The 56012-nt window shown below is 60.2% G+C and carries 52 protein-coding genes, 2 tRNA genes and 1 pseudogene (1 of these 55 running past the window's edge); 33 read left to right on the top strand and 22 right to left on the bottom strand.

From position 1 onward, the window contains the following. Positions 1 to 94 carry the final stretch of a pyridoxine 5'-phosphate synthase gene (pdxJ, locus tag AB5Y50_RS01815; protein WP_010675636.1) on the top strand. 644 nt of this gene lie to the left of the window's left edge, so only the last 94 of its 738 coding nucleotides appear in the window; its start codon lies beyond the left edge, outside the window; its stop codon occupies positions 92 to 94. Between the two features lie 141 nt (positions 95 to 235). Here the strand turns inward: pdxJ and AB5Y50_RS01810 are convergent, their stop codons facing one another. The 3 genes from AB5Y50_RS01810 to barA all read right to left on the bottom strand — a co-directional run bounded on the left by AB5Y50_RS01810 (position 236) and on the right by barA (position 4426). Then, a complete protein-coding gene (locus tag AB5Y50_RS01810; protein WP_234915609.1) occupies positions 236 to 1123 on the bottom strand; it encodes an N-acetylmuramoyl-L-alanine amidase in 888 nt (295 codons plus the stop codon). A 32-nt stretch (positions 1124 to 1155) separates the two neighbouring features. Then, complete coding sequence (locus tag AB5Y50_RS01805) at positions 1156 to 1641, bottom strand: DUF1456 family protein (protein WP_049636104.1); 486 nt, start codon at positions 1639 to 1641, stop codon at positions 1156 to 1158. A 64-nt stretch (positions 1642 to 1705) separates the two neighbouring features. Beyond that, on the bottom strand, positions 1706 to 4426 hold the full coding sequence (barA, locus tag AB5Y50_RS01800; RefSeq protein ID WP_045521991.1) for a two-component sensor histidine kinase BarA: 2721 nt from the start codon (positions 4424 to 4426) through the stop codon (positions 1706 to 1708). 269 nt (positions 4427 to 4695) lie between these two features. On the opposite strand from barA, the gene rlmD reads away from it, so the two are divergent. The 14 genes from rlmD to rpoS all read left to right on the top strand — a co-directional run bounded on the left by rlmD (position 4696) and on the right by rpoS (position 19581). After that, entirely contained in the window at positions 4696 to 6018 is a 1323-nt protein-coding gene (gene rlmD, locus AB5Y50_RS01795; RefSeq protein WP_049636103.1) for a 23S rRNA (uracil(1939)-C(5))-methyltransferase RlmD, read from the top strand. A 349-nt stretch (positions 6019 to 6367) separates the two neighbouring features. Then, the gene (gene relA, locus AB5Y50_RS01790; RefSeq protein WP_010675631.1) at positions 6368 to 8578 is read left to right on the top strand and encodes a GTP diphosphokinase; all 2211 of its coding nucleotides are present in this window, start codon (positions 6368 to 6370) and stop codon (positions 8576 to 8578) included. A gap of 171 nt (positions 8579 to 8749) precedes the next feature. Continuing rightward, positions 8750 to 9547 (top strand): nucleoside triphosphate pyrophosphohydrolase, encoded by a 798-nt coding sequence (gene mazG / locus AB5Y50_RS01785; protein WP_049636102.1) that lies wholly within the window; start codon positions 8750 to 8752, stop codon positions 9545 to 9547. 141 nt (positions 9548 to 9688) lie between these two features. Further along, complete coding sequence (pyrG, locus tag AB5Y50_RS01780) at positions 9689 to 11326, top strand: glutamine hydrolyzing CTP synthase (RefSeq protein ID WP_010675629.1); 1638 nt, start codon at positions 9689 to 9691, stop codon at positions 11324 to 11326. Positions 11327 to 11415: 89 nt separating this feature from the next. Further along, positions 11416 to 12717, top strand: a complete 1302-nt coding sequence (gene eno, locus AB5Y50_RS01775; RefSeq protein ID WP_043154803.1) for a phosphopyruvate hydratase — start codon at positions 11416 to 11418, stop codon at positions 12715 to 12717. 177 nt (positions 12718 to 12894) lie between these two features. After that, a complete protein-coding gene (ftsB, locus tag AB5Y50_RS01770; protein ID WP_010675628.1) occupies positions 12895 to 13212 on the top strand; it encodes a cell division protein FtsB in 318 nt (105 codons plus the stop codon). Continuing rightward, positions 13205 to 13936 carry a 2-C-methyl-D-erythritol 4-phosphate cytidylyltransferase gene (ispD, locus tag AB5Y50_RS01765; protein ID WP_043154802.1) on the top strand — a complete coding sequence of 244 codons (732 nt, stop codon included), beginning with the start codon at positions 13205 to 13207 and terminating at the stop codon, positions 13934 to 13936. The genes ftsB and ispD overlap by 8 nt, the downstream gene beginning before the upstream one ends. Before the next feature lie 58 nt (positions 13937 to 13994). Further along, positions 13995 to 14471, top strand: a complete 477-nt coding sequence (gene ispF, locus AB5Y50_RS01760; protein WP_043154801.1) for a 2-C-methyl-D-erythritol 2,4-cyclodiphosphate synthase — start codon at positions 13995 to 13997, stop codon at positions 14469 to 14471. Beyond that, positions 14471 to 15529 carry a tRNA pseudouridine(13) synthase TruD gene (truD, locus tag AB5Y50_RS01755; RefSeq protein WP_043154863.1) on the top strand — a complete coding sequence of 353 codons (1059 nt, stop codon included), beginning with the start codon at positions 14471 to 14473 and terminating at the stop codon, positions 15527 to 15529. The genes ispF and truD overlap by 1 nt, the downstream gene beginning before the upstream one ends. Next, entirely contained in the window at positions 15510 to 16271 is a 762-nt protein-coding gene (gene surE / locus AB5Y50_RS01750) for a 5'/3'-nucleotidase SurE (protein WP_041211067.1), read from the top strand. Before truD ends, surE begins: the two co-directional genes overlap by 20 nt. 4 nt (positions 16272 to 16275) lie before the next feature. Next, entirely contained in the window at positions 16276 to 16893 is a 618-nt protein-coding gene (locus tag AB5Y50_RS01745) for a protein-L-isoaspartate(D-aspartate) O-methyltransferase (protein WP_010675623.1), read from the top strand. Continuing rightward, a complete protein-coding gene (locus AB5Y50_RS01740) occupies positions 16890 to 17471 on the top strand; it encodes a YqaA family protein (RefSeq protein ID WP_010675622.1) in 582 nt (193 codons plus the stop codon). Before AB5Y50_RS01745 ends, AB5Y50_RS01740 begins: the two co-directional genes overlap by 4 nt. A gap of 9 nt (positions 17472 to 17480) precedes the next feature. Next, entirely contained in the window at positions 17481 to 18551 is a 1071-nt protein-coding gene (locus AB5Y50_RS01735) for a LysM peptidoglycan-binding domain-containing protein (protein WP_010675621.1), read from the top strand. Between the two features lie 46 nt (positions 18552 to 18597). After that, positions 18598 to 19581 carry an RNA polymerase sigma factor RpoS gene (gene rpoS, locus AB5Y50_RS01730; RefSeq protein ID WP_010675620.1) on the top strand — a complete coding sequence of 328 codons (984 nt, stop codon included), beginning with the start codon at positions 18598 to 18600 and terminating at the stop codon, positions 19579 to 19581. 73 nt (positions 19582 to 19654) lie between these two features. On the opposite strand, the gene tsaD is transcribed toward rpoS, so the two are convergent. Beyond that, positions 19655 to 20668, bottom strand: a complete 1014-nt coding sequence (tsaD, locus tag AB5Y50_RS01725; protein ID WP_041213897.1) for a tRNA (adenosine(37)-N6)-threonylcarbamoyltransferase complex transferase subunit TsaD — start codon at positions 20666 to 20668, stop codon at positions 19655 to 19657. 179 nt (positions 20669 to 20847) lie between these two features. Between tsaD and rpsU the strand changes: the two genes are divergently transcribed. From rpsU to AB5Y50_RS01700, 5 genes are all read left to right on the top strand, one after another. Continuing rightward, the gene (gene rpsU / locus AB5Y50_RS01720) at positions 20848 to 21063 is read left to right on the top strand and encodes a 30S ribosomal protein S21 (RefSeq protein WP_005309452.1); all 216 of its coding nucleotides are present in this window, start codon (positions 20848 to 20850) and stop codon (positions 21061 to 21063) included. 15 nt (positions 21064 to 21078) lie between these two features. Next, complete coding sequence (locus AB5Y50_RS01715; RefSeq protein WP_010675618.1) at positions 21079 to 21522, top strand: GatB/YqeY domain-containing protein; 444 nt, start codon at positions 21079 to 21081, stop codon at positions 21520 to 21522. An 89-nt stretch (positions 21523 to 21611) separates the two neighbouring features. Next, positions 21612 to 23399, top strand: coding sequence for a DNA primase (dnaG, locus tag AB5Y50_RS01710; protein WP_049636101.1), 1788 nt, complete (start codon positions 21612 to 21614; stop codon positions 23397 to 23399). Between the two features lie 183 nt (positions 23400 to 23582). Next, the gene (gene rpoD, locus AB5Y50_RS01705) at positions 23583 to 25478 is read left to right on the top strand and encodes an RNA polymerase sigma factor RpoD (RefSeq protein ID WP_263639565.1); all 1896 of its coding nucleotides are present in this window, start codon (positions 23583 to 23585) and stop codon (positions 25476 to 25478) included. 194 nt (positions 25479 to 25672) lie between these two features. Then, positions 25673 to 25749 (top strand) — tRNA-Ile (locus AB5Y50_RS01700). Between the two features lie 428 nt (positions 25750 to 26177). Here the strand turns inward: AB5Y50_RS01700 and AB5Y50_RS01695 are convergent. The 8 genes from AB5Y50_RS01695 to AB5Y50_RS01660 form a co-directional block, all read right to left on the bottom strand. Beyond that, positions 26178 to 26609, bottom strand: coding sequence for a hypothetical protein (locus tag AB5Y50_RS01695; protein ID WP_201890257.1), 432 nt, complete (start codon positions 26607 to 26609; stop codon positions 26178 to 26180). Continuing rightward, positions 26609 to 26983: a hypothetical protein gene (locus AB5Y50_RS01690; protein WP_319896288.1), complete on the bottom strand. Its 375-nt coding sequence runs from the start codon at positions 26981 to 26983 to the stop codon at positions 26609 to 26611. The genes AB5Y50_RS01695 and AB5Y50_RS01690 overlap by 1 nt, the downstream gene beginning before the upstream one ends. A 225-nt stretch (positions 26984 to 27208) precedes the next feature. Further along, entirely contained in the window at positions 27209 to 27562 is a 354-nt protein-coding gene (locus tag AB5Y50_RS01685) for a hypothetical protein (protein ID WP_113995470.1), read from the bottom strand. A 205-nt stretch (positions 27563 to 27767) separates the two neighbouring features. Further along, on the bottom strand, positions 27768 to 28031 hold the full coding sequence (locus tag AB5Y50_RS01680) for a recombinase family protein (protein WP_187590645.1): 264 nt from the start codon (positions 28029 to 28031) through the stop codon (positions 27768 to 27770). 76 nt (positions 28032 to 28107) lie between these two features. Then, entirely contained in the window at positions 28108 to 28467 is a 360-nt protein-coding gene (locus AB5Y50_RS01675; protein ID WP_042864147.1) for a helix-turn-helix domain-containing protein, read from the bottom strand. A gap of 867 nt (positions 28468 to 29334) precedes the next feature. Continuing rightward, the gene (locus AB5Y50_RS01670; RefSeq protein WP_113995944.1) at positions 29335 to 29619 is read right to left on the bottom strand and encodes a hypothetical protein; all 285 of its coding nucleotides are present in this window, start codon (positions 29617 to 29619) and stop codon (positions 29335 to 29337) included. Between the two features lie 37 nt (positions 29620 to 29656). Then, positions 29657 to 29935 (bottom strand): hypothetical protein, encoded by a 279-nt coding sequence (locus AB5Y50_RS01665; RefSeq protein ID WP_133295853.1) that lies wholly within the window; start codon positions 29933 to 29935, stop codon positions 29657 to 29659. Between the two features lie 150 nt (positions 29936 to 30085). After that, on the bottom strand, positions 30086 to 31387 hold the full coding sequence (locus AB5Y50_RS01660) for a tyrosine-type recombinase/integrase (protein ID WP_368162395.1): 1302 nt from the start codon (positions 31385 to 31387) through the stop codon (positions 30086 to 30088). Between the two features lie 168 nt (positions 31388 to 31555). On the opposite strand from AB5Y50_RS01660, the gene AB5Y50_RS01655 reads away from it, so the two are divergent. After that, a tRNA-Ile gene (locus tag AB5Y50_RS01655) sits at positions 31556 to 31632 on the top strand. A gap of 47 nt (positions 31633 to 31679) precedes the next feature. On the opposite strand, the gene AB5Y50_RS01650 is transcribed toward AB5Y50_RS01655, so the two are convergent. From AB5Y50_RS01650 to purH, 6 genes are all read right to left on the bottom strand, one after another. Beyond that, a complete protein-coding gene (locus AB5Y50_RS01650; protein ID WP_049636100.1) occupies positions 31680 to 32150 on the bottom strand; it encodes a tetratricopeptide repeat protein in 471 nt (156 codons plus the stop codon). 147 nt (positions 32151 to 32297) lie between these two features. Then, positions 32298 to 34874, bottom strand: coding sequence for an alpha amylase C-terminal domain-containing protein (locus AB5Y50_RS01645; protein ID WP_049636099.1), 2577 nt, complete (start codon positions 34872 to 34874; stop codon positions 32298 to 32300). Between the two features lie 266 nt (positions 34875 to 35140). After that, positions 35141 to 35695: a cytochrome b/b6 domain-containing protein gene (locus tag AB5Y50_RS01640; protein ID WP_010675613.1), complete on the bottom strand. Its 555-nt coding sequence runs from the start codon at positions 35693 to 35695 to the stop codon at positions 35141 to 35143. Beyond that, positions 35676 to 36050 (bottom strand): cytochrome b562, encoded by a 375-nt coding sequence (locus tag AB5Y50_RS01635; protein ID WP_049636098.1) that lies wholly within the window; start codon positions 36048 to 36050, stop codon positions 35676 to 35678. The genes AB5Y50_RS01640 and AB5Y50_RS01635 overlap by 20 nt, the downstream gene beginning before the upstream one ends. 405 nt (positions 36051 to 36455) lie before the next feature. Next, positions 36456 to 37745, bottom strand: coding sequence for a phosphoribosylamine--glycine ligase (gene purD / locus AB5Y50_RS01630; protein ID WP_368162394.1), 1290 nt, complete (start codon positions 37743 to 37745; stop codon positions 36456 to 36458). Positions 37746 to 37849: 104 nt separating this feature from the next. Next, complete coding sequence (gene purH, locus AB5Y50_RS01625; RefSeq protein WP_010675610.1) at positions 37850 to 39442, bottom strand: bifunctional phosphoribosylaminoimidazolecarboxamide formyltransferase/IMP cyclohydrolase; 1593 nt, start codon at positions 39440 to 39442, stop codon at positions 37850 to 37852. Positions 39443 to 39874: 432 nt separating this feature from the next. Here purH and zntR point away from each other — a divergent pair, with 432 nt between their 5' ends. The 3 genes from zntR (at position 39875) to AB5Y50_RS01610 (ending at position 41164) form a co-directional block, all read left to right on the top strand. Next, positions 39875 to 40312 (top strand): Zn(2+)-responsive transcriptional regulator, encoded by a 438-nt coding sequence (zntR, locus tag AB5Y50_RS01620; protein ID WP_049636097.1) that lies wholly within the window; start codon positions 39875 to 39877, stop codon positions 40310 to 40312. Next, on the top strand, positions 40302 to 40838 hold the full coding sequence (locus AB5Y50_RS01615) for a dihydrofolate reductase family protein (RefSeq protein WP_042016332.1): 537 nt from the start codon (positions 40302 to 40304) through the stop codon (positions 40836 to 40838). Before zntR ends, AB5Y50_RS01615 begins: the two co-directional genes overlap by 11 nt. A 107-nt stretch (positions 40839 to 40945) precedes the next feature. Beyond that, the gene (locus AB5Y50_RS01610) at positions 40946 to 41164 is read left to right on the top strand and encodes an alternative ribosome-rescue factor A (protein WP_010675607.1); all 219 of its coding nucleotides are present in this window, start codon (positions 40946 to 40948) and stop codon (positions 41162 to 41164) included. 116 nt (positions 41165 to 41280) lie between these two features. Here the strand turns inward: AB5Y50_RS01610 and hemW are convergent, their stop codons facing one another. Together hemW and rdgB are read right to left on the bottom strand one after the other, a co-directional pair. Continuing rightward, the gene (hemW, locus tag AB5Y50_RS01605; protein WP_049636096.1) at positions 41281 to 42426 is read right to left on the bottom strand and encodes a radical SAM family heme chaperone HemW; all 1146 of its coding nucleotides are present in this window, start codon (positions 42424 to 42426) and stop codon (positions 41281 to 41283) included. A gap of 132 nt (positions 42427 to 42558) precedes the next feature. Beyond that, positions 42559 to 43155, bottom strand: a complete 597-nt coding sequence (gene rdgB, locus AB5Y50_RS01600) for an RdgB/HAM1 family non-canonical purine NTP pyrophosphatase (RefSeq protein ID WP_010675605.1) — start codon at positions 43153 to 43155, stop codon at positions 42559 to 42561. Positions 43156 to 43389: 234 nt separating this feature from the next. Here rdgB and AB5Y50_RS01595 point away from each other — a divergent pair, with 234 nt between their 5' ends. The 3 genes from AB5Y50_RS01595 to AB5Y50_RS01585 all read left to right on the top strand — a co-directional run bounded on the left by AB5Y50_RS01595 (position 43390) and on the right by AB5Y50_RS01585 (position 46258). Beyond that, entirely contained in the window at positions 43390 to 44553 is a 1164-nt protein-coding gene (locus AB5Y50_RS01595) for a multidrug effflux MFS transporter (protein WP_039040832.1), read from the top strand. A 103-nt stretch (positions 44554 to 44656) separates the two neighbouring features. Then, positions 44657 to 45706 carry an oxidoreductase gene (locus AB5Y50_RS01590; protein ID WP_043155931.1) on the top strand — a complete coding sequence of 350 codons (1050 nt, stop codon included), beginning with the start codon at positions 44657 to 44659 and terminating at the stop codon, positions 45704 to 45706. 306 nt (positions 45707 to 46012) lie between these two features. Further along, positions 46013 to 46258, top strand: a complete 246-nt coding sequence (locus AB5Y50_RS01585; protein WP_010675602.1) for a hypothetical protein — start codon at positions 46013 to 46015, stop codon at positions 46256 to 46258. A gap of 80 nt (positions 46259 to 46338) precedes the next feature. On the opposite strand, the gene AB5Y50_RS01580 is transcribed toward AB5Y50_RS01585, so the two are convergent. Beyond that, positions 46339 to 46794: an NfeD family protein gene (locus AB5Y50_RS01580; protein WP_043155929.1), complete on the bottom strand. Its 456-nt coding sequence runs from the start codon at positions 46792 to 46794 to the stop codon at positions 46339 to 46341. Continuing rightward, complete coding sequence (locus AB5Y50_RS01575; protein ID WP_029314806.1) at positions 46791 to 47714, bottom strand: SPFH domain-containing protein; 924 nt, start codon at positions 47712 to 47714, stop codon at positions 46791 to 46793. Before AB5Y50_RS01575 ends, AB5Y50_RS01580 begins: the two co-directional genes overlap by 4 nt. Before the next feature lie 197 nt (positions 47715 to 47911). Here AB5Y50_RS01575 and cysG point away from each other — a divergent pair, with 197 nt between their 5' ends. The 6 genes and pseudogenes from cysG to AB5Y50_RS01545 form a co-directional block, all read left to right on the top strand. After that, positions 47912 to 49336, top strand: a complete 1425-nt coding sequence (gene cysG, locus AB5Y50_RS01570; protein ID WP_043155927.1) for a siroheme synthase CysG — start codon at positions 47912 to 47914, stop codon at positions 49334 to 49336. Positions 49337 to 49440: 104 nt separating this feature from the next. Then, complete coding sequence (cysD, locus tag AB5Y50_RS01565) at positions 49441 to 50409, top strand: sulfate adenylyltransferase subunit CysD (protein WP_010675598.1); 969 nt, start codon at positions 49441 to 49443, stop codon at positions 50407 to 50409. 24 nt (positions 50410 to 50433) lie between these two features. Next, positions 50434 to 51861, top strand: a complete 1428-nt coding sequence (gene cysN, locus AB5Y50_RS01560) for a sulfate adenylyltransferase subunit CysN (protein WP_368162393.1) — start codon at positions 50434 to 50436, stop codon at positions 51859 to 51861. A 4-nt stretch (positions 51862 to 51865) separates the two neighbouring features. Beyond that, positions 51866 to 53590 carry an SLC13 family permease gene (locus AB5Y50_RS01555; protein WP_043155924.1) on the top strand — a complete coding sequence of 575 codons (1725 nt, stop codon included), beginning with the start codon at positions 51866 to 51868 and terminating at the stop codon, positions 53588 to 53590. 345 nt (positions 53591 to 53935) lie between these two features. Beyond that, complete coding sequence (gene cysC, locus AB5Y50_RS01550; protein WP_043155923.1) at positions 53936 to 54526, top strand: adenylyl-sulfate kinase; 591 nt, start codon at positions 53936 to 53938, stop codon at positions 54524 to 54526. A gap of 459 nt (positions 54527 to 54985) precedes the next feature. After that, positions 54986 to 55918: pseudogene (locus AB5Y50_RS01545) on the top strand (IS481-like element ISAs19 family transposase); the annotation flags it as partial. Positions 55919 to 56012: the final 94 nt, after the last annotated feature.

Genomic DNA, 56012 nt, shown 5'->3' with positions numbered 1-56012 from the left:
TCACGCCATCATCGGTCGCGCCGCCTTCGACGGTCTGGCCAAGGCGGTCAGCGACATGCGTGCGCTGATGCAGGAAGCCCGTCAGGGGATCTGATGCCGCTTCGCAGGTATGAAAACCACAAGGGACGCTTCGGCGTCCCTTGTGGTTTTCAGGAGTGGAAGGCGGGGTGAACCCCGTGTTCATCTGGCATGGGGCCGGGCATCCGTGTGCAGAGGGCGAAAGGGAAGGGGCGTCTCAGCCTGGTTCCGGGAAGTAGCGCTCCAGCAGGGCGGTGAGGATGGCCTGGCACTCGGCATCCGGCTCGCCGGTGACCAGGGCGGGGCGAAAGTGAAGCTGGAAGGCGCGCAGGACGGCGCGGCTCTGCTCATCCCAGGCGCCGTGCTGGGGTAGGCCGTAGCCGTAACGGGCAAGCTGCTGCTGCCATTGCAGCGCATCCCAGGGGATGAGCTGCGTCTGGCGCAGCTCGGCCACCCGGGCCTCGTCGGGCCAGGCGCCGACACCGTAGCGCAGGGCGAGCTCGCGCCAGGGGAACCGGGGGCCGGGATCCTGCTTGCGCTCGGGGGCGACATCGCTGTGGGCCAGCACCTGGGTGGGGGGGATCTGGTAGCGTTCGACCAGATCCCGGGCGAGGGCGCCGAGGGCGTCGATCTGAGCAGGGGGATAGGGTTGCCAGTGTCTCAGATGGGCGGGCAGGGCCGCGTCTTTCTCGTCATACCCGAGATTCACTATCTCGATGCCGAGCGAACTGGCGTTGAGCCCGGCGTAGTGATGCCAGCGACTGCGTCCGGCGTGCCAGGCCCGCTGGCTGTCGGGCACCAGCTGGTAGACCGGGAACGGTTGCTCGTCGGTGTCGCGGGGGATCAGGTAGTGGGCGCTCACCTTGTGCTCCGGTTCGGTCAGCAGGCGTAGGGAGCGGGCATCCTCTTCATCCGTGTAGTGCAGGATGAGAAAGGCGATGCGCTCGTTCTGGCTGGCACTCTGATGCTCCTGATTGAGACGATAGGGCGCAGGCTGGCAGGCGCCGAGCAGCAGGATGAGGGGCAGTGACCAGCGCCAGCGCGCCGCGAACCGGCACGCGCCGCCGCTCGTCGGGCGTGGAGCCAGCAGGCGGCGCCAGCCCATGGTCTAGCCTCGCACCTGGCCGGAGGCGGTCATCAGGGCCCGGGCCTGTATTTGGTGGTGAGGCCAATCAGGAAGTTGCGCAGGATCTGATCCCCGCAATCCTGATAGTGCTTGTGATCCCTGGCACGGAATAGGGCGCTCAGCTCGGACTTGGAGAGGTTGAAGTTCGCGAGCTTGAGGGTGCCCAGCATCTCCTCTTCCTTGTAGTTGAGGCCGATGCGCAGCTTGCGCAGGATCAGGTTGTTGTTGATCCGGTTCGGGATCACCTGGGGCGGGGCATCTTCCCGCACACCGCGGCGCAGGGCGATGAAGCCGTCGAGGAACTGGCTCAGTGCCGAGTCCGGGCAAGGGACAAAGCCCGGGTCCTGCTCTTCCCCTTCCGCCGCCTCTTTCAGCAACCAGCTGTGGAGCTGGGCGTGGGTGACGGTCAGGTTGCCCTTGGCAAAGATCTCGACCATCTGGTCGTTGCTGATGCTGAGGGCATAGCGCAGGCGGCGCAGAATATCGTTGTTGGTCATGTTGACTCCTGTGGAAACGGCGCAGATGTTACCACCTGCCGCCTGTCCAGTCAGAAAAAGCGCCTCAGTCGGTCAGGGCCAGGTAGCGGGGGGCCTCCTGCCTCACCTGCTCCAGGGCATCCTGCAGCTCCAGCAACTCGGGTTCCAGATCGCTCACGGCGACCCCGTCGCGCAGCTGCTGCTCGAGCTGGGAGAGCAGGCGTTGCAGACCCGGCACCCCGGAGTAGGCGCAGCCACCGTTGAGGCGGTGGAGCTGGGCCAGCACGTCTGCATCGTCGGCACTCCCTTCCAGCGCCGCCGCCAGGATGGGCTCCACCTCGTCGAAGCTGGCCAGCAGCATGGTCAGCATCTCCCGGGCGAGGGCTGGCTTGCCGGCGGCCTGACGCACGGCGAGGGGCCAGTCTATCTGCTGATCCCCGTGATTCTGGTGCCGCCGGTGGGCGAAGTCGGTGATGAGCTGCGCCAGCATCCCCTCGTCGATGGGTTTGGCCAGGTAGTCGTCCATGCCCTGGCGAATGAGGCGCTCCCGCTCACCGGGAATGGCATGGGCGGTGACCGCGACGATGGGGGTCTCGGTGTTGAGGGAGTGGTGGCGGATCGCCTGGGTGGCGCTGATGCCGTCCATGACGGGCATCTGGATATCCATGAAGATGATGTCGAACGGCTGGCTCTGGGCCAGGTTGACCGCCTCCTTGCCGTTCTTGCACACCACCACCTCGGTCACCATCTCCTTGAGCATGGCGGCGATGAGCTTGAGGTTGGCGGCGTTGTCATCCACCGCCAGCACCTTGACCGCCTGCACGCTGCGCGGCGTCGGCGCGGGCAGGGGGGCACGGCGTACCGCCTCGGGGGAGAGCAGGGCGTGCAGCAACTTGCGATGGTTGATGGGCTTGGAGAGGCAGTGGACGGCGCCGTGGGCCAGCATGGCGTCGTAGAGGGCCGGCTCGTGGCTGCTGAGCAGCACTATGGTGTTCTGCTGGCCGTCCAGTCCGTCGAGACGGGCAATCACCTGCTGTGGGCTGTGCAGGGTGCTGCTGCCGATGAGCACCATGTCCTGGCTGCTCATCGGGGGCCACTCCTCGTCCACCGTCAGGGAGTGCACATCCAGGTGCCACTCTCCCAGCAGGGCAAGCAGGGAGGCGTGAGTGAAGGGATCCGGCTCCAGCAGCCAGACCCGCTTGCCCTGGATGCGATCCAGCGGAAGCCGCTCGCTCTGGGGCAGGGGTGAGACATCCAGATCCAGGTGGAACGAGAAAACCGACCCCTTGCCGAGTTCGGATTCGAAGCGGATCTGGCCCCCCATCTGCTGCACCAGCTTCTGGGTGATGACGAGCCCGAGCCCGGTGCCCCCATAGCGGCGGGAGATGGAGGAGTCAGCCTGGTTGAAGGCCTGGAACAACTGGCGCTGCTGCTCTTCCGAGATGCCGATGCCGGTATCGCGAATCAGCACCCGCAGGCGCACCTTGTTGCCGTTCGATTCCCCGGTCTGCTCGACACGCACGTCCACGTTGCCGCGCTCGGTGAACTTGATGGCGTTGCCGGTGAGGTTGGTGAGCACCTGCTGCAGGCGCATGGGGTCGCCGGTGAGGTAGTCCGGCACGGCGGCATCCACCTGGAGGGAGAGTTCGAGCTGCTTGTCGTGGGCGCTCGGCCCCAGCAGGTGCATGGTCTCGTTGAGGGTGTCCCGCAGGCTGAAGGGGATGTGCTCGAGCTGCAGCTTGCCCGCCTCCAGCTTGGAGAAGTCGAGGATGTCGTTGATGATCCCAAGGAGGTTGCGCGCCGACTTCTCGATGGTCTGCATGTAGTCGGTCTGGCTCGGGGTCAGGCTGGTCTTGAGCAGTTGGCGGGTGAAGCCGATGACCCCGTTGAGCGGGGTGCGCAGCTCGTGGGACATGTTGGCGAGGAACTCGGACTTGACCCTGGCGGCCTCCTGGGCGCGCTTCTTCGCCATGTCGAGCTCGACGTTCTGGATCTCGATCTGCTCGAGGGTCTCCCGCAGATCCGACGTCGCCTGATCGATGTTCTGCTGCATCTCCTCGTGATATTCGGAGAGCGCCTTGGCCATGGCGTTGATGCCGTTCTTGAGCATGTCCAGCTCGCCGGTGAGCTGGCCGCTGACCCGGGTATCGAGTCGCCCCTCCCTGATCCGGTGCACCGCCTGCACCATGTCGGTGATGGGCTGGGTCACGCTCTTGACCAGACGGAAGCCGAACAGGGCGCTGATGGCCAGCCCGATGAGCACGATGATGACCGCGAAGAAGGCGTCGCGGTACTGCAGGACGATGGCCCTGTCCGTGGCGAGCTGCATGGAGATGTAGCCGATGACCGGCGGCTCCAGATCGCTTGGCAGCGGGAAGCCGTCCAGGCTGGTCTCTGCCTGGATGGGGGTGCGCAGTATGATGTCATCGCCGTTGACGGAGACGCTGGTCAGGGCCGGGATGACGCTGCCGTCCGGCAGACGAAGCTGGCTGAAGTCCCTGTGGTAGTTGGACGTCACGAACAGCTGGTTCTCCTGGGTGAAGACGGCGATGGACTTGATGAAGGGCGAGTTTTTGCGATGGGTGAGCCCGATCAGCCGCTTGAGGGATTCGCGGCTGTGCTGTGTCATGCCGTATTCGCTGGCGATGGCCAGGGGCTCGATGATGTTGATGCCCTGATCGATGAGGTTGTTTTCCAGCTGCTGATAGCGGTGGAAGGTGAAATAGCCGGCGATGAGGCCGCCGATGATGAGGGTCGGCAAGATGGTGAAGGCCAGCACCCGGGCCCTGAGACCGTACTTGGTCATGCCGCCGACCCGCCTTTCGCAAGAGAGGCCATGATCCGGGGCGCATGCAGGCACCGGGGTCGGGCAGGCAATACAGTCAATGTCGCTGTACGGGGTCTCAGGCCGTATCCGGTCATATCAATGGGCCACTTTTGGTCAGAATGGACGATGGGGCGGATGCCGCGGCTGGGGCCCTCAGGCCGTATTTGGTCATACGATTATTCTTGTGGGACAATGGTCTGCCGCAGATTCCACAATCATGACATAGCCACCTATAGGCACCAAGTTTTATGGCCCAGTTTTTCAAGCCCCAAAAGAAATCCACCCAGCCCCAACGTATTGAATTTACGGTAGACAGTCTGGATCACCACTGTGTCGGCGTCGGCCGTCATCAGGGCAAGGCCATCTTCGTCGAAGGGGCGCTGCCCGGCGAGGCCATCAAGGCCCGCATCATCGACGACAAGAAGCACTATGCCCACGCCGCCCTGCAACAGGTGGTGACCCCGGCGGACAACCGGGTCGCCCCCTTCTGCGACCACTATCGCGAGTGTGGCGGTTGCAGTGCCCAGCACCTGGGAGAGGGAGATCAGCTGGCGGCCAAGGAGGCGGGACTGGTCAGCCTGTTCGAGCGCCTTGGCAACATCCAGGCGCCAGCGTTGGCACCTGCGCTGACGGGGGAGTCCCGCGCCTACCGCCGGGTCTGCCGTCTGGCCATCAAGTTTGACAAGAACGGTCGCTGTACCCGGGTGGGCTTTCGTCGTCGCCAGTCGAACGATCTGGTAGAGATTGCCGGCTGTCCTGTGCTGGCCGAGCCCCTCTCTGCTCTTATCGCCCCTCTGCGCGAATGCCTCAACCGGTTGAAAAGCCAGCGCGAACTGGGCCATGCGGAACTCATTCAGGGGGAGCAGGGCATTCTGATGCTGCTGCGCCACACCGGTCGCCCCACCGAGGCGGATCGGGCGCACTTGACCGAGTTTGCCACCGCCCAGGGGATAGACCTCTATCTGCAGGCGGCGGACGAGCAGATCGAACCTCTGCGTCAACAGTCTCAGCCAAGTTACACGCTGGATGGCCTATCTCTTGCATTCGCTCCCGGCGACTTCATCCAGGTCAACGGGCCCGTCAACCAGCGCATGGTGGAGCAGGCATTGAGCTGGCTCGACGCAGGCAAGGATGACAAGGTGCTGGACCTCTTCTGCGGCATCGGCAACTTCACCCTGCCGCTGGCCCGTCAGGCCCGCGAAGTGGTGGGGGTGGAAGGGGAGTTCGCCATGGTGACGCGTGCACAGGAGAATGCCCGCCGCAACGGTATCGACAACGCCCGCTTCTACAAGGCGGACTTGAGCGGCGACATCGTGGGCATGTCCTGGGCCCGGGAAGGGTTCGATCTGGTACTGCTGGATCCGGCCAGACCCGGGGCGCTGGAGGTGATGAGCCACGTGGTGGCACTTTCCCCCAAACGGGTGGTCTATGTTTCCTGTAACCCGGTCACCCTAGCCCGTGACAGTCAGGTGCTGGTGCAGGGGGGCTACAAGCTGACCCGTCTGGGGATGCTGGACATGTTCCCCCACACTGGTCATCTGGAGTCCATGGCGCTGTTCGAACGGGGCTGAGTCGAGGCGACCGCATTATTCTGGATGAATCAAGATGCGGTCGTGATGATTTTTCGATGTGCATGATGCTGCCAGAGTGAGGTAAAACAGGTGTTTTTCGCTGCCTTCAACGGGCAGGGCAGAATGCGGTTATCTTGGTTTTCCAGCGGCGGCAGCGCTGTTTGAGCGGGAGTGATTAGGGTAATCTAGGTTGTCGATAGTGGATCGGATGCGGGGAAGAGCCCTGTCACCTTGCGCGGTGACATGCCTTGAAAACTCTTTCATGCATCCCCATTTGAGGCAGTCATCAGTTGATGAGGGGATGAGGAGAGCATCGGCTTTCGACCCCACACTTTTAAGGATTGATACCATGGTTGCGGTGCGCGATATTCATTTGAAAGACAATTTCACTCTGGATGAGTGGGTCAGTTCCCTTACCCTGAGTGAAAGTGACAAGAATCAGCTGCGAACCGTCTACCAGTATTGCCTGACCCTGGGTGACGAAGCGCTCACCAACCGCCTGCTGGTGCGCGGGGTCGAGATGGTGGGCATCCTGCTGATGCTCAGCATGGATCTCGCCACCCTCAAGGCCGCCATTCTCTATCCCTTCGTCGAAGCCGGTCTCATCAGCCAGGAAAAGGTGAACGAGGACTTCGGCCCCAAGATCGCCAAGCTGGTGGAAGGGGTGCTGGAGATGGAGGCCATCCGCTCCCTGCAAACCCTTCACCGCAGCGAAACCTCGCCGGAGCAGGTGGACAACGTGCGCCGCATGCTGCTCGCCATGGTCGAGGACGTGCGCGCCGTGGTCATCAAGCTGGCGGAGCGCATCGCCTGCCTGCGTGAGGCGAAGAAAGCGGATGAGGAGACCCGGGTGCTGATGGCCCAGGAGATCACCAACATCTATGCTCCCCTTGCGAACCGCCTCGGTATCGGTCAGCTCAAGTGGGAGCTCGAGGATCTCGCCTTCCGCTACCTGCACCCGGACACCTACAAGCAGATCGCCAAGCAACTGGACGAGAAACGGCTCGACCGCGAGCGCTACATCCGTGAATTCGTGCAGTCTCTGCGCGATGCCCTGGCCGAGGCCGGCGTCGAGGCCGAGGTCTATGGCCGACCGAAACACATCTACAGCATCTGGCGCAAGATGCAGAAGAAGCACCTCGAATTCAACGAGCTGTTCGATGTGCGCGCGGTGCGGGTGATCACCAAGCGGCTGCAGGATTGCTACGCGGCGCTCGGTATCGTTCACACCCATTTCCACCATATTCCCCGCGAATTTGACGACTATGTCGCCAACCCCAAGCCCAATGGTTACCAGTCCATCCACACCGTGGTGGTGGGGGAGGAGGGCAAGACGGTGGAGATCCAGATCCGTACCGAGCAGATGCATCAGGATGCGGAGCTCGGTGTGGCTGCGCACTGGCGCTACAAGGAAGGGGCCCAGGCCGCTGCCAAGACCAGCACCTTCGAAGACAAGATCGAATGGCTGCGCAAACTCCTCGCCTGGCAGGAGGACCTCTCGGAGAGCGGCTCCTTGCTGGACGATCTGCGCAGTCAGGTGTTCGAGGACAGGGTTTATGTCTTCACTCCCAAGGGCGATGTCATCGACCTGCCGGCAGGGGCGACGCCGCTCGACTTCGCCTATCACGTGCACAGCATGATCGGTCACCGCTGCATCGGCACCAAGATCGACGGTCGTATCGTGCCCTTCACCTATACGCTGCAAACCGGTGATCAGGTGGAGGTGATCACCCAGAAGGAGCCGAACCCGAGCCGCGACTGGATGAACCCGAACGCCGGCTTCCTGCGCTCCAGCCGGGCGCGGGCCAAGGTGGCCACCTGGTTCAGAAAGCTGGACCGGGACAAGAACATCGCCGCCGGCAAGGAGCTGCTGGAGAAAGAGCTGGACAGACACAACCTCACCCTCTCCAAGGTGGACAAGGTAGTGCTGGAGCGCTTCCATGCGGAGGAGCTGGAAGATTTGCTGGCCGGTATCGGCAGCGGCGACATCCGCATCAACCAGCTGCTCAATTATCTGGATACCCGCTACAACAAGCCGACGGCGGAAGAAGAAGATCGCCGTCTGCTGGAGAAGCTGGAGCAGAAGGCCAATGTGCCCTTCCGCCCCAAACCCAAGGATCACATAGTAGTGGAAGGGGTGGGCAACCTGATGACTCACATCGCCCGCTGCTGCCAGCCCATCCCGGGGGACGCCATCCAGGGCTTCATCACCATGGGACGGGGGGTTTCCATCCACCGGGAGGATTGCGAGCAGCTCAAGGAGCTGTCGCGTCGCAACCCGGAGCGCTTGATCGATGCGGTCTGGGGGGAGAACTACTCCGGCGGTTACGGTCTCACCATCCGCATTCTCTCCAACGACAGATCCGGCCTGCTGCGCGACATCACCACCGTGCTCGCCAACGAGAAGATCAACGTGATGGGAGTGCGTTCGCGCTCCAACGTGCGCGAGCAGACCGCCGAAATAGACATGGAGCTGGAGATTTACAACATCAACGCCTTCAACCGGGCGTTGGCCAAGCTCAGTCAGCTCAACGACGTGATCAGCGCCAAGCGGCTGTAATGCTCAACCGACCGGCCCCAGTGGCCGGTCTGCATTTTCTCCCTCCTTGCAGAGCATTGAAGACGGATATCACGCGCCCCATCTCCGTCCGCCATGGCTCCACATCATGTGGAACAGTGGCGTGAGCGGATATTGATGAACCCCATTTACCGAATCGAAAGTGAGTTACCCATGTCCCAACGCTACGACCTTCCCCAACTGCTCGACATCATGGCCAGATTGCGTGACCCGAACGGGGGCTGCCCCTGGGATCTCAAGCAGAGCTTCCAGACCATAGTGCCGCACACCCTGGAGGAGGCCTACGAGGTGGCGGATGCCATCGAGAGCGAAGATTGGCAAGGGCTGAAGGGGGAGCTCGGTGATCTGCTGTTCCAGGTCGTGTTCTATGCCCAGCTCGGCAAGGAGCAGGGATTGTTCGACTTTGCCGACATCGTCGATACCGTGAGCGAGAAGCTCATTCGCCGCCACCCCCATGTCTTCTCCGATGCCGACCTGGGTGACGAGCAGGCGGTCAAAGCGAACTGGGAGGCGGAAAAGGCCAAAGAGCGTGCGGCGCTCGACAAGGAGAGCGTGCTGGACGATATCCCCCTCTCCCTGCCTGCCCTGACCCGGGCAGCCAAGATCCAGAAGCGCTGCGCTACCGTCGGTTTTGACTGGAAGACGCTGGGGCCCGTGGTGGACAAGATCCACGAGGAGATCGACGAGGTGATGGAAGAGGCGTTGATGGCGGATGTGGACGAGGGGCGGGTGAGCGACGAGCTTGGTGATCTCTTGTTCGCCACAGTCAACCTGGTGCGCCATCTGGGCAAGGATCCCGAGCAGGTGCTGAGGGCTGCCAACACCAAGTTTGAGCGTCGTTTTCGTCAGGTTGAACACTTTATTGCCGCAGAAGGTCTGAAAATGACGGATTGCTCCCTGGAGAAGCTGGACGAGGCCTGGGACAAGGCCAAGGAAACCGAGCAAAGTTGATTTGGCGCAAGACGGGGCGGCGGGGAGCCTGATAGATTTTTGTTCATTGTTTGGGAGTGGGGGTTTTGGTATACTGTTTCCCCGTCCTGCTTCATCCCCGAAGCACCCCTTAAAATTCCCTAAACTTCTTTCAGGTTCAGCATGACGACCAAATATATTTTTGTGACTGGTGGCGTTGTTTCATCCCTCGGCAAAGGCATTGCCGCAGCTTCTCTGGCAGCCATTCTGGAAGCCCGTGGTCTGGATGTGACCATCATGAAACTGGACCCGTACATCAACGTGGATCCGGGCACCATGAGCCCGACCCAGCATGGTGAAGTGTTCGTAACCGAGGACGGGGCCGAAACCGATCTGGATTTGGGCCACTACGAGCGTTTCATCCGCACCAAGATGACCCGCCGCAACAATTTCACCACCGGCCGCATTTATGCGGACGTGCTGCGCAAGGAGCGTCGTGGTGACTATCTGGGCGCCACCATCCAGGTGATCCCGCACATCACCAACGCCATCAAGGAGCGGGTGATTGCCGGTGCCGAAGGCCATCAGGTTGCCATCGTCGAAGTGGGCGGTACCGTGGGCGACATCGAGTCCCTGCCGTTCCTTGAAGCCATTCGTCAGCTGGCGGCCATCGTGGGTCGCAACAATGCCATGTTCATGCACCTGACCCTGGTTCCTTACCTGGCCGCCGCCGGCGAGGTGAAGACCAAGCCGACCCAGCACTCCGTGAAGGAGCTGCTCTCCATCGGTATCCAGCCGGATGTGCTGATCTGCCGCTCCGACCGCGCCATTCCGGCCAACGAGCGTGCCAAGATCGCCCTGTTCTGCAACGTGCCCGAGCGCGCCGTCATCTCCATGAAGGATGTCGACTCCATCTACAAGATCCCGGCGCTGCTGAAATCCCAGGGGCTGGACGGCTACATCACCGAGCGCTTCGGCATCGAGTGCAAAGAAGCCGACCTGGCCGAGTGGGAACAGGTCATCTATGAAGAGGCCAACCCGACTGCCGAAGTCACCATCGGCATGGTGGGCAAGTATGTCTCTCTGCCGGACGCCTACAAGTCCGTCAACGAAGCGCTCAAGCACGGTGGCCTGAAGACCCGTCTCTCCGTCAACATCAAGTACATCGACTCCCAGGACATCGAGACCCGTGGCGCCGAGCTGCTGGAAGGTCTGGATGCGATCCTGGTACCGGGTGGCTTCGGCGAACGCGGCGTGGAAGGCAAGATTCTGGCCGCCAAATATGCCCGCGAGAACAAGATCCCGTACCTCGGTATCTGCCTGGGCATGCAGGTTGCCTTGATCGAATACGCCCGCAACGTGGCGGGCATGGAAGGGGCTCACTCCTCCGAGTTCAAGAAAGACAGCCCGTTCCCCGTGGTCGGTCTCATCACCGAGTGGGTGGATGATGAAGGCAACGTCGAGACCCGGACCGAGAAGTCCGATCTGGGCGGCACCATGCGTCTGGGCTCCCAGCTCTGCCACCTGGTGGAAGATTCCAAGGTCCGTCAGATGTACGGCAGCCCGACCATTTACGAGCGCCACCGTCACCGTTATGAAGTGAACAACAAGCTGCTGCCGCAGATTGAAGCGGCAGGTCTGAAGGTGACCGGTCTCTCCGCCGACAAGAAGCTGGTGGAAATCATCGAGATCCCGGATCACCCCTGGTTCGTGGCCGCGCAGTTCCACCCGGAGTTCACCTCGACTCCCCGTGATGGCCACGCCCTGTTCGCCGGTTTTGTGAAGGCGGCGGGCGAGTATCAGAAGCGTAATTTGAAGTAATTGAAAATAAATGCGGTTGGGGCTCTGTGCCACAGCCGCTTTTTTTGGCATATTTTTGTTGTTTTTTTACGAAACCTGAGGAAATACACATGTCCAAGATCGTTAAAGTGATCGGTCGTGAAATCATCGACTCCCGTGGTAACCCGACCGTTGAGGCCGAAGTTCACCTGGAAGGTGGTTTTGTTGGTATGGCAGCCGCTCCGTCTGGCGCGTCCACCGGTTCCCGCGAAGCGCTGGAACTGCGTGACGGCGACAAGAGCCGTTTCCTGGGTAAAGGCGTGCTGAAAGCCATCGAAGCCGTCAACGGCCCGATCGCTCAGGCTCTGCTGGGTAAAGATGCCAAGGACCAGGCCACTGTCGACCAGATCATGATCGACCTCGACGGTACCGAGAACAAATCCAAGTTCGGCGCCAACGCCATCCTGGCTGTTTCCCTGGCCAACGCCAAAGCTGCCGCTGCTGCCAAAGGCATGCCGCTGTACGCCCACATCGCCGAGCTGAATGGCACCCCGGGTGTCTACTCCATGCCGCTGCCCATGATGAACATCATCAACGGTGGTGAGCACGCCGACAACAACGTCGACATCCAGGAGTTCATGATCCAGCCGGTTGGCGCCAAGACCCTGAAAGAAGCCGTTCGCATGGGCGCAGAAGTGTTCCACAACCTGGCCAAAGTGCTGAAGTCCAAGGGCTACAACACTGCCGTCGGTGACGAAGGTGGTTTCGCTCCGAACCTGAAATCCAACGCCGAAGCGCTGGAAGTGATCGCTGAAGCTGTTGCCGCTGCCGGTTACAAACTGGGCACCGACATCACCCTGGCCATGGACTGCGCTGCGTCCGAGTTCTACGACGCAGAGAAGAAAGAGTACAACCTGAAGGGCGAAGGTCGTATCTTCACCTCCAACGGTTTCTCCGACTTCCTGGCTGACCTGACCACCAAGTTCCCGATCGTCTCCATCGAAGATGGCCTGGACGAATCCGACTGGGAAGGCTTCGCCTACCAGACCGCCGAACTGGGCAAGAAAATCCAGATCGTGGGTGACGACCTGTTCGTAACCAACACCAAGATCCTGAAGCGCGGTATCGACAACGGCATCGCCAACTCCATCCTGATCAAGTTCAACCAGATCGGTTCCCTGACCGAAACTCTGGCTGCCATCAAGATGGCCAAAGACGCTGGCTACACTGCCGTCATCTCCCACCGTTCCGGTGAGACCGAAGACGCGACCATCGCCGACCTGGCTGTGGGTACCGCTGCTGGCCAGATCAAGACCGGTTCCATGAGCCGTTCTGACCGTGTTGCCAAGTACAACCAGCTGATCCGTATCGAAGAAGCCCTGGGTGCCAAGGCTCCGTTCCGTGGTCTGAAAGAAGTGAAGAACCAGGCTTAATTTTCGCCTGCGTTCATGCTTCACAAAGCCCCGCCATCTGGCGGGGCTTTTTCGTTCTGCGCTTATGGGCGTGTGCGACCTGCATTTTTTATTCCGACCAACCCATCCGGCACACAGGCTTTCTTTTGTCTTGCCTGCGAATATGGGAAACTAGGCCGCTTGAAGGAGACTCAGTGCATGCGGCTACTCACTCTTATCCTGCTCCTCCTGTTGGGAGGGCTGCAATATGACCTCTGGCTGGGGAAAAACGGCCTCTCCGACTATCGGGAACTCTCCACCGCCATCGAGCGGCAGCAACAGGACAACCTGGTACTCAAGGATCGCAACAGTCTGATTTACCGGGAAATCGACGATCTTACCTCTGGCCTTGAGGCCATCGAGGAGTTGTCGCGCAACGATCTTGGCTATATCAAGCAGGGCGAGACCTTCTACCGAATCATTCCCAAAGAAAAGGATCAGGTGACGGAGCCTGATGGTGCCCCCTACGATGACTGATAGCCTGAGCGGCCTGACCGCCATCGTCCCGGCTGCCGGTATTGGTAGTCGCATGGGGGCCAGTTGCCCCAAGCAGTACCTGTCCCTGGCAGGGAAATGCATTCTGGAGCACACCCTGGAGCGTTTGCTCTCCCATCCCGCCATCGCCCGTGTGATCGTGGCGCTGGCGCCCCACGACAGCTGGTTTGAGACCTTGACCGTGGCCACTGACCCGCGGGTGCTGCGAGTGGAAGGGGGAAGCGAGCGCGCCTTCTCCGTGCTCAATGCGTTGCACGTGGCAGAAGGGGAGTGGGCACTGGTGCATGACGCCGCCCGGCCCTGTCTGACCCATGAGGATCTCGATGCGCTCATTGTTGCCGCCATGGCCTCTGGCGGTGCCATCCTCGGCAGCCGGGTGCGCGATACCATGAAGCGCACCGATGCGGCCGGCAATATCCTCGCCACCGTGGATCGCGAGCAGCTCTGGCATGCCCTGACGCCCCAGATGTTTTTGGTCCGCCCCCTCAAGCGGGCGCTGGAGGAGGGGCTGGCGCTCGGCGCTGCCATCACCGATGAAGCCTCCGCCATGGAACGCGCCGGTTTCCCCGTGCGCATGGTGGAAGGGCGGGCCGACAACATCAAGGTGACCCGGCCGGAAGATCTCTCCCTGGCCGGGCTCTATTTACAGCAACAACGTGCGTGCCGGTCGGCACGACCCGATTCATCCCCAGAGGAGCAGGCATGATCCGCACCGGACATGGTTTTGATGAGACAGATTTCCGTGTATTGAGGAGGGCGCAGGCATGATGCGGATCGGACATGGTTTTGATGTTCACAAGTTTGGCGGGGTCGGCCCCTGCATGCTGGGCGGGGTGGCGGTGCCCTATGAACAGGGCCTGCTGGCCCACTCCGATGGCGACGTGGTGTTGCATGCGGTGAGCGATGCCCTGCTGGGGGCCATCGGCGCCGGTGACATCGGCCGCCACTTTCCCGATACCTCAGCCGAATTCAAGGGCATCGACAGCCGCATCCTGCTGCGGGATGTCTTTGCCCGCGTGCAGCGCGCAGGTTATGCCATCGGCAACCTGGATGTGACCATCATCGCCCAGGCCCCCAAGATGGCCCCCCATATCGACGCCATGTGCGCCGTGCTGGCCGCGGATCTGCAATGTGATTTGAACCGGGTGAACGTCAAGGCGACCACCACCGAACAACTCGGATTCACGGGGCGCAAGGAAGGGATCGCCACCGAAGCCGTCGTCTTGCTGGTGAAACAATGATGCTTGAACAACTTGCCTATCTGCACGGGACGCCCACTGCTCGCGGCATCCTCAAGGCCGAGGCCGCCGACTTCGTGGTCAATGAAGATCTCGGGTTTGCACCTTGCGGCGAGGGGGAACACATCTTCGTCCGGGTACGCAAAACTGGCGAGAATACCGCCTGGGTGGCTGGCCTGCTGGCCGATGCGGCCGGGGTTGCCCGCAATGCAGTGACCTGGGCTGGTCTGAAAGATCGCCATGCGGTGACCGAACAGTGGTTCGGCATCCATCTGCCGGGCAAGGGCGAGCCGGATCTCTCGGTCATCGAGAACGACAACATCCGGATCCTTGAGGTGAAGCGCCACAACAAGAAGCTGCGGGTCGGCTATCTCAAGGGCAACCACTTCACCCTGCGTCTCACCGGGCTGGAGCAGGCCGACGGGCTGGAATCCCGTTTGCAGGCGATAGCAACCCAGGGGGTGCCCAACTACTACGGCGAGCAGCGTTTCGGCCGAGGTGGCAACAACCTGGAGGCCGCCAAGGCGATGTTCGCCGGCAAACGGATCAAGGATCGCAACAAGCGCTCCCTCTATCTGTCCGCCGCCCGCAGCATGCTGTTCAATGCCATCGTCAGCGCCCGCATCGAGCAGGGACTGGCCCATCAGCTGCTGGCAGGCGACTGCGTGATGCTCAAGGGCAGCCACTCCATCTTCAGCGAAGAGAGCGTGACTCCCGAGCTGGAGGCACGCCTTGCCTCCGGAGACGTGCAGCTGACCGCTCCCCAGTGGGGCCGTGGCCGTCTGGCGAGCCAGGGCGCGGCTGCCGAGTTCGAGCAAGAAGTGCTGGCTCCTTATGGTGACTGGTGCGAAGGACTGGAGAAAGCCGGGCTGGATCAGGACAGGCGTCCGCTGCTGCTCAAGCCGGAGCAGATGAGCTGGCAACGGGAGGGCGAGGTGCTGACCCTGTCGTTCTTCCTGCCTGCCGGTGCCTTTGCCACCAGCGTGGTACGAGAGTTAATGCTGGCCGAAGAGGCCGATCACGGTTTCAGGAACTCAACCGATGCGAATTCTGGTCAGTAATGACGATGGGGTACACGCCGAGGGCATTCGCGCCCTCAGCGAGGCGTTGCGTGCCTGTGGCGAGGTCGTGGTGGTGGCACCGGATCGCAACCGCAGCGGTGCCAGCCACTCCCTGACGCTGGAAGTACCGCTGCGGGTCACCCGCCTCGATGCGTCCAGTTTTCACGGCATCAAGAGTTATGCGGTCAAGGGGACGCCGACCGACTGCGTTCATCTGGCGGTCAACGAACTGTTGCGCCCTGAGCCCGACATGGTGGTGGCCGGTATCAATCACGGGGCCAACCTGGGGGATGACGTCATCTACTCGGGGACGGTGGCGGCCGCGACGGAAGGGCGTCATCTTGGTTTCCCCTCCATCGCCGTTTCGCTGGTGGGCAAGACTCATTTCGCCAGTGCGGCCCACTACGCCGCCCAGCTGGTGCGGGGGCTGATGGTGCATCCGTTGCCTGCGGATCAGATCCTCAACGTGAATGTGCCGGACCTGCCGCTCGAGCAGATCAAGGGGATCAGGGTGACTCGTCTTGGCAATCGCCACCGGGCGGAGTCGGTGATCCGCACCGAGGATCCCCGTGGTCAGCCCGTCTACTGGATTGGCCCCCCCGGCAACCAGCAGGATGCGGGAGAGGGAACGGACTTTGCCGCCATCGAGCAGGGTTATGTCTCCATCACTCCCCTGACCATCGACATGACGGCCTACGGCAGTCTGTCGACCCTGGGCGCGTGGCTGGATCTGCAGGGATGACGTTGTGATAGTACAGCGCCTGTTGAATCAACTGATTGCCCAGGATGTCCGCGATTTCCGCGTATTGGCGGCGATTGCGAAGGTGCCGCGCCAGCTGTTCGTGGATGAGGCCATGGCCCACAAGGCCTGGGACAATACGGCCCTGCCTATCGGCCATGGGCAGACCATCTCCCAGCCTTACATCGTGGCGCGCATGACCGAGCTGCTGATCCAGAACGATCCAGCCCATGTGCTGGAGATCGGGACGGGATCGGGCTACCAGACGGCGGTACTGGCCCACTTGGTGGAGCATGTCTACACCATGGAGCGGATCAAGTCGCTGCAGTTTCAGGCCCGGCGTAGATTGCGCCAGCTCGATCTGCACAATGTGTCGGCCAAGCACGGCAATGGGTGGCTAGGTTGGCCCAACAAGGGCCCTTTCGACGCCATTCTGGTGACTGCGGCGGCCAGTGAGGTCCCCAAGGCCCTGACCGATCAGCTGGCTGACGGTGGTCGTCTGGTGTTGCCGGTGGGTGATGGTCAGCAGACCCTGCAGCTCATCGAGCGATCGGGCTCCCAGCTCACCAGCCGGATCCTGGAGCCGGTACGTTTCGTTCCCCTGATTGACGGAGATGTCGAGTGAAGTTGTTTTCCCGCCTTTATGTTCTGGTGATGCAGTGGGCACGCCACAAGTATGCCCCCTGGTATCTGGCCATCACCGCCTTTATTGAATCCATCTTCTGGCCCATCCCGGTGGATGTGATGCTGGCACCCATGGCGCTCGGCAAACCTCATCGCGCCTGGCACTATGCCGCGCTGGCCACTCTCTTTTCGGTGCTGGGCGCCCTGTTTGGTTATCTGCTCGGCTATGCCCTGTGGGAGCCAGTGGTGCAGCCGCTGGTGACCTCGGTTGGCTATGAGGACAAGATTGCCCTGGCCGAGCAGTGGTTCGCGCAGTGGGGCATCTGGGTTATTTTTATTGCCAGCTTCACGCCGATCCCCTACAAGGTGTTTACCGTCACGGCTGGCTTGCTCCACATGGCACTGTTGCCTTTCATCCTGACCTCGCTGATCGGTCGTGGCATGCGCTTCTTCCTGGTTGCAGGTCTGATGCGCTGGGGCGGCGAGAAGATGGAGCGCAAGCTGATGCACTATGTGGATGTGCTGGGCTGGCTCTGTATTGGTTTGGCCGTTGCGGCCTATTTCTGGTTTAGTCGTTAAGGATCCACTATGTGTTCGCGTGTTTGGCAAGGTAGCGGTGTCGTCGTGTTGTCATGGCTGCTGCTTGCCTGTTCCTCCAGCAAGACTGCGGCTCCGGTGCACAGCCTGGGCAATGATCAGGTCGCTTCGACCATCCCCGTGCGTCAAGGTATGACCAAGCCCGGCATTGCAGGCAACGGGTACACCGTGGTCAAAGGAGACACTCTCTATTCCATTGCATTTCGTTCTGGCATGGATGTGGCTTCGCTTATCAGCATCAATGGCATCACTCCCCCCTATAACATTTATCCCGGCCAGCAGCTCAGGCTCGATGGCGCTTCCGCCCCTATGGCGGTGGCAACCGTCGGCAGCCCTGTCAGTCGTGGCAGCGTGACGGGGTCTGGCAGTTACGAGGTGCGCCGTGGCGATACATTGAGCAGCATCGGTCGCCAGTTCGGTCTTTCCAACCAGGCGTTGGCCCAGCGCAACAACCTCCAGGCTCCTTATGCATTGCACGTGGGCCAGGTGCTCAATGTGGGGGGAGCGGGTTCCTCGGGTGGTCAGATGGTGGCAGCAACCACACCGGTTGTGACCAGCACGGGGCCCAAACCCCTGGCCACGGCTCCGGCAGGTACGACCACACCATTTATTGCTCAGAAAACGATTGCTCCTGCCTCGTCAACAGCATACGCTCAGGCGAAAGAACAAAAAACCGTCAGTTCCTCGTCAACACTCTCCTGGCATTGGCCGACCAAAGGGCGGATCGTTGAAGGCTTCTCCGTTGCGGAACAAGGCAACAAGGGCATCGACATTTCCGGCCAGAAGGGCCAACCCATTTACGCTGCGAGCAGCGGCAAAGTGGTCTATGCGGGCAGTGCACTGCGAGGTTATGGCAAGCTGATAATTCTCAAGCACAACGATGACTACCTCTCCGCCTACGCTCACAACGATGAGTTGAGGGTCAAGGAGGGAGACACCGTGAAGGGCGGAGCGGTTATCGCCAATATGGGTAGCACGGATGCGCCGGATGTGCGCTTGCACTTTGAAATCCGGTACAAAGGCAAGTCGATCAACCCGATGGGCTATTTGCCAAAGCGTTAACTCAGAGAGCTGAGTCTTACTCTGGTGTAGGTCAGGGAGAGATATCATGAGCCAAGAACAACTGGTAATGCAGGATGCAGAGTTAGAGTTCGACGAGGAGCTGGAGGTTCAGGAGGAAGAAGAGGTTCAGGAAGTGGCGGCCGAAGCCGAAGAAACCATTTCCGATGAACTGATGGCGCCCGAGCTGAACAAGGTAATGGACGCCACCCAGCTCTATCTGGGGGAGATAGGTTTCTCCCCCTTGCTCACGGCCGAAGAGGAAGTCTACTACGCCCGCCGTGCTCTGCGTGGCGACAAAGCGGCGCGCAAGCGCATGATTGAATCCAACCTGCGCCTGGTGGTCAAGATTGCCCGGCGCTACAACAACCGCGGCCTGGTGCTGCTGGATCTCATCGAAGAGGGCAACCTCGGTCTTATTCGCGCGGTCGAGAAGTTTGACCCCGAGCGAGGCTTCCGTTTCTCTACCTATGCCACCTGGTGGATCCGCCAGACCATAGAGCGGGCCATCATGAACCAGACCCGGACCATTCGTCTGCCCATCCATGTGGTCAAGGAGCTGAACGTCTATCTGCGCACTGCGCGCGAGCTTTCCCATCGTCTCGACCATGAGCCGACCGCCGAGGATATCGCCTCTGCACTGGATCGCTCTGTGGACGATGTGAATCGCATGCTCAAGCTCAACGAGAAGATCACCTCGGTGGATACTCCCATTGGTGGCGATCGCGACAAGGCGCTGCTGGATGTACTTTCCGACGAGCGCGGCATGGGGCCCGAGCTGGAGTCCCAGGAAGATGACATGCGCAGCAGCATAGTGCATTGGCTGGAGGAGCTGAATCCCAAGCAGCGCGAAGTGCTGGCCCGCCGTTTCGGTCTGCTCGGCTATGAACCGGCCACCTTGGAAGACGTGGGCGCCGAGATTGGTCTGACCCGCGAGCGGGTGCGTCAGATCCAGGTAGAAGGGTTGCGCCGCTTGCGGGAGATCCTGCTGGGGCAGGGACTCTCCATCGAAGCGTTGTTCCGCACCAACTAAACGGGTATGAATACCGTCATCAAGATGAAAAAGGGGCCGCAGGCCCCTTTCTTTTTGTCGTGGATCGTCAGGATCACACCGGATCCAGGGTATCCAGCGGCCAGCGCGGCACGGCCTTGACGACCAGGGGTTCGAAGACTCCCGCCTTAAGGCGTTGCATGCCTGCATAGGCGATCATGGCGCCGTTGTCGGTGCAGTATTCGGTGCGCGGGTAGAAGACTTCACCTTTGAGGCTCTCCATCAGCTCGGCCAGCTGGGCGCGCAGATGACGGTTGGCGCTGACGCCGCCTGCCACGACCAGACGATTGAGACCGGTCTCTTTCAGGGCACGACGGCACTTGATGGCCAGGGTGTCGACCACTGCATCCTCAAACGCCCGGGCGATGTCGGCACGGGTCTGCTCGTCGTCGCCATTGGCTGCTATGGTATTGGCGGCAAAGGTCTTGAGGCCGGAGAAGCTCATGTCGAGCCCGGGACGGTCGGTCATGGGACGCGGGAAGGTAAAGCGTCCAGTGGTGCCCTTTTCTGCCAGCCGGGAGAGCAGCGGACCACCGGGGTAGTCCAGACCCATCAGCTTGGCGGTCTTGTCGAACGCCTCACCGGCGGCATCGTCGATCGATTCGCCCAGCAACTGGTAGCTGCCGATGCCATCGACCCGAACCAGCATGGAGTGCCCGCCGGAAACCAAGAGCGCCACGAAGGGGAACTCGGGGGCCTTCTCTTCCAGCATGGGGGCCAGCAGGTGACCTTCCATGTGGTGTACGGCGATGGCCGGCTTGTCCCAGGCCATGGCCAGCGAGCGGCCTATGGTCGCCCCGACCAGGATGGCGCCAACCAGACCTGGCCCCGCGGTATAGGCGATGCCATCGATGTCATCCTTGCCAAGTCCGGCCTCTTTCAAGGCGGCCTGGATCAAGGGGATCGTCTTGCGTACATGGTCCCGGCTGGCGAGCTCGGGAACGACGCCGCCGTAGTCCGCATGCAGCTTGACCTGGCTGTACAACTGGTGGGAAAGGATCCCTTTTTGATCATCGAAGATCGCGATCCCGGTTTCGTCACAGGATGTCTCTATGCCCAATACACGCATTGCTAAAAAATTTCACTGCTAAAATGAGACGGCTATGGTAACCTTCGCGGGTTTTTTAAACCAGAGCGATCTCTGCGGGTTTACTTTCATTCCCTGTCCAGAGTATAATTTCGCACCATTTTAAGACATGCTGATCGATTGAAGGTCAGCTAACAATTTATCACTGAGGTGAAAGGCACATGCCAGTAATCAAAGTCCGTGAAAATGAGCCGTTTGACGTTGCTCTGCGTCGCTTCAAGCGTTCTTGCGAAAAGGCCGGTATCCTGTCCGAAGTTCGTAGCCGTGAGTTCTACGAGAAGCCGACTACCATTCGCAAGCGCGCCAAAGCGTCCGCTGTCAAGCGTCACGCCAAGAAGCTGTCCCGCGAAAACGCACGTCGTATCCGCCTGTACTAATCAAGGGATCATGCCGTGTCTCTGAAGGATCAACTCAAGGATCAGCAAAAGCTCGCCATGCTTGCCAAAGACAAGCCTCGGTTGGGTGCTATCCGCTTGTTGATGGCAGAAATCAAGCAGCGTGAAGTCGATACCCGTGTCGAGCTCAATGATGAAGAGATCCTCGCTGTCGTGACCAAAATGGTCAAACAGCGTCGCGATTCCATCAGCCAGTTTGAAGCTGCCGGTCGCCAGGATCTCGCCGACAAAGAGTCCGCCGAGATCGTTGTGCTGCAGGAGTTCCTGCCACAACAGCTGACCGCAGACGAAATTGCCGCCCTGATCGAGCAAGCCATCACTGAAAGTGGTGCTGCCGTCATGGCTGACATGGGTAAAGTCATGGCTGTCTTGAAGCCAAAAATTCAGGGGCGTGCCGATGTCGGCGCCGTCAGTGCTCAGGTGAAAACCCGCTTGGCGTAACAGGCAACTCTCTTGTTTGGTCGAAGAAGCCGTGCTTCCCACTGGAATGCGCGGCTTTTTTATTTCCTATGCAATGAAACAGGACGGTTATGGCTGGCAGGATCCCGCAATCCTTTATCGATGATCTGCTCGTACGCACGGACATAGTCGAGTTGATCGACTCCCGTGTGCGGTTGAAGAAAGCCGGTAAGAACTACCAGGCTTGCTGCCCTTTTCATAACGAAAAAAGCCCCTCCTTTACCGTCAGCCAGGAGAAGCAGTTCTATCACTGTTTCGGTTGTGGTGCCCACGGCAATGCCATCGGCTTTGTCATGGAGTACGACGGCCTGGAATTCCCCGATGCCATCGAAGAGCTGGCAAGCCTGCACGGTATGCAGGTCCCCCGTGAGCAAACGGCGAGTGGATCAAGCCATAGCCAACCAGCCGTCAGCAAGGATCTGTTCGAGCTGATGAACCAGATTGCGCGCTTCTACGAGAGCAATCTCAAGAACGCGCCTCAGGCGGTGGAGTATCTGAAAGGCCGGGGCCTGACTGGCGAGGTGGTCAAGCGCTTCAACATCGGTTATGCCCCTGGGGACTGGGATCAGGTGCGTCGCCGCTTTGGCGCCAGTAGGGATCACGAACAACTGCTGATTTCGGGCGGTATGCTGATCCCCCGTGACAGCGGCCCGGGCAGCTACGATCGTTTCCGCGATCGCATCATGTTTCCGATCCGGGACAAACGCGGTCGGGTCATCGGCTTCGGTGGCCGAGTGCTGGGGGATGGCACGCCCAAGTACCTGAACTCCCCCGAAACCCCCATCTTCCACAAGGGGCGAGAGCTGTTCGGCCTTTATGAGGTCAAGCAGGCACACAAGGATCCGCGCCGGATCCTTGTGGTGGAAGGCTACATGGATGTGGTGGCGCTCGGCCAGTACGACATCGACTATGCGGTGGCGGCACTGGGGACTGCGACCACCAGCGATCACATCCACACCCTGTTCCGTACCACGGCAGAGGTGGTCTGTTGCTACGACGGCGACAACGCCGGTCGGGAAGCGGCCTGGCGGGCGCTCGATAACGCGCTCTCCCACCTGCAGGACGGCCGTGAACTCAAGTTCGTCTTTTTGCCGGATGGCGAGGATCCCGACTCGCTGGTACGCCAGATCGGCAAGGAGGGGTTCGAAGCGCTGCTCGACAAGGCCCAGTCGTTTGCGGATTTCATGTTCGAACGCCTCGGGCGCGATGCGGCTCTTTCCGGTGAGGCAGGCAAGTTTGAAGTGGCCAACAAGGCCGCCGAGCTGATTCGTCGGGTACCGGAAGGTTTCACTCGCGAGGGGTTGATTACCCGACTTTCCAGCATGATGCGCTGGGGAGAAAACAAGCAGCGGATTGCCGAGCTGTTTGCCCGCAACAGCCAGCCCAAGGCGGAAGTTAACAAACCCAAGGCGACCAAACTGACGCCGATCCGCAGGGCTCTGGCCCTGATGGTGCAGTATCCGGCGATCACCGCCGAGCTGCCGGCCATGCCCGAGTTGGCCGGGCTGCGCCTGCAGGGGATCCCTTTCCTGCTGCAACTGCACCAGCAGATCCTGATCCAGCCGGGAGTGACAACGGGTATCCTGCTGGAGCATTGGCGCGGCACAAAAGAGGGAGAAATACTTGCCCAGCTGGCGATGCATGACCTGTTTGAAGAGGTAAAGCTCGACCAGGAGCCCGATATTCTGGGAGAATTGCAGGATACCTTTGTCGGTTTCATCAACCTTTTCCTGAAGCAACGGATCGAAGAATTGCAGGCCAAGGTGGCGCAGGAAGGGCTAAGCTCTGAAGAAACTCAGGAGCTGATGATGCTGATCAGAGAGGTGCAGATTGAGAAAAGAAATGAGAGTGGGGCTTGATATTTGAGTGAGCAGTCCCAATATGAATAGCGTTGCCCGAATCGACGGGATTGAAAGCAAACACTTTATAACCACCTGGCCCCGACAACACTGCGGGCAGGGGTTTCTCATGACCGACGCCGCAACCAGACATAGCATGTCTGGCGGTTTTCTATTAGAATTGGCTATTTGCGCAGCAGCGCACTGTACGCGCAACCTAGCAACACCAACCGGATGAGTTCTATGGAGCAAACCCCGCAGTCTCAGCTTAAACTCCTCGTTGCCAAAGGTAAAGAACAGGGCTACCTGACCTATGCCGAGGTGAACGATCACCTCCCGCAAGACATTGTCGATTCAGACCAGATCGAAGACATCATCCAGATGATCAACGATATGGGCATTCAAGTGGTTGAAAACGCTCCGGATGCCGATGACCTTATCATGGCTGAAGGTGGTACCGCCGATGAGGACGCTGCCGAAGCAGCGGCCCAGGCTCTGGCATCTGTTGAATCTGAGATTGGTCGCACGACCGATCCCGTCCGCATGTACATGCGGGAAATGGGTACCGTCGAACTGCTGACCCGCGAAGGCGAGATCGACATCGCCAAGCGGATCGAAGACGGTATCAACCAGGTACAAAGCTCCGTCGCCGAGTACCCTGAAGCCATCACCTATCTGCTCGAACAGTACGACAAGTACGAAGCCGAGCAGCTTCGCCTGTCCGACATCATCTCCGGCTTCATCGATCCGAACGAAGTGGATGACGTGGCGCCGACCGCCACTCATATCGGCTCCGAGCTCAGCGAGGACGACCTCGCCGACGAAGACGAAGACGAAGATGAGGACGAAGACGAAGACGGTGACAACTCCGACGATGACGGCGACGGTGGCCCGGATCCGGAAGTCGCTCGCGAGAAATTCGGCGAACTGCGTGCCCAGTACGAGGTGACTCGTCTCTCCATTCAGCAGAATGGTCGTGCCCACGACGACACCCAGAATGCCATCGCCCAGCTGGCCGATGTCTTCCGTCAATTCCGCCTGATGCCCAAGCAGTTCGATCGCCTGGTCAACAATATGCGGGAGATGATGGAGCGTGTCCGCGTGCAGGAACGCATCATCATGAAGCTCTGCGTTGAGCAGGCCAAGATGCCGAAGAAGACCTTCGTCGCGGCCTTCACCAACAACGAGTGCGAAACTGCCTGGTTCGAATACCAGAAGCAGGCCGGCAAGGCGTGGTCTCCCCGTCTGCTCGAGATGGACGAAGAAGTACTGCGTTCCATCGGCAAGCTGCAGCAGATCGAAGAAGAGACCGGTCTGTCCATCGCCCAGATCAAGGATATCAACCGCCGCATGAGCATTGGTGAGGCCAAAGCCCGCCGTGCGAAGAAAGAGATGGTTGAGGCCAACCTGCGTCTGGTTATCTCCATCGCCAAGAAGTACACCAACCGCGGTCTGCAGTTCCTGGATCTGATCCAGGAGGGCAACATCGGTCTGATGAAGGCGGTCGACAAGTTCGAATATCGTCGCGGCTACAAGTTCTCGACCTATGCCACCTGGTGGATCCGTCAGGCCATTACCCGCTCCATCGCGGATCAGGCCCGTACTATCCGTATCCCGGTGCACATGATCGAGACCATCAACAAGCTCAACCGCATCTCCCGCCAGATGCTGCAGGAGATGGGTCGTGAACCGAACCCGGAAGAGCTGGCCATGCGCATGGGCATGCCGGAAGACAAGATCCGCAAGGTACTGAAAATCGCCAAGGAGCCCATCTCCATGGAGACGCCCATCGGTGATGACGAAGACTCCCACTTGGGCGACTTCATCGAAGATACCACCCTGGCTCTGCCAGCGGATGCGGCCACCAGCGAGAGCCTGCGCAACGCGACCCGCGAAGTGCTGGCCGGGCTGACCGCACGGGAAGCCAAGGTACTGCGCATGCGCTTCGGTATCGACATGAACACCGACCACACCCTCGAGGAAGTGGGCAAGCAGTTCGACGTCACCCGTGAGCGTATCCGTCAGATCGAAGCCAAGGCCCTGCGCAAACTGCGCCATCCGAGCCGCTCGGAAGTGCTGCGCAGCTTCCTGGACGAGTAGTCCCGGGTTCTGTCAGCCTGACATTGCAACAAAAAGCCCCGCCATGCGGGGCTTTGTTTTATCCGTGCTGGCATGGGCGTGAAGAGGGGTCATGGAACCGCTTGAATATGGATGAAATCTCGCCAAGTGGTTGATCTGACTATGGACGGGGTATCCGCCATCCCCTATAATCCACGCCGCTAACCAGCATCAATGGCCCCTTAGCTCAGTTGGTCAGAGCAGTCGACTCATAATCGATTGGTCGTGGGTTCAAGTCCCCCAGGGGCCACCATTTTCAGACAAGGCGTAGCAGGTTAGTAACTGCTGCGCCTTTTCTATTTCTGGTGTTTTGAAGTGTACTTGTGAGTGTACTTAGCTAACTGCTAGGGACGGAATGATGACGGCATTCCAAGCCCTATCAATTGCCCAGTGATGGGTTGACACAATGACAGTGGTTTTAGGGGACAGGAAGAAAAGCTGTGCGGGGAGTGCAGAGAGGTATCGTCGATTTGCTGGGGGAATTGCATGGAGGGGAGCAGGGGGTAAGGGGGGTCTTCTTATATATGCAATGAGGCTTGAAAAAATCTCACAGAAAATATGACAAATGGCCCCCTCTGCAAGAGTCAATACAACCCCATGAGCATACTGGCTATAGGGGATAGTAATCAGATGGGGGCTGCATGTCTTGAGAGGCGTGAGGGGTAAAGTACCTCTCCTCTATCACCGGATTACTTCATCTTTCACGGCTTCATAGTAGGAATAGTGGGAGTGTCGAGCGCATAAGGGGCAAGAAATCCGCTCCTCTTGCCAATCTCTCTTCTGAATGAGCGTTACGCCCTTACAAGCTGGACACCGATGGTTGATATTCAGCGCCCTTAGTTCTTCTTGGCGTTCACTGTCAACATTCAGAAAGGCCAAATCAAGCGCCCCTTGTAGCGAACGAGTATCGGTATAGACACCATCACACAAAGCCATATCAAAGCCTTTAAGTTTGGGTGGCGTAATGCGGTAGCTAGAGCCTTTACGCTCAATGACAATGCCCTTGTAAGAGAATCTAGTAATTTCTGATTTGTATTCATGGAAACGGACAGGCTTATCAGCCTGCCCTCCGAACTTGTAATTTGCAGCCTTTGGCGTCTTGATGAGGGACATTAACCACCTCTCAACTTCTTGAAAAAGTCTACGGCGTCCTGAGTGTTGTTAAGCGGATTTGGCTTATAGCCAGCTTTCACACGTCTAGCCCGTTCCCATTGATTCCATTGTTTGGTTGTCCAATTGGGATTAGCTAATTCATCCCCTGTAAACTCCGTTTGTTGAATAGGATCTGAGAAACCATGTTTACGCATGGCGTCAGTCTTAAGAGAGCGCATGTATTCAATGTGCTCTTTAGACCCTGCACCAATACCAAGGGCTTTCATGCTCTTACTAACTTTAGAGACATCGCCTTGAGCCTCTTGAATGATGGCTGCAAGCTGATCATCACTGATTGATTCATCTTGAAACAGGTCTTTGATTTGTTCATTCATCTTTATTTTCTCCGAAAGGAATTGGGTGCCCAGGTGAAAGGGGCGTCAATGTCATAGTTTTTGAATTTTGAATAATCGCGGTAGTGGTCACAGTGGGTTACAGCAACCCGTTTGCGTGTGTTAAGAAAACACCACATAGTAGAGTCCTACTTTGCTAAAAATGGCTGTTTTAAGCCTTGATATACAAGGGCTAGAGAGGAAGTGGCACAGGGGGGAGGTACTACCCTACAGGGTAGGGGGAGTGGCACTGATAAGCTCGTTACGCAATCGGTGATAGGTACGTTTAGAGATGCCGTATTTGGTATGTAATACGGAATGGGAACAACCTAGCTTTATTTCTTGCTCTAACTCGGGGGTACGCTGGTAACGCATCCCTTTCGATTTATTCAATTGCTCTTGCTTGGTAAGCAAGGATTCATTGATTGCCTCTGAGAGAGCGTAGGTATCAGTGACTAGCATTCGGCTGTAAAGGCTGGTCGGCCTGATGCCTGCAATAATCTTGATGATACCATTTGCGCTTTGGCGCTCTACGCATACCGCCCTATCTTGTTGGTTGTAATAGACATGATAGAGGTTCATACAGTAACAACCTCATCGCCAACTACAACCGTGACGCCTTGGGACGAGACGGTATTGCTAATCTCTCGCATAGCCAAGCTTATGTAAGGCTCTGGAATTTCTTTATGGCTTACAGCATTTTCCAAACTGCCCGCCAGTAAAACTGTCTCTCCTGCTCGCTGACGCTCAATTGCACAGCATCGGCCATATTTGTCTAAATGCGTTGTTATTGTTCTTTGCTGCATTCTTCTTCCGCTCCAACAGTATGGACGCCTAGATTCTTGAGGAGGGTACGTACACTCTCACGAGTGAAGGGCTTACCTCGTTGGGTTAGATAACCTTTCGCATTCAGTGCTGAAGCCAAAGCCTTGTATCCGTAACCAAACGCCAAGAGCTCTTGCACTGGCTCTAGCAGCTTAGTGAAGTAGGTTGCATTGGCCGCCTCTTTGGCAGTGTTGAATTGTTCATGGGTAGAGTTGTATCGTTGCATTGTCGTTACCTATTGGATTATAAAAATTGAAATCATGTGGGTTAAATAGACTACAAGGGGATATAAAAATAGGATTTTACCAGTCATCTAGATCATCCTCCCAAGCATCCTCTTTGACTTCCTGCGCTGCCGATACTGGCGTCAGCTTGTCTAGGTTAAGGATTAAAATTCGTGTTCGCTTGTTAGCGTCAGGATCAAACTTTGTCTGCCGCTCAATGAGGCCCATTGCCTCCAGCCTTACCAAAGCTCGGATAATTGCCCGTTCAGATAGCCCGGTCTGAGCCGCCAACAGGCTATTCGTGGGCCAACAACGAGCGCACTTATCCCGCTCTAGGTTAATGAAGGTGGAGATAACCAGCAGGGTGATCTGTTCGGAGGCGGTAAGATCTTTAGGAAGGTTGCGTAGAATCTTGGTTGTAATTTCTAGTTGCGTCATCACTTATATGTGATCCTCTCTTTTTATTGGCTAAGTCCTTTAGAATCAGGTCCACGATGTAGCGCGTTGCCTTTACACCTTCTGGTAAATGCTTGGCCAGCTCATTGGCGCAAAAGGCAGGTATCTTGACCCGAAGGCCATTTTCTTGGGAATACATTATCTCATTACCTCTATCTTGATTTGGAACGGGCAAGAGCCAACTTACTTGCGTAAGCAGGCTAATTTCAATAGCTTCTATATACTTATACTGGTGCTATAGGTGGTTTTACGACAACTATTTTTAATAGTCAGGTGGGGAATAGAGGGAAATCTCTTGTGTTATCCCCCCCAAAAAAATTTGAGGAATGGAAGGGGCTATAGCCCAGAGTAAGCTTGACGGTGGCTCTTTCTCTTACTTGAGAAGTAATGGATGATACCATTTGTAATTTGGGGGCTAGCTCTAAGTGCAAGGGGGAGTGACAAATTGTCAGGGGGGGGGGTGACAAATTGTACCTAATAACAGATAAGTATAACAAATAATATAAAGATTATTATAGGTGACAAAATGTCACCCTCTTGTGCCGAAGGCGTTATAGTGGATTACTGGAGATATGTGCCTCAGGCCGGCAGGGCCAAGCTAAAGAAGACGCCTAAAGGAAAGAGAGAAAAGACAAACCCCTTCCCCTGTCCTTGTAGCCCTTGGCTACTAGCTACTTACTGTGTGGATTTCTTCCCTTCTTTTTGGCGTATCTTTTACTCTTTGCCGAAGGCGTTAGTCTGCGCTATTCACGTATCTAATAGAGTGTCACTAGGCGTAGCCTATGGATTCAACGGGTAATCCTCTAAATCCCATCAGGGATGATTATAGACACCTTCCTGTGTGGCTAATTAATCAGCATTACTTTCTGCAATCACACACAAACGCCCTTTTGTTTGGATCAATATGCGTCTAGGCTTACCACTATCCAATATTCCCCAGACACCAACTAACTCGATTCTATCGTCATAAACCCTGATATCCCGCCCTTCAAAGCTGTAGTGCCCACCTTCTGATTCACATTGGACTTCACCTTTCTCAAAATTTGGATAGAACTTGAAAAGGAATGGACCTGCCACCAAGATCAGCAACACAACAATGATCGCGATGAAGGAGACCTTTCTATAAAAATCCACGTTACCTCCTGTTGAAGCGTAAAATTATGCTGCACCATTACTTACCTTGATTAAGGTATTGGGTAATAATCTGGGCGTTAAGATAGAATTCTGAGATGTCACTTTCCCTAGGCTCATTCAAGATTTGTGCATTCAAGAATGCATCTGAGTTGATAACAGCCTCAAACTGTTTACTCACCTTTAGATACTCTATAGCGCTGTCAGCATACCTGCTACAAGCATCGCCATTGCTTTTCTTAACACCTGAGTTTATCAATGCTAGGCATTCCCTGCCCTGTATATTGGCAACTGTTAGCTTTGCGGTGAAGGGCGTCATATCAATCACCTCCTCAGAGGCCACTGTAGCTGTACTCAGGACAAATAAGATCGGTAATATGCGCATTATCCGGTAATCCCCCATTGATTTGCATCAGCTATGCCAGCCTTAACATGGCGATAACTAATCAGCATAGTAACGCCTTTGGCGTCAGGAAGATAACCCACGCCCCCCGAAGTTAACGGAAATCACAGTATCCGCTGCCAGATCCAACAACCGCCGCTCCCATAGCTCCAAGGCTCGCCGCTTTTCTGGAAGATACTCATAGCGGTCATAGTGTTTACTGGATACGTCATTCAGGGCGTGGTTCTGTAGGCGGTCGCGCAGATCTTTGGCTATGCCCAGCTCGCCCATCAGAGTTTTACAGGTTCGGCGGAAATCACGGGGGATAAAGTGCGCCATCTCGGCGCGTTTGCGGTAACGATCAATCGCTTGGCTAAGTGAGGCCATCGGCATTGGTTCGCTCGGCTTGGTGGCGTGGGCAAAGATAAAGGGACTATCCCCCGTTGCCGCTTGCTGCTCTCTCAACACCCGCAAGGCGCTATCAGTGAGTGGGATCAAGTGAGGGCGGCCATTCTTGGAAAGCTCGGCGGTAATCGTCAGGGTTTTGGCTTCCCAGTCGATACTTGCCCAGCGTGAGGCGGCCAGCTCATAAGGGCGTTGGCCACCCGTGAAGAAACAAAGCCGGATCAGGCTACGCAGGGTCAAGCCTAGGCTAGTGGACTGCTCCATATCATCAAGCAATTTGCGAGCCTCTGCCCACGTCAGAAAGCGTTCCCCGACACGCTCGGCGGCCTTTTGCTTGGGTATGGCAGCCACCGGATTAAGCACCAAGCCAAATTTGGCATCGTCTATAAAATTGGCGGGGTCGTTGTCATGCTTGAGGCCGTAATTAAACGCCGCCATCAGGTAACTTCTGACACGATTGGATTGGGTATCAGCACCACGGCGAATCATATGCGCCAGGATCACTTTGATGTCGTGCGGGGTCACGTCCTTGGCTTTGGTCGTGGGTTTGATCACTGGATAGGTTTCTTTCTCCAAAGCCACCAATACAGCCTCATGGGTGCGCTTCCCGTCCTTCTTCATCTGCTCGGTATAGCTTTTGAATAACTGCTCAATGGTTCCTTGCTGCTCACGCTCCCGCTTTTCTTGCTCCCGCTCCTTTGCTTGACGAGCCAGCTCATCTTTGGGGTCTAGGCCATCACGGATCATCTGGCCAAACGCCTTGGCCTTTTCGCGGGCATCAGCAAGGCTGAGGTTTGGGAAGCTACCAAGCGGTATAAATGCCCACTTCCCATCTCGCCTATAGCGAAACGTCAGGGTCTTTGTGCCGCTAGGGAATACCTGTACCCCTAATCTCCCTTCTCCTCGGGTACGATTGTCGTCAGTCTGAAAATATGGGTTCCTTTTCGCGGGTAGCGCGTTTACTTCACTGTGAGTCAATGGCATTGGATGGCAAACCTCGCTAAGTGCACTTCGATATTTTCAAAGTGTACTTGCAAGTGTACTTGGAGTGAAGCTACCAGATACGACTTGAGGCCAAGCAATATGAGGGAAATGATGCAAGTTACTGATATTATAGCAATAATTTAATCCACGCCGCTAACCAGCATCAATGGCCCCTTAGCTCAGTTGGTCAGAGCAGTCGACTCATAATCGATTGGTCGTGGGTTCAAGTCCCCCAGGGGCCACCATTTTCAGAAAAAGCCGCTCTTTTGAGCGGCTTTGTCGTTTCTGGCGTTCACCAGCGTCTGTCCAGATCCTCGGCATAGAGCGCCATGGCGCGCCGGTAGGGAAGCAGGGCGGGATCCGTGGTGGTGGTCGCGAGGATCCCCAGCAGCGTCTCCATCCCCTCCTTGCTGCGCCCTAGGTTGTAGCAGGTCATGGCGCGAAACACCTTGAACTCCACGGCATCGGGGAAGCGGGCCAGGGCCTCGTCAAAGGTGGCCAGCGCCTCGGCATGACGGCCCGTGGTGCGATAGGAGCTGCCAAGTCCAAGCAGGGCCCCGCGCAGCGACGCCTCGCCAAGCCCCAGCGACACGGCCTTCTGATAGAGCGGAATGGCCTCGGCCTCTCGCCCCAGCATGTCGTGCAGTCCGGCCACTTCGTAATGCAGCTCGGCGTGGGCCGGGTGCGCGATGAGTTGCAGCAGACCGTGCTGACGGGCTTCCTCGATCCGTCCCTCGGCCTTGAGGGTGTTCAACTGTTTCATATGTGCTCCTGCATGGGGATGAAGGATCAGTATGCCTGCCGACAGGCTGGCGGGGAACGGGTCATGGAGCCATGAAAAAGGCCTCCCGCCGATGGCGGGAGGCCTGGCTCGGCGCCGGGGCGCAATCGCCCTGGCGTGTGTCCAGCCTTACTGGGCGCTCAGGCTGTAGGCCAGGGTCTGGTCGTTGAAGCGCACCACATAGGCACCGACCACTGCCGTGGTGATGTCTGCCCCGGCCAGCTCGGCCACGCCATCCTTGTTGGTGTCGCCGTAGTTCTGGGTCCAGTCCCCCTTGACGTCGAACTTGAAGCGCTGGCCACCGTTCCCATCACCGCTGCCGGTGAAGGTGACGCTGGCCTGCCAGAGGTGATCCCCGACCAGGGACATGGGGGTGGTGCCCCAGTTGTTGGTGGTGCCGCGAATGTTGAGGCTGGCGACATTCTTGGCATAGGTGACGCTCACCGGAGTCAGGCTGTATTGCAGGGTCTGATCGTTGAAACGTACCCGGTACTGGCCGGTGACCGAGGTCAGGATGTCACTGCCGGTCAGTTCGGCCACGCCGTCCTTGTTGGTGTCGCCGTAGTTCTGGGTCCAGTCCCCCTTGACGTCGAACTTGAAGCGCTGGTTAGTCTGACCGTCGAAGGTGACAAGGGCTTCCCACTGATTGTCGGCGATCAGCGTCATGGCAAGGGATCCCCAGGCATTGGGGGTACCGCGGAAGTTCAGGGTGGGCAGTACGCTGGCGTAGGTGCCGTTGTCGTCGGTGACGGTCACGGTGGCGCTGGCACTGGCGGTCAACCCTTCCGCATCGGTCACGGTGACCGTCACGGTATGGGTACCCGGGGTATCGAACCGGACTGTCTCCGTGGTGGCGGTGCCCCCGCTGGACCAGCTGTAGCTCACCACGCCGCCATCATCGCTGGAAGCGGAGGCGTCGAACACCACGCTCTCCCCCGCCTTGACGCTTAGGGTTTTGGGAGAGAGGGCGGCGACCGGTGCCTGGTTGCTGGTGAGGGGGGTGACCGTGTAGCGCAGATCGCTCTCGCTCAGGGTGATGCGGTAGGTGCCCGCCCCGCTGACCAGGATATCCTTGCTGCTGCCCTTGTCGGCGATGCCATCCCCTTCGTTGTCGCCGTAGTTCTCGGCCCAGTTGCCGAAGACGTCGAACTTGAAGCGCTGGGCACCGGTGGCGTCACCGGTGCCGGTCAGGGTGAGGGTGGCGGACCAGACACGGTTGGCATCGACGGTCATGGGGGTGTTGCCCCAGGCGTTGTGGGTGCCGCGCAGGTTCATGCTGCTGAACTTGTTGCCCGGCAGGACGGAACCGCCGCAGGGGCTGGCCTTGGTGCAACCGGCGATGATGGCGGCCGCCTTCATGCCGGGGACGTTCAGGCTGGCCTTGCCGCTACCATCGACGGTGACATAACCGCCGCTGCAGTAGTCATTGCCCCCCAGGAGGTTGCAGTACTCGCCGGCCGGCAGGCCGGTCTGCACCGAGGCCACCAGGCTGCCGCTCTCGTTGTTGATGGCGACGAAGCCCTTGTCACCGCGGCTGAAGGCTATCTGGTTGTTGCCGTTGTCCCACCAGTTGCTGACGGGCTGGCCTTCGGTCCGGTTGTGGAACAGGGCCATGTTCATGATGGTCGGTCGGCGCTGTTCGCAGTTCCACTGGCTGTCCGTGCAGGGCGTGCTGCCCGGCGCCCCCTTGTCGGTTTCATAGGTGCCCATGTTTTCGAAGCGATAGCCCGACATTACCTGCTTCCAGCCATAGGGCCAGGCCATCATGAAGGTGTTGGCCAGATCGTAGCGGGCACCGCTCATGAAGGTGAGCATGCCGCCACCGCCGTGGCCGCGTTCGCGGTCGTGGTTGACCACGAAGACGAAGGCCTTGTTGGAGGGGAGCAGGCCCCAGCTCTCGCCCAGGGTTTTGAGGTTCTTGATCTGGCCGTTGAAGTTGGCGGCGAGATCGGTGCCATATTTGAAGTCGGTGACGGTGTCGATGTAGGTGTAGCGGCCCGGCTGAATGTCGGGGGACTCCCCGCCTGCGCCGATCACCTCCAGGTAGGCTCTGGGGCTGCCTGCCTTGTCGAGGATGGCCTTCACATCGGCCGGCGCCATGTGCTTGGCCGCATCGATGCGAAAGCCCGCCACGCCCCAGCCGAGCAGGGTCTTCATGTAGGTGGCGATCTGATCCTGGACGTAGGATGAGCCGGTATTGAGGTCCGGCATGCCGTAGAGGGCGCCGTTCCAGACGTTGTTGCTGTCGCCGTAGTTGGTGATGTCGCCGCTGTGATGGAAGTCGTTGTAGCCGAACTGGGGATATTGGTATTGCCCCGAGTTGTAGCTGCCGCCGCCGGTGGCGGTGCCCGAACCCGATGCCAGCTGGTTGAAGACGGCGTCGGCATAGACCTTGACCCCGGCCGCGTTGCAGCGGGCGATCATGCTTCTGAGCTCTGCCTCGCTACCACCGAAGCTGTTGAAATTCTTGAAGCTGACCGGTTGATAGACGGTCCACCAGACCTGGCTGCCCTGCTTGTGCTCGGCGGGCGGGGTGATCTGGACGCCACCGAACCCCTTGGGCCCGAGCACGGTCTCGCACTCGTTGGCGATGTCGTTGAACTTCCATTGGAACAGGTGAACCATGACTCCTTCGGCGCTGGCAGTGTGGCTGAAAGAGCCGAGTGCCGCCGCCAGCAGGGCGGTTCGAAACAGTGTGTTGTGCATGACGATTTTCCCTTCGATCTTGTTATTGACGTATCACTGTCGTGTAGTCGAACGGACAACAAACAACCTCGTTCAGCTCCGTAGCATTCATGAAATCGACGTGGTTGAAAATCGAACAGGCTGAATTAATTAAGAAATGTGAATGAAAATGCTTTCATGCTATTCGGTGGCAGCAGGAGGGGGCAGAGGGGAGCAGATCGGTGCGAGATCCCGTCAAGCGGGTAGCGAAGGGGATGAACAGGGGCCCCGCAAGGCCCCGTGAACGTTCAGACGTTGGGTTCCTGCTGCCCGGCACTGGCCCGGGCACGACGCCCTGGCAGCATGCGGGTGACCAGGTTGCTGCGCTGGCGCCAGGAGGTGTAGGCGATGGCGCACAGGTGCAGGGCGATCATGCCCTGGAGTGCCCAGGTGCACCACTCGTGCCAGTCGTCCGCCCCCAGATCGAAGCCGGTCTCGGTGTTCTGGAACCAGCCGGTCCCTGCGGTGGCGAGTACCAGCAGCCAGAGTGCCCAGACCGCCAGCTTGCCGCTGCCGTGATGGCCCGGGGTGGGCGGGGTCCGTTCGCGCAGGGCGTCGGCCTGATGGCGAAAATCCTCCCGGCTCGGGATGAGGGCGCGCAGGCGGGCGTGGCCGCGAGCGAAGGTGAGCCCCCACAGCAGGCGTATGCCGATGAGCACCATGACGGCGTATCCCATCCGCTCGTGCCACTCCTCGCCCGCCTCGTTGAGCCAGAGGTTGCCGATACAGATGGCCGCCACACCCCAGTGGGTGAGGCGCACCAGAGCATCCCAGTGGAAGGGATCAGCCTTTTTGCTTGGCATAGTTGTGGTACTCCTTCTTCAGGTCGTTGACCTTGGCCAGGTGCTCGCGCGCCTTGGCTTCGTCACCGGCCTGGAGGGCTGCCAGGCTGGCATCCAGCTCGCTCTGCACTTCGGTCATGCCTTCCAGGAACTTCTCCTTCTTGGCGGCGGGCATGTTCTTGCTCTTGGCGACGTCCAGCTGGGCCTTCATCTCCTTGATGTATTTCTCCATGGTGGCCGCGTCGTCGGCCTTGACGGCCTGCTTGTAGTTGAAGCCGATCTTCTTCATCGGCTGCTCCAGATCGCCGGCCATGGCAGGCAGGGCCATCAGGCCGAACATCAGGGGCAGCAGCAGGGGACGCACAGTTTTCAGCATGGGATTTCCTTATGAGACGACGAGATTGCAGGTTGTTATAGCACTCATTTGAGTGCGGTTTCACGCATCATGATGCCATGAAAGGGCGATCATTGTATGAAGAAAGTGCGACCAATTGTGACGAATTGTGCAGGGGATTGCTGTGGGAATGTAGCCGAAAGAGAACGGCCACCGGATCTCGCCTCCGGCAGGGATACAAGGGCGCGCATCTGGTCCGGGAAGGGGCTCGCAGGCAGTGAATCATGCTGCCATTATTTATCAAAAATAGATTTTTTAACGTCATGTGAGTTTTTCAGGTGTTTTTGTTTTTGAAAGCCACCATCCATGGATGATTCCACTGCCCGAACAGACGCCGTGCAACAAAAAAAGGGCCCGCAGGCCCTTTGAGTGATCGGGATCCGGCCCTTATTCGGCCTGCTCGCGCTCGATGGCACGCCAGCCGATGTCCTTGCGATAGAAGATGCCGTCCCACTGGATGCGACCAGCCAGGGCATAGGCCCGCTGCTGGGCTTCCTGCACCGTGTGGCCGAGGGCGGTGACGCACAGCACGCGGCCACCCTGGGTCAGGCTGGTGTGTCCTTCCAGGCGGGTGCCTGCATGGAACACCTTCTCCCCTGCCACTTCGTCCACCGGCAGGCCGCTGATGGGGTGATTGCTGGCGTAGTCGCCGGGATAGCCACCCGCCGCCAGCACCACGCCGATGGCGGCACGGGGGTCATAGACGGCTTCCTTCTGATCCAGCTGGCCGGCACAGGCGGCGAGGCAGAGATCCACCAGATCGGACTGCATCCGCAGCATGATGGGCTGGGTTTCGGGGTCGCCGAAGCGGCAGTTGAACTCGATCACCTTGGGGTTGCCCTCGGCATCGATCATCAGGCCGGCGTAGAGGAAGCCGGTGTAGACGTTGCCCTCGGCAGCCATGCCGCGCACGGTCGGCATGATCACCCGTTCCATCACGCGCTGGTGCACTTCGTCGGTCACCACGGGCGCCGGGGAGTAAGCCCCCATGCCGCCGGTGTTGGGGCCGGTGTCACCGTCGAAGGCGCGCTTGTGATCCTGGCTGGTGGCCATGGGCAGCACGTGCTCGCCGTCCACCATGACGATGAAGCTCGCCTCTTCCCCGTCCAGGAACTCCTCGATCACCACCCGGGCGCCGGCATCGCCGAAGGCATTGCCGGAGAGCATGTCACGCACCGCCGCTTCCGCCTCGTCGAGGGTCATGGCGACGATCACCCCTTTGCCGGCGGCCAGACCGTCGGCCTTGATGACGATGGGAGCGCCCTTCTCGCGCAGATAGGCCAGCGCTGGCTCCACCTCGGTGAAGTTCTGGTAATCGGCGGTGGGGATGGCGTGGCGGGCCAGGAAGTCCTTGGTGAAGGCCTTGGAGCCTTCGAGCTGGGCGGCGGCGGCGGTCGGGCCGAAGATGGTCTGATCGGCGGCGCGGAAGGCATCGACCACCCCTTTCACCAGGGGGGCTTCCGGTCCGACGATGGTGAGGCCGATCTGGTTAGCCTTGGCGAAGGCCAGCAGGCCCTCGATGTCGGTGGCCTGGATGGCGACGTTCTCGATGCCCGGCTCAAGCTGGGTGCCCGCATTGCCCGGTGCCACGAAGACCTGGGTCACCAGGGGGGAGTGTTTGGCCTTCCAGGCCAGGGCGTGTTCACGGCCGCCGTTACCAATGATCAGTACTTTCATCGTCTCGCTCGCTTCTGTCTGAGTTCACTGGCGCTGCGGTGGCACTGCCAGTGGAAAGGATCCGGTGCTAAAGAGGCAGGGCCGCCATCGGCGGCCCTGGGCTGTCAGTGACGGAAATGACGCATGTTGGTGAACACCATGCACATGCCGTGTTCGTTGGCGGCGTCGATCACCTCCTGGTCGCGCATCGAGCCACCTGGCTGGATGACGCAGGAGATGCCCGCGGCAGCGGCGGCATCGATGCCGTCGCGGAACGGGAAGAAGGCGTCGGAGGCCATGACGGAGCCCGCCACGGTCAGCCCTTCATCCTCGGCCTTGATGCCGGCGATCTTGGCAGAGTAGACGCGGCTCATCTGGCCGGCGCCGACGCCGATGGTCTGGCCGTTCTTGGCGTAGACGATGGCGTTGGATTTGACGAACTTGGCGACCTTCCAGCAGAACAGCAGATCCTGCAGCTCGGCCTCGGTGGGCTGACGCTGGCTGACCACGGTCAGATCCCCGAGCGTCACCATGCCCAGATCGCGCTCCTGCACCAGCAGGCCGCCGTTGACGCGCTTGAAGTCAAAGCCTTGCGCCGGGGCAGTCCACTGGCCGCACTCCAGCAGGCGCACGTTCTGCTTGGCGGCGACCGCCTCGCGGGCTGCCTGGCTGATGCTGGGGGCGATGATCACTTCCACGAACTGGCGGGCGACGATGGCCGCGGCGGTCTCGCCGTCCAGTTCGCGGTTGAAGGCGATGATGCCGCCAAAGGCCGAGGTGGGGTCGGTCTGGTAGGCGCGATCGTAGGCTGCCAGCAGGTCGTCACCGATGGCGACGCCGCAGGGGTTGGCATGCTTGACGATGACGCAGGCCGGTTCGCTGAACTCCTTCACGCACTCCAGCGCCGCATCAGTGTCGGCAATGTTGTTGTAGGAGAGGGCCTTGCCCTGCAGCTGGATGGCGCTTGCCACCGAGCCCGGCGCAGCCTGCTCTTCGGCGTAGAAGGCGGCAGCCTGGTGGCTGTTCTCGCCGTAGCGCATGTCCTGCTTCTTGATGAACTGGCTGTTGAAGGTGCGGGGGAAGCGGGACTCTTCGTCGCCTTCCTTGTTTTCGCCGTAGGAGGGCACCAGGGTGCCGAAGTAGTTGGCGATCATGCCATCATAGGCGGCGGTGTGCTCGAAGGCGGCGATGGCCAGATCGAAGCGGGTGGAGAGGGTCAGGCTGTTGCCGTTGCCATCCATCTCGGCGATGACGCGGTCATAGTCGGAGGCCTTGACGACGATGGTGACGTCCTTGTGGTTCTTGGCAGCGGAGCGGACCATGGTCGGGCCGCCGATGTCGATGTTCTCGACGGCGTCTTCCAGGGTGCAACCGGCTTTGGCCACGGTGGCGGCGAAGGGATAGAGGTTGACGACGACCATGTCGATGGGGGAGATAGCGTGCTCGGCCATGATGGCGTCATCCCGGTCGCGACGGCCGAGAATGCCGCCGTGTACCTTGGGATGCAGGGTCTTGACCCGGCCGTCCATCATCTCGGGGAATCCGGTGTAGTCGGACACCTCGGTCACCGGCAGGCCCGCATCGGCCAGCAGCTTGGCGGTACCACCGGTGGAGAGCAGGGCCACACCGCGCGCGTCGAGTGCCTTGGCAAATTCCAGGATGCCAGTCTTGTCAGACACACTCAGCAGTGCACGGCGAATGGGTCGAGCTTGTTCCATCACACTATCGTCCTCAGCATAACGGGGACCGTTCCATGGGAGGCGAGGCTCAACACACAGAGAGTCCCCAAATAAATGGAAGTGGGGGATTTCGCAAACCACTCTCGCCCGGGGCGGCCGTTGGCAAAAGCGTTTTAGGAAATGCCCGCTTGACGCGACGCTCTCTTGTGGGCGCGTATTCTACACAAAAAATGTGACCTGTGGTGGATTTTTTAAAGAGACAAACCCTTGTGGGATGCGGCGTTAAACGTTTTCTGGTGAATTTTTGTGAAACGTTTGTCTTTTCAGTGTTTTGGGGATAAATGGCCGGCAAGTGAGGGGTTAGCTGCTGCTTTCCTGCCTTTGACTGGCAATCGCCGGGCAAAGAGGTGATAGTGGAGGCCGGTTTATATTGAGTACCATGTCGGGAATGTCATGCGGGGGGAGAGGACCATGTATCGGATCGGTGAACTGGCCAAGGCGTGCGGGGTGAAGGCCGACACCCTGCGCTTTTACGAGAAGAACGGCCTCATCTCGCCGGGCATTCGCAACGAATCCGGTTATCGCCTCTACGGGGAGCAGGACAAGCGGCGGCTGGAGTTCATCATCCGCGCCAAGTCGGTGGGCTTTTCCCTCGCGGATATCGGCGAGCTGCTCACCCTGGACACCAACAAGGCCAAGGTCACCTGCCAGGAGGTGAAGGCGGTGGCTGACACCAAGCTCGAACAGGTGGAGCAGAAGCTCCTGGAGCTGACCCGTTTTCGCGAGAACCTGAAGGCCCTCTCCGACATCTGCTGCGGCGGCCCGCGCTCGGCGGAGCACTGCGCCATCCTCGAGACCCTGGAGTCCGGCGCCCCTTCCCGCCACGAGCATCACGACCATGAGCACTGAGCTGCGCCGGCCCCGGGTCTCCGCCTTTCTCGCCCTCTCCCTCGACGGTTTCATCGCCGGGGAGGGGGGCGATCTGGCATGGCTGGCCCCCTATGGTGGCGACGGGCCGGAGGAGACCGGGTACAGCGCCCTGATGGCGAGCGCAGACACCCTGCTGATGGGGCGCAACACCTACGATATCGTAAGCGCCTTTCCCGAGTGGCCCTACGGGGACAAGCCGCTGGTGGTACTGACCCACAGGCCCGCCGACCCCCGTCCTCGGGTCGCGTTCAGGCAGGGGGCGCTGGCGCAGGTGCTGGACGAGTTGTGGCAGGGGGGAAGCCGTCACCTCTATCTGGATGGCGGGGAGCTGGTGAGGCAGGGTCTGCAGGGGGCCCTGGTGGACGAGCTGACCCTGTTCTGGGTGCCGGTCACCCTGGGGGGCGGGATCCCGCTCTTTACCGGGCCTCTCCCCGCAGGGTTGAGACCGGTGTCGAGCGCCGTGCTGCCAAGCGGCCTGGTGCGGGTTATCTATCACCCCGCCTGACAGCTTGCACGGGGGAGGCAAGAGGCGCACAATCGGCGCGTTTTTCGCCACCTGCCCTTCCAGACAGGGACGATAGGCAAACACGACAACCCCATCAAGGAGCCCATATGGCCAAGAAGAAGGTGACCTGTGTCACCGCCGAACCCGCCTGCGAACATCAGCGCGGCATCATTCAGGACAACCACCTCAAGGCACTGGTGACCTCCCCCCTGTTCCAGGCCCGGGTCGAGCCGAGCAAGAAGGGTAAGGGCAGCTATCAGCGCAAGGCCAAGCACGGCAAGCGGTGGGAGCCCGGCCAACAGCAGATGGCAAGCGTCTGCTGCTGAGCGGGTTTCTGCCGCAAGGCATCAGCTAACACAATCAGGGCGCCAATGGCGCCCTGATTGTTTTTCTATTCGCTGGTGCTGACTTGCGGTCTTGACGCAAGAGAGTGAACCCGTGCTCACTCATCCATAAAGAGTTCGAGCAGCACGTTGAGGTAGCGATGCCCGAGGGACGTGAGCTGCCAGCTGTCGCCGAGATCCTCGATCAGCTCCTTGGTCCGGGCGATGGCGAGCATGGTCTCTACCCGCTCCAGCGGTAGCCCTGTGAAGGCCTCGAACTCCGCCTTGGGGGCGGGTTCAAACAATCTAAACCGGTTCATGAAGTACTCGAGGGGCAGATCGTCCGCGCTCACCTGCCATTGGCTGTCCAGATAGGGGCGGCTCGGATCCAGATAACCTTTCGGATGCTTCACTTTGGCGGTGCGCAGGATCTGCTGGTTGGCAAGATCCGTCACCTTGCCGTGGGCGCCGCAGCCGATCCCCAGATAGTCGCCAAAGCGCCAGTAGTTGAGGTTGTGGCGACACTGATACCCCTCTTTGGCATAGGCCGAGATCTCGTACTGCTGATAGCCCCGGGCGGTCAGCATGGCGTGGCCCTGCTCGTAGATGTCCCACAGGGTGTCATCTTCCGGCAACGTGGGGGGCTTGGAGGCGAATGCCGTGTTCGGCTCTATGGTGAGCTGATACCAGGAGAGGTGCGGCGGCGCGCAGTCGATGGCCTGCTGCAGGTCGTAGAGCGCATCGTCCAGGCTCTGATCCGGCAGGCCGTGCATCAGATCCAGGTTGAAGGTGGGAAGCGCGATGGCGTGGGCCAGTTCGGCGGCCTTGCGCGCCTCCTCGGGGCCGTGGATGCGGCCGAGCCGGGTCAATTTCTCCTGCTGGAAGCTCTGTACCCCGATGGAGATGCGGTTGATACCGGCCCGCTGGAAGCCGGCGAACTTGTCCGCCTCCACCGTGCCCGGGTTGGCCTCCATGGTGATCTCGCAGTCCGGGGTCAGGGCGATGCGTTCGCGCACCCCGTCCAGCAGCGCCTGCATGGCGTCGACGGAGAGCAGGCTCGGCGTGCCGCCACCGATAAAGATGGAGGAGAGGGGGCGCCCCTGGGCCCAGTGCAGATCCTGCTCCAGATCCTCCAGCAGGGCTGCCACGTACTCGAGGTGGGGCAGCTCCCCCTTCTGGGCGTGGGAGTTGAAGTCGCAGTAGGGGCACTTCTGGACGCACCAGGGCACGTGGATATAGAGGGAGAGGGGCGGCAGTTGCAGCATGGGATTTCCAGTATTCAACAATCAAAAGGGGTCGGGTGGCCCTGGTTGCCGGTGACAACGGGCGGGGCGCCGCGAACGAAACGGGGGCCGACGGCCCCCATTGTAGATGACAACGCGGCGGGAGACAGCGCTTTAGTTGACCGCCGCCAGGGCCGCTTTGAGCTTGGCCAGGGCCTGGCCACGGTGGCTGAGCTGGTTCTTGAGTTCCGCCGGCATCTGGGCCGAGGTGCAGTCGTGGTCGGGGACGAAGAACACGGGGTCGTAGCCGAAGCCGTGCTGGCCGCGGGGTTCGTCGATGATCATCCCCTCCCAGCTGGCCTGGCAGATAATGGGGGTGGGATCGTCGGCGTGGCGCATGTAGACCAGCACGCACCAGAAGCGGGCGCTTTTCAGGTAATCCGGCGCGCCCTTGAGCTCGGCCAGCAGCTTGTCGATGTTCTCCTTGTCGCTGGCACCGGCACCGGCAAAACGGGCGGAGTAGACGCCGGGGCGGCCGTGCAGCAGATCCACTTCCAGACCGGAGTCGTCGGCCACGGCGGGCAGGCCGGTGACGCGGGCGGCGTGGCGGGCCTTGATGATGGCATTCTCGACGAAGGTGGTGCCGGTCTCGTCGGCATCGGAGACTGCAAACTCGCTCTGCGGGATCACCTGGATCTTCATATCGGCCAGCATGGCGGCCAATTCCTTCACCTTTTTCTGGTTCCCTGTTGCCAGGACAAGCTTGTTCATCACACACCTCCGCAAAAATAATCTGCGCATTCTATGCGGGGGAGGGGTTTAGTAAAAGCGCCAATTGCCCGGGATCCGGTGCCAACGGGGGATCCTGGTTCCACCCCCTGAGAGGTAGAAGAGATACATGTTTCCAGCAGGGAATAACCGAAGTGATTAAATACCATTTCAATTCATTACTCTGAGTCAGTAGACTCGCGGCCCAATCGATATTCCTAGGGCTTGAGGTGACTGATGCCATTGATTCTTTTGCTTGTACTCCTGGTGTTGTTCAGCCCGCTGGCCATCGACATCTATTTGCCTGCCATCCCCCAGATGGCCGAGCAGCTGGGGGCCGAAGTGACCCTGATGCAGGGCACCATTACCTGGTTCCTGTTCAGCATGGGGCTGGGGCAACTACTGGTGGGGCCGCTGGCCGATCGCTACGGGCGCAAACCCATTGCCCTGGGGGGCGTGCTGCTCTACGGCCTGAGCGCCCTGGCAGCCGGCTTTGCCGCCAGCCTGGGCGAGCTGATGCTGGCGCGGGTGCTGCAAGGCTTCGGGGCCTGCGCCACCTCGGTGGCCGCCTTCTCGGTGGTCCGTGACAGCTATGGCCCCAAGAAGAGCGGTCAGATGATCTCCTATCTGAACGGTGCCATCTGCTTCATCCCCGCACTGGCGCCCCTGCTGGGTGGCTGGCTCACCGCCAAGGCGGGCTGGTCGGCGAACTTCTGGTTCATGGCGGGTTACGCCGTCGTGGTCGGCAGCTGGCTGCTGTGGCGGATGCCGGAAACCCGCCCTGAGGAGACCAGCAGTGCTGGCCCGCTCATCAGCTGGTCCCGCTACAGCCCGGTGCTGCGCTCCCCGAGCTTCCTGTTCAACGCGGCGCTGTGCATGCTGGCGATGGCGGTGATCCTCGCCTACGTGACGGCGGCGCCGGTACAACTGATGGTGACCCTGGGGCTGGACATGAGTGGCTTCAGTCACTGGTTCACCGCCAATGCGGCCCTCAACATCCTGGCCTGCTTCCTGGCCCCGCGCTTCATCGCCCGGGTAGGGCCAAGACGGACCCTGCGCATCGGCCTGCTGGTGCTGCTGCTCTCCGCCATCACCCTGACCCTGGCCATGCACATCCCGCACCCGCTGGCCATGATGGGCCCGGTGTTCCTCTCCAGCATCGGTTTTGCGATGATCCTGGGCGCCGCCGCCGGTATGGCGCTGGCCCCCTTCGGCCACTGCGCCGGGACTGCTGCCGCCCTGCTCGGCCTGTTCCAGATGAGCGGCTCCGGCGCCCTGGTGGGGATCACCGGTTGGCTGATGCCGGATCCCCTGAGCCAGCTTGCCCTGCACATGTGGCTGCTGCTGCCCCCGCTGGTGATGCTGATGACCCGCCAGGGTCGCCGCTTGTGTTTGCAATAAATCCTGTGCTCTGATGAGCACACTCGGGGGGCCTTGAGCCCCCTTCTCTTTTTCAGGTGACCTCGCCTGCCTCGCATGATCACAGACCCGTGGAGAAAACCGGATGAGCCACACAATCAACGCCGCCCTGGTGGGATACGGCTTCGCAGGACAGACCTTTCACGCCCCCTTCCTGGCCACGACCCCGGGCCTGACCCTGCGCTGGGTGGTGAGCCGGGATGCCGCCAAGGTACAGGCCGCGTTGCCCGGCACCCGGGTCGGCACCCTGGAGCAGGTGCTGGCCGATGACAGCCTCGATCTGGTGGTGATCGCCACCCCCAACGACACCCACGCCCCCATCGCTCGCGAGGCCCTGCTGGCGGGCAAGCACGTGGTGATCGACAAGCCGTTCGCCCTGGATCTGGCCGAAGCGAAGGCGCTGGTCGAGTTGGCAGAGAAGCAGCAACGGCTGCTCAGCATCTTCCACAACCGGCGCTGGGACGGGGACTTCCTCACGGTGCGCCGTCTGCTGGCGGAGGGGGCGCTGGGGCAAGTCGCCCAGTTCGAATCCCACTTCGACCGTTATCGCCCCGAGGTGCGCCAGCGCTGGCGCGAGGCGGGCGGCCCGGGCTCCGGTCTCTGGTTCGATCTCGGCCCCCATATCCTGGATCAGTCGCTCCAGCTGTTCGGCCAGCCGGACTGGTTGCAGGCGGATCTGGGCAAGCAGCGCCCCGGGGCCCTGGCGGACGACTACTTCCATGTGGTGCTGGGTTACGGCGAGATGCGGGTCATTCTGCACGGCAGTTGTCTGGTGTCGGCCGTGATGCCCCGCTTCGTGGTGCACGGCAGTCAGGGCTCTTTCATCAAGTTCGGCATGGACGTGCAGGAGGAGCAGCTCAAGGAGGGCAAGCGGCCTCCGGCGGCGGACTGGGGCGTGGATCCCGCCCCCGGCCAGCTCAGCCAGATCCGGGACGGTCAGCTCGTGCAGCAGACCGTGGCTGGCGAGGCGGGGGACTACGGCGCCTACTATCGCGGCGTCTGCGCCGCCATCCGGGGAGAAGGGGAGAACCCGGTGCCGGCCGACGAGGCCCTGGCGGTGATGGCCTTGCTGGACCTGGCCCGGCAGAGCGACCAGCAGGGGCGGCGCCTGCCTTGTCAGAAGCTGTCTGACTGACGGCGTAATCCGGCAGCGCCGAGAGCCTGACAGAAAGGCAATGGCTGACTGGCAATCGCCAGGTAATTGGCGATTTGTTGTGCGAATCTGATGATGAATGGGTGTTTTATATTAATATTTGTCGTTGCAGCAGTGTTTCTTATCATGCCAACGAGAAAATATCATTGTGATACGCGTTTTCATCGGCCGCATATGGGGATATATTTCGCGCGCCTTCGGGCTCCAGCGGCCGGTGTGCCGACAGGAGCCGGGGCGTACAGTGATGGTCCCTGCACCATCTCTCCATCTTTTTTTGAGGGTATGCACATGAACAAAGTACTGGTAGCCGGTATCCTGGGTCTGATGTTGACCGCCTGTGGTCAGAAAGAAGAAGCTGCCGCTCCGGCTGCGACCCCGGCCGCAGACGTTGCTGCCACTGTCGAGAAAGCCGCTAGCGAAGCGTCTGCTACCGTCGAGAAGGCTGCTTCCGAAGCTTCCGCTACTGTCGAGAAGGCTGCCGCTGACGTGGCCACCAAGGCTGAAGCTGCCGTGAGCGATGCCAAGGCCAACTAAGCCAGCACCTCATTGAAAAACGGGCCCGGCGCACTCGCGCCGGGCCCGTTTTTTTATGGCCATGGAAGGGCGCTGCCCGGTCAGCCGAGGGGTTCCACCAGCAGGATGTGGGAGTCGGCCCCCACCACCTTGACCCGGCTGCCGGCCGGCAGCGGCGCGTTGCAGCGCACCGTCCAGACGGTGTCGTCCAGATGCACCCGGCTCATTCCCTGGCTGACTTCGTCCAGCAGGGTCAGCTCGCGGCCCATGTAGCTTTGCATCCGCTCGTTGATGGGAGCGGCGGCATCCAGCCCGGAGTGATCCCGGCGATGCTGCCAGCGCCACCAGGCCCAGGTGGTGAGCAGGGATTGCAGGGCGAAGAGCAGCAACTGCGCCTGCCAGCCGAAGGGCCAGACCAGCAGCAGGAGTCCCACCTCCAGGGCGGCGATGCCGGTCCAGAGCAGGAAGCCCACCGACCCCATCACCTCGATGGCCAGCAGCACGAAGCCGAGTCCCAGCCAGTGCCAGTGGGTCAGCCCCTCGAACAGGGCTGTCATGATTTGCCCGCCTTGCCGTCTTTGTTGAACAGCTCGGCCATGCCCGCCACCGAGCCTATCAGGCTGCCCGCTTCCAGGGGCATCATGATGATCTTGCTGTTGGGGCCTTCACCGATGCGGGCCAGGGCCTCGGTGTATTTCTGGGCCACGAAGTAGTTGATGGCCTGCATGTCGCCCTCGGCAATCGCCTGGGAGACCATGTGGGTCGCCTTGGCTTCCGCCTCGGCGGCCCGCTCCCGGGCTTCGGCGGCGAGGAAGGCGGCCTGACGCTCACCCTCGGCTTTCAGGATCTGGGACTGCTTCTCCCCCTCGGCCTTCAAGATCTTGGACTGGCGCACCCCTTCGGCCTCCAGCACCTCGGCCCGCTTCTGGCGCTCGGCCTTCATCTGGGCGTTCATGGCTTCCACCAGGGCGAGGGGCGGGCGCACATCCTTGATCTCGATCCGGGTCACCTTGATGCCCCAGGGGGCGGTGGCCGCATCCATGGTGCGCAGCAGCTTCTCGTTGATGGTGTCGCGCTGGGAGAGCATTTCGTCCAGCTCCATGGCGCCGAGCACGGTCCGCATGTTGGTCATGGTGAGATTGCGGATGGCACTGGTGAGATCGTTGACCTCGTAGCCCGCCTTGCGGGCATCCACCACCTGCACGAAGCTGATGGCGTCGATGGTGACGTTGGCGTTGTCCCGGGAGATCACCTCCTGGGCCGGGATGTCCAGCACCTGCTCCATCATGATGATCTTGTGGCCGATGCGGTCGATGTAGGGGATCAGCAGGTTGAGGCCCGGGGAGAGGGTGCGGGTGTAGCGGCCGAAGCGCTCCACGGTCCAGTTGTAACCCTGGGGCACTATCTTGATGCCGGCACTCAGGGTGGCGAGTACCAGGAATATGAAGATCCCCAATACAATCAATGACTCATTCATGATTAAGCTCCTTATGAAACACTTTCACTAGCCTAGGGTCTGGTGCCATCCACCACAAGCAGATTCGCTTCTCTATTGCCGCCACACGGCTTTACTAATTACCAAAACGCATTAAAGAGCATTTTTTATTATTTTGAGGGATAAGCGCTCCTGCCTATAGTCGCCCCAGATGTCGCGATGCCGAGGAGCGGGCCCTGATGGATTATTTACCTATGTTTGCCAGGTTGGAAGGCCGCCCGGTACTGCTGGTGGGCGGGGGCGAGGTTGCCCTGCGCAAGGCGCGCCTGCTGCTGGCGGCAGGTGCCCGGATCACCCTGGTCTCTCCCATGCTCGAGCCCGAGTTCCATGAATTTGCCGGTCGCTTCACCCATGTGGCGGCGCGTTTCGACCCGGCCCACCTGGCAGGGCAGATCCTGGTGGTGGCCGCGACCGACGATCTCGAGGTCAACGCCCTGGTCTACCAGAGCGCCACCGAGCGCGGTCTGTTCGTCAACCTGGTGGATGACCCCGAGCGCTCCAGCTTTATCTTCCCCTCCATCATCGATCGCAGCCCCATCGTGGTGGCCGTCTCCAGCGGCGGCAAGGCCCCCGTGCTGGTGCGTCTGTTGCGCGAGCGGCTCGAGAGCCTGCTGCCCCGCCACCTCGGCGGTCTGGCGGAGCTCTCCGGCCGGGTGCGCCGCCGGGCCAAGCAGGTGCTGGCCTCCCTCTCCGATCGCCGCCGCTTCTGGGAGCGCGCCTTTGCCTCCAACACCCTGGCCGGTCTGATTGAGAAAGCCGATTGGCAGGGGGCCGAGCGCTGGCTCAATGAGGGGCTCGACAAAGCCCAAACCGAGGTGGGGGAAGTTGTCTTGGTGGGGGCGGGCCCGGGAGATCCTGGCCTGCTGACCCTCAAGGCGCTGCAACAGATCCAGCAGGCCGAAGTGGTGCTCTATGACCAGCTGGTCTCCCCCGAGATCCTGGAACTGGTGCGCCGCGACGCCACCCTGGTGTCGGTCGGCAAGAAGGCGGGTGCCCACAGCGTGCCCCAGGAAGAGACCAATCGCCTCTTGGTGGAATACGCCAAAGCGGGCAACCGGGTGGTGCGCCTCAAAGGGGGCGATCCCTTCATGTTCGGTCGTGGTGGCGAGGAGCTGGAAGTGCTGGCCGAGGAGGGCATTCCCTTCTCCGTGGTGCCCGGCATCACCGCCGCTGCCGGTGCCACCGCCTATGCGGGCATTCCGCTCACCCACCGCGACCATGCCCAGAGCGCCGTCTTCATCACCGGCCACTGCCAGAAGGAGGGCAAGGAGCCCGACTGGCAGCAGCTTGCGGCCACCAACCAGACCCTGGTCATCTACATGGGGCTGATGCGCTCCGAGCATATCCAGCAGCAACTGGTGAGCCATGGCCGACGCGCCGCCACCCCCATCGCCATCATCGAGCGGGGCACCACGGCCCGTCAGCGGGTGCTGACCGGCACCTTGGCGGATCTGGCCGAACTGGCCCAGCAGGCGGTGAGCCCGTCGCTTATCGTCATCGGTGAAGTGGTGGCCCTGCGCCAGCAACTCGCCTGGTTTGGCGAGCAGGGGCAAGGGCAGGAGGCAGAAAGCGGCCACGAGCTCAAGCTGGTGAGCCTGGCCTGAGAGGCGAGACCCGAATCGATTTGACGGTGCGGCCAAGGCGGCACCGAACTGAACCAACACCGCGCCCCGAGCAGGTGCGATAGCAATGAACCGAGGACCCAGACATGGACCGTGAAAGACTGACCCAACTGCAGCCATCCGATGCACAGAGCATCCGTGCAGGTGTCACCCGCGAGCGACTGACTCACCTGCAACAGCTGGAAGCCGAGAGCATCCATATCATCCGCGAGGTGGCCGCCGAATTTGAAAACCCGGTGATGATGTACTCCATCGGCAAGGACTCCTCCGTCATGCTGCACCTGGCCCGCAAGGCCTTCTACCCGGGCAAGATCCCCTTCCCCATGCTCCACGTGGACACCAACTGGAAGTTCAAGGAGATGATCAAGTTCCGGGACGAGACCGCCAAAAAGTTCGGGCTGGATCTCATCGTCCACAAGAACCCGGATGGCCTCGCCATGGACATCAACCCCTTCGTGCACGGCAGCAGCAAGCACACCGACATCATGAAGACCGAGGGGCTCAAGCAGGCGCTCAACAAATACGGCTTCGATGCCGCCTTCGGTGGTGCCCGTCGCGACGAGGAGAAATCCCGCGCCAAGGAGCGTGTCTACTCCTTCCGCGACAAGTCCCACCGCTGGGATCCGAAGAACCAGCGCCCGGAGCTGTGGCGCGTCTACAACAGCCAGGTCAACAAGGGGGAGAGCATCCGTGTCTTCCCGCTCTCCAACTGGACCGAGCTGGACATCTGGCAATACATCTATCTCGAGAACATCGACATCGTGCCGCTCTACTTCGCGGCCATGCGCCCCGTGGTGGATCGCGGCGGCATCAAGATCATGGTGGATGACGATCGCATGCCCATCGGCCCGGAAGACGAAGTGAAGCAGGAGCTGGTGCGCTTCCGTACCCTCGGCTGCTACCCGCTGACCGGGGCCATCGAATCCAATGCCACCACCCTGCCGGAGATCATCGAAGAGATGCTGATCACCACCTCGAGTGAGCGGCAAGGGCGGCTCATCGACCACGATCAGGCCGGCTCCATGGAGCAGAAGAAGCGTCAGGGCTATTTCTAAAAAAATGTTCTAAGGAATCGCATCATGAACAACCACATTCAGACCGCCATCAGCGAACAGGGCATTGAAGCCTACCTGCACGCCCAGCAGCACAAGAGCCTGCTGCGTTTTCTCACCTGCGGCAGCGTGGACGACGGCAAGAGCACCCTCATCGGCCGCCTGCTGCACGACTCCCAGCAGATCTATGAAGATCAGCTCAAAGCGCTGGAGTCCGACAGCCAGAAGCTCGGCACCACCGGCGAGAAGCTGGACCTGGCCCTGCTGGTGGACGGCCTGCAGGCGGAGCGCGAGCAGGGCATCACCATCGACGTGGCCTACCGCTATTTCTCCACCGCCAAGCGCAAATTCATCATCTCGGACACCCCGGGCCATGAGCAGTACACCCGCAACATGGCCACCGGCGCCTCCACCTGCGATCTGGCCATCATCCTGATCGACGCCCGCAAGGGGGTGCTGGATCAGACCCGTCGCCACAGCTTTATCGCGAGCCTGCTCGGCATCAAGCAGTTCGTGGTGGCGGTCAACAAGATGGATCTGGTGGAGTTCAGCCAGGAGGTGTTCGAGCGCATCAGCTTGGAGTACCGCGAGTTTGCCAAGAAGCTCAGCGTCGACACCATCCATATCGTGCCGGTCTCGGCGCTGGACGGTGACAACGTGGTCAACCCAAGCGACAAGCTGGCCTGGTATCAGGGCGAGACCCTGCTCTCCTTGCTGGAGAGCGCGGAAGTGGAGCGCGAGCTGGAGCGTCACCCGGTGCGCCTGCCGGTGCAGTACGTCAACCGCCCCAACCTCGATTTTCGCGGCTTCGCGGGCACGCTGGCCTCTGGCATCCTGCGGGTGGGCGACAAGCTGGCGGTGCTGCCGTCCGGCAAAGAGAGCACTGTGACTCGCATCGTCACCTTCGACGGCGATCTTGACTACGCCCTGCCGGGTCAGGCCATCACGGTCACCTTCGCCGATGAAATCGACATCAGCCGGGGCGACCTGCTGGTGGACGCGGCGAAAAAGCCCCAGGTGACCCAGAACGTGCTGGCCCACATCGTCTGGATGGGGGAGGAGTCCCTGCAACCGGGCCGGGTCTATGACGTCAAGCTGGCGACCAAGAAGAGCCGTGGTCAGGTGGAGGCCATCCGCCACCGCATCGAGATCAACAAGCTCGACGAGCTGCCGGCCTCCGAGCTCAAGCTCAACGAGATCGGCCTGTGCGAATTCAGCCTGACCGACCCGGTGGCATTCGACCCCTACCAGGAGATCCGCGATACCGGCAGCTTCATCCTGATCGATCGGCTGAGCAACGTCACCGTCGGCGCCGGCATGATAGTGGAGGGCTTGGCCGCGACAGTGGCAACAGGGCACTACAGCGAGTTCGAAGTGGTGCTCAACGCCCTGGTGCGCAAGCACTTCCCCCACTGGCAGGCGCTGACCATCAGCAACGACGCAAGCAAGGAATAAGCCCATGACCTGGCAACAATCCCTGGTGCTGGGTCTGCTGGCTGCCCTCGTCGTCCTGCTGATCCAGGGCAAACTCCGGCCGGCGCTGCTCTTCTCGGGCGCCGTGCTCATCACCTATCTGAGCGGCCTGGCGGACATCAACGCCGTGGTGGCGGGCTATACCAACAGCGCCCTGCTGACCCTGGTGCTGTTGCTGCTGGTCTCGCTCGCGGTGGAGAAGACCCGGGTCATGAGCTGGTTCGCCAACCTGGTGGGCACCGGCTCGTTCAACAAGGTGCTGGTCAAGGTGTGGTTCTCCACAGCCTTCCTGTCGGCGTTCGTCAACAACACCGCCGTGGTGGCGTCCATGCTGGGGGCGGTCAAGCGCAACCCCAACCATGCGCCCTCCCGGCTGCTCTTGCCCATGTGCTTCGCGGCGACCTTTGGCGGTGTGCTGACCCTGATCGGCACCTCCACCAACCTCATCGTCAACAGCTTCCTCATCAAGATGGGGGCCAAGCCGCTCGGCATGTTCGACTTCTTCATGGTGGGGGCGGGGACCCTGCTGACCGGCCTTATCGCCGTGCTGCTGTTTGCCCGCCACCTGCCGGAGCAGGACACCGAGATGAGCCGGGAATCCGGCTATTTTCTCGAGGCCAAGGTGGGCCCCGGCTCGCCCATGGCCGGGCGCAGCGTCAAGGAGAACGGCCTGCGCAGCCTGAAAAGCCTCTATCTTGCCGAGATCATCCGGGGCAACCAGGTGATCTGCCCGGTGCAGCCGGAACACGAGCTGCACGAGGGGGACATGCTGCTGTTCTGCGGCGACGTGGAGAGCGTCGGCGTGTTGCAGGAGCTCAAAGGGCTGGATCTCTACGGCCAGCACCGCCTCAACGGCCAGCACCTGGTGGAGGTGATCGTCAGCCACAGCTCGCGCCTGGTGGGGCAGACCATCAAGGATGCGGAGTTTCGCACCCACTTCGATGCGGTGGTGCTGGCGGTGCGCCGGGGCGAGACCCAGCTCACCGGCGGCCTCGGCCAGATTGAGCTGCACGCAGGGGACACCTTGCTGCTGGCCCCCGGCCCCAAGTTTGCGGGCAACAAGTCCCTCTCCCGGGAGTTCGTGGTGGTGAGCGGGCTGGAGGCCTCCACCCGGCTCGATGCCACACGCAGCGCCGCCGTGGTGGCGGGGTTCCTCGGGGTGCTGACCCTGTCTGTGCTCGATCTGGTGCCGCTCTTCAAGGGGCTGCTGGTGATGCTGGTGGCGCTGCTGTTTTCACGCATCCTGACCCTGGACGAGATCCGCCGCCGTTTTCCCCTGGATATCTGGCTGGTGGTGGGCGGGGCGCTCGCCATCGCCGATCAGCTGGAGAAGAGCGGCCTGGCCAAGCTCATCGCCGACTGGCTGATGGGGGAGTTCAACGGGGCCAGTCCCTTTATCGCCTTCGTGGGGATCTATCTGTTTACCCTGGTGCTGACGGAGCTGATGAGCAACAACGCGGCGGCGGCGCTGGCCTTCCCCATGGGATTCCAGCTGGCGCTCAGCATGGACGTCTCCACCATGCCGTTCATTCTGGCGGTGCTGTTCGGGGCGAGCTCCAGCTTTATCCTGCCCTACGGCTACCAGACCAACCTGATGGTCTATGCGGCGGGCAACTACAAGATGCCGGATTATCTCAAGCTGGCCCTGCCTGTCTCCCTGGCCTACAGCATCGGGGTGATCGTCATGGTGCCCCTGCTGTTTCCGTTTTAAGGTCTGATACCGGGGGATGTGTTAGGGCTGCTTATGTTAACGCAGCTTTTATCAAGGCTGCTTATGATGCAGGGGAGTGCCAGGGCACTGGCATCCAGGCGTGAGCGCCAATCAGGGGGGTTGCATACGCAATATCAGGGCATCAGCACCTTGCCGCCTCATGGTGCGAGGCGGCTCCCTGCGGTAACGGACAGTTTTCAGTATTGCGGCGTGAGCGCCAATCAAGGAGTGTTGGATGAGCAATGCCATGGCATCAGCACGTTGTCGGCTGATAGTCCGAGGCGGCTCCCCGCGGTGCCGGACAGTTTAAGTTTTGAGGCGTGAGCGCCAATCAAGGAGTGTTGGATGAGCAATATCGTGTGGCATGCCCATGCCGTCGACAAACAGAGCCGGGCCGAGCAGAAGGGGCAAAAGCCCCTGGTGATCTGGTTCACCGGGCTCTCCGGGGCGGGCAAGTCCACCCTGGCGGGGGCACTGGAGCAGGCGCTGGCCGCCTCGGGCAAGCACACCTATCTGCTGGATGGGGACAATGTGCGCCACGGCCTGTGCGGCGATCTCGGCTTCGATGACGCCGCCCGCCAGGAGAATATCCGCCGGGTCGGCGAAGTGGCAAAACTGATGGTGGATGCGGGACTTATCGTCCTCACCGCCTTTATCTCGCCGTTCCGTGCCGAGCGACAACTGGTGCGCAATCTCGTGGGTGAAGGGGAGTTCGTCGAGGTGTTTGTGGATGCACCCCTTAGCGTGTGTGAAGAGCGTGACCCCAAGGGGCTCTACAAGAAGGCGCGGGCGGGGGAGATCCGTAACTTCACCGGTATCGACTCCGCCTACGAGGCCCCCGAGCAGCCGGAAATCCATCTGCTGAATGCTGGTAAACCGGTGGATGCGCTGGTAGACGATCTGCTGACCGCCCTGCGGCAGGGGAACTACCTGTAGTGGTTGAGTGGCGCCGTCTTACACAGGAAGCCGGATCGTTATTCCGGCAATCGGGTAATCACCCGGGCAGCAAGCCGTAAGCAGCAAATAGGGCGCAGATGGGGGTCGCAAGGGGAAAGCGACCCTCTTTTTGTCTGAGCGTGTCATGGAATCGGTAGCACATCTGGCAAGCGACCTGTGGCCGATAAGTGGGCCGCAACAAGCATTTGTGTGCTGGCGGCAGCCACTATAAGCAAAAGTTGGGTCTTTATCGTAAAACCCATAACTCCAGCTTATAGTGGCACCGGTGAGCCAAGAGCCATCTCAAGGTAGCCAATATCAACCCCGCAAGGGGATTTCCCAATCCCTGCTTGTATGGAGATGGTATTCACCTGACAGTTGCCCACAAAAGGGAGTGGTCATACGGCTTCAAACCGGATAACAAAACGGTACCCCTACCGTGTTATCTGGAGTCACCGTATGACCACCAACGAGAAAGTAGCACGTCGTAAACTTAGCTTGCTAGAGCTCGCCAAAGAGCTCAATAACGTCAGCAAAGCCTGCAAGCTCATCGGCTACAGCCGTCAGCAGTTCTACGAAATTCGCCGTAACTACCAGACCTATGGCGCCGAGGGATTGCTCGACAAATTGCCCGGGTGTAAAGGGGCTCATCCCAATCGGGTCGCTCCTGAGATTGAACAGGCCATCCTCGATTACTCCCTCACCAGACCCACTCATGGCCCGCTGCGGGTCGCCCAAGAACTGGCTCTGCAAGGCATCAATGTCAGTGCGGGTGGTGTGCGTGGCGTGTGGCAACGTCACGACTTGCTCTCCAAACACGACCGCTTGTTGCGCCTCGAGAAAACCCACCGGGAGCAGACCATTGAGCTCAATGACGAGCAGATCCGCCTGTTAGAACGCTTCAGCCCCGAGTTTCGCGAACGCCAGATTGAGGTCCACTACACCGGAGAACTGGTGGCGGTTGACACCTTCTTCGTCGGCGCGCTCAAGGGGGTTGGCAAGGTGTATCTGCAAACCGTGCTGGACTGCTACAGTCGCCATGCCTGGGGACGGCTCTACACCAGCAAGCTGCCGGTGACCTCGGTTCATGTGCTCAATGAAACGGTACTGCCGTTCTTCGAAGCCCATGAGGCTCGGGTCTATACCATCCTGTCAGATAACGGGCGCGAGTTCTGTGGGCGCCCAGACCATCATCCCTACGAGCTGTTTCTGCAACTGGAGGGAATTGAACACCGGACAACCAAGGTACGCAGGCCGCAGAGCAACGGTTTTATCGAGCGACTGCATCGCACACTGCTGGATGAACACTTCCGTATCAAGGGGAGAACGACCTGGTATGAGTCGGTAGAACAGATGCAGACAGACCTGGATAGCTACCTGGAACACTACAACCGTCATTCCGCACCTGATTTTCCCTTTTTCGCGGCTTGACAGCGATCGGCTGTTTTGATCTATTACTGCTTTTTGCAGGTCGCTCATCATGCCC

Source organism: Aeromonas sp. s6, assembly GCF_040907815.1.
Classification (GTDB): domain Bacteria; phylum Pseudomonadota; class Gammaproteobacteria; order Enterobacterales; family Aeromonadaceae; genus Aeromonas; species Aeromonas caviae.
This window is presented reverse-complemented; position numbering and strand designations above follow the sequence as displayed.

Excerpts from the sequence above, each read along its gene's own strand:
- AB5Y50_RS01810 (WP_234915609.1), bottom strand. The coding sequence starts at position 1,123 with ATGGGCTGGCGCCGCCTGCTGGCTCCACGCCCGACGAGCGGCGGCGCG.
- AB5Y50_RS01805 (WP_049636104.1), bottom strand. The coding sequence starts at position 1,641 with ATGACCAACAACGATATTCTGCGCCGCCTGCGCTATGCCCTCAGCATC.
- barA (WP_045521991.1), bottom strand. The coding sequence starts at position 4,426 with ATGACCAAGTACGGTCTCAGGGCCCGGGTGCTGGCCTTCACCATCTTG.
- rlmD (WP_049636103.1), top strand. The coding sequence starts at position 4,696 with ATGGCCCAGTTTTTCAAGCCCCAAAAGAAATCCACCCAGCCCCAACGT.
- relA (WP_010675631.1), top strand. The coding sequence starts at position 6,368 with ATGGTTGCGGTGCGCGATATTCATTTGAAAGACAATTTCACTCTGGAT.
- mazG (WP_049636102.1), top strand. The coding sequence starts at position 8,750 with ATGTCCCAACGCTACGACCTTCCCCAACTGCTCGACATCATGGCCAGA.
- pyrG (WP_010675629.1), top strand. The coding sequence starts at position 9,689 with ATGACGACCAAATATATTTTTGTGACTGGTGGCGTTGTTTCATCCCTC.
- eno (WP_043154803.1), top strand. The coding sequence starts at position 11,416 with ATGTCCAAGATCGTTAAAGTGATCGGTCGTGAAATCATCGACTCCCGT.
- ftsB (WP_010675628.1), top strand. The coding sequence starts at position 12,895 with ATGCGGCTACTCACTCTTATCCTGCTCCTCCTGTTGGGAGGGCTGCAA.
- ispD (WP_043154802.1), top strand. The coding sequence starts at position 13,205 with ATGACTGATAGCCTGAGCGGCCTGACCGCCATCGTCCCGGCTGCCGGT.
- ispF (WP_043154801.1), top strand. The coding sequence starts at position 13,995 with ATGATGCGGATCGGACATGGTTTTGATGTTCACAAGTTTGGCGGGGTC.
- truD (WP_043154863.1), top strand. The coding sequence starts at position 14,471 with ATGCTTGAACAACTTGCCTATCTGCACGGGACGCCCACTGCTCGCGGC.
- surE (WP_041211067.1), top strand. The coding sequence starts at position 15,510 with ATGCGAATTCTGGTCAGTAATGACGATGGGGTACACGCCGAGGGCATT.
- AB5Y50_RS01735 (WP_010675621.1), top strand. The coding sequence starts at position 17,481 with ATGTGTTCGCGTGTTTGGCAAGGTAGCGGTGTCGTCGTGTTGTCATGG.
- rpoS (WP_010675620.1), top strand. The coding sequence starts at position 18,598 with ATGAGCCAAGAACAACTGGTAATGCAGGATGCAGAGTTAGAGTTCGAC.
- tsaD (WP_041213897.1), bottom strand. The coding sequence starts at position 20,668 with ATGCGTGTATTGGGCATAGAGACATCCTGTGACGAAACCGGGATCGCG.
- rpsU (WP_005309452.1), top strand. The coding sequence starts at position 20,848 with ATGCCAGTAATCAAAGTCCGTGAAAATGAGCCGTTTGACGTTGCTCTG.
- dnaG (WP_049636101.1), top strand. The coding sequence starts at position 21,612 with ATGGCTGGCAGGATCCCGCAATCCTTTATCGATGATCTGCTCGTACGC.
- AB5Y50_RS01695 (WP_201890257.1), bottom strand. The coding sequence starts at position 26,609 with ATGTCCCTCATCAAGACGCCAAAGGCTGCAAATTACAAGTTCGGAGGG.
- AB5Y50_RS01690 (WP_319896288.1), bottom strand. The coding sequence starts at position 26,983 with ATGAATGAACAAATCAAAGACCTGTTTCAAGATGAATCAATCAGTGAT.
- AB5Y50_RS01685 (WP_113995470.1), bottom strand. The coding sequence starts at position 27,562 with ATGAACCTCTATCATGTCTATTACAACCAACAAGATAGGGCGGTATGC.
- AB5Y50_RS01680 (WP_187590645.1), bottom strand. The coding sequence starts at position 28,031 with ATGCAACGATACAACTCTACCCATGAACAATTCAACACTGCCAAAGAG.
- AB5Y50_RS01675 (WP_042864147.1), bottom strand. The coding sequence starts at position 28,467 with ATGACGCAACTAGAAATTACAACCAAGATTCTACGCAACCTTCCTAAA.
- AB5Y50_RS01665 (WP_133295853.1), bottom strand. The coding sequence starts at position 29,935 with ATGACGCCCTTCACCGCAAAGCTAACAGTTGCCAATATACAGGGCAGG.
- AB5Y50_RS01660 (WP_368162395.1), bottom strand. The coding sequence starts at position 31,387 with ATGCCATTGACTCACAGTGAAGTAAACGCGCTACCCGCGAAAAGGAAC.
- AB5Y50_RS01650 (WP_049636100.1), bottom strand. The coding sequence starts at position 32,150 with ATGAAACAGTTGAACACCCTCAAGGCCGAGGGACGGATCGAGGAAGCC.
- AB5Y50_RS01645 (WP_049636099.1), bottom strand. The coding sequence starts at position 34,874 with ATGCACAACACACTGTTTCGAACCGCCCTGCTGGCGGCGGCACTCGGC.
- AB5Y50_RS01640 (WP_010675613.1), bottom strand. The coding sequence starts at position 35,695 with ATGCCAAGCAAAAAGGCTGATCCCTTCCACTGGGATGCTCTGGTGCGC.
- AB5Y50_RS01635 (WP_049636098.1), bottom strand. The coding sequence starts at position 36,050 with ATGCTGAAAACTGTGCGTCCCCTGCTGCTGCCCCTGATGTTCGGCCTG.
- purD (WP_368162394.1), bottom strand. The coding sequence starts at position 37,745 with ATGAAAGTACTGATCATTGGTAACGGCGGCCGTGAACACGCCCTGGCC.
- purH (WP_010675610.1), bottom strand. The coding sequence starts at position 39,442 with ATGGAACAAGCTCGACCCATTCGCCGTGCACTGCTGAGTGTGTCTGAC.
- zntR (WP_049636097.1), top strand. The coding sequence starts at position 39,875 with ATGTATCGGATCGGTGAACTGGCCAAGGCGTGCGGGGTGAAGGCCGAC.
- AB5Y50_RS01615 (WP_042016332.1), top strand. The coding sequence starts at position 40,302 with ATGAGCACTGAGCTGCGCCGGCCCCGGGTCTCCGCCTTTCTCGCCCTC.
- AB5Y50_RS01610 (WP_010675607.1), top strand. The coding sequence starts at position 40,946 with ATGGCCAAGAAGAAGGTGACCTGTGTCACCGCCGAACCCGCCTGCGAA.
- hemW (WP_049636096.1), bottom strand. The coding sequence starts at position 42,426 with ATGCTGCAACTGCCGCCCCTCTCCCTCTATATCCACGTGCCCTGGTGC.
- rdgB (WP_010675605.1), bottom strand. The coding sequence starts at position 43,155 with ATGAACAAGCTTGTCCTGGCAACAGGGAACCAGAAAAAGGTGAAGGAA.
- AB5Y50_RS01595 (WP_039040832.1), top strand. The coding sequence starts at position 43,390 with ATGCCATTGATTCTTTTGCTTGTACTCCTGGTGTTGTTCAGCCCGCTG.
- AB5Y50_RS01590 (WP_043155931.1), top strand. The coding sequence starts at position 44,657 with ATGAGCCACACAATCAACGCCGCCCTGGTGGGATACGGCTTCGCAGGA.
- AB5Y50_RS01585 (WP_010675602.1), top strand. The coding sequence starts at position 46,013 with ATGAACAAAGTACTGGTAGCCGGTATCCTGGGTCTGATGTTGACCGCC.
- AB5Y50_RS01580 (WP_043155929.1), bottom strand. The coding sequence starts at position 46,794 with ATGACAGCCCTGTTCGAGGGGCTGACCCACTGGCACTGGCTGGGACTC.
- AB5Y50_RS01575 (WP_029314806.1), bottom strand. The coding sequence starts at position 47,714 with ATGAATGAGTCATTGATTGTATTGGGGATCTTCATATTCCTGGTACTC.
- cysG (WP_043155927.1), top strand. The coding sequence starts at position 47,912 with ATGGATTATTTACCTATGTTTGCCAGGTTGGAAGGCCGCCCGGTACTG.
- cysD (WP_010675598.1), top strand. The coding sequence starts at position 49,441 with ATGGACCGTGAAAGACTGACCCAACTGCAGCCATCCGATGCACAGAGC.
- cysN (WP_368162393.1), top strand. The coding sequence starts at position 50,434 with ATGAACAACCACATTCAGACCGCCATCAGCGAACAGGGCATTGAAGCC.
- AB5Y50_RS01555 (WP_043155924.1), top strand. The coding sequence starts at position 51,866 with ATGACCTGGCAACAATCCCTGGTGCTGGGTCTGCTGGCTGCCCTCGTC.
- cysC (WP_043155923.1), top strand. The coding sequence starts at position 53,936 with ATGAGCAATATCGTGTGGCATGCCCATGCCGTCGACAAACAGAGCCGG.